The organism is Shewanella sp. KJ2020 (assembly GCF_024197625.1).
GTDB lineage: Bacteria > Pseudomonadota > Gammaproteobacteria > Enterobacterales > Shewanellaceae > Shewanella.
Window position 1 is genome coordinate 1 of record NZ_JAKUKD010000011.1, and the last position, 57671, is coordinate 57671.

Annotated in this window: 52 protein-coding genes, 5 pseudogenes and 1 other annotated feature (1 of these 58 running past the window's edge); of the genes and pseudogenes, 15 read left to right on the plus strand and 42 right to left on the minus strand. The window is 46.5% G+C overall.

The window, feature by feature from the left end; translation table 11 throughout:
• Window positions 1-484: 484 nt before the first annotated feature.
• From MJO46_RS06435 to MJO46_RS06445, 3 genes and pseudogenes are all read right to left on the minus strand, one after another.
• A pseudogene (locus MJO46_RS06435) lies at window positions 485-709 on the minus strand (flotillin family protein); the annotation flags it as partial.
• A gap of 37 nt (window positions 710-746) precedes the next feature.
• A complete protein-coding gene (locus tag MJO46_RS06440; protein WP_253988613.1) occupies window positions 747-1382 on the minus strand; it encodes a YqiJ family protein in 636 nt (211 codons plus the stop codon).
• A 106-nt stretch (window positions 1383-1488) separates the two neighbouring features.
• Window positions 1489-1659 (minus strand): hypothetical protein, encoded by a 171-nt coding sequence (locus MJO46_RS06445; protein WP_253988614.1) that lies wholly within the window; start codon window positions 1657-1659, stop codon window positions 1489-1491.
• 107 nt (window positions 1660-1766) lie between these two features.
• Between MJO46_RS06445 and MJO46_RS06450 the strand changes: the two are divergent.
• The 5 genes and pseudogenes from MJO46_RS06450 to MJO46_RS06470 all read left to right on the plus strand — a co-directional run bounded on the left by MJO46_RS06450 (window position 1767) and on the right by MJO46_RS06470 (window position 5083).
• Window positions 1767-3265 (plus strand): annotated as a pseudogene (locus MJO46_RS06450) (carboxypeptidase M32).
• Window positions 3266-3406: 141 nt separating this feature from the next.
• Window positions 3407-3901, plus strand: coding sequence for a GNAT family N-acetyltransferase (locus tag MJO46_RS06455; RefSeq protein WP_253988615.1), 495 nt, complete (start codon window positions 3407-3409; stop codon window positions 3899-3901).
• Entirely contained in the window at window positions 3901-4251 is a 351-nt protein-coding gene (locus MJO46_RS06460) for a DMT family protein (protein ID WP_006082592.1), read from the plus strand. The genes MJO46_RS06455 and MJO46_RS06460 overlap by 1 nt, the downstream gene beginning before the upstream one ends.
• Before the next feature lie 19 nt (window positions 4252-4270).
• Window positions 4271-4528, plus strand: a complete 258-nt coding sequence (locus tag MJO46_RS06465; protein WP_253988616.1) for a DUF2960 domain-containing protein — start codon at window positions 4271-4273, stop codon at window positions 4526-4528.
• A 45-nt stretch (window positions 4529-4573) separates the two neighbouring features.
• A complete protein-coding gene (locus MJO46_RS06470) occupies window positions 4574-5083 on the plus strand; it encodes an RDD family protein (RefSeq protein ID WP_253988617.1) in 510 nt (169 codons plus the stop codon).
• 108 nt (window positions 5084-5191) lie between these two features.
• Here MJO46_RS06470 and lptG read toward each other — a convergent pair whose 3' ends face one another.
• Both lptG and lptF read right to left on the minus strand, forming a co-directional pair.
• Window positions 5192-6250, minus strand: coding sequence for an LPS export ABC transporter permease LptG (gene lptG / locus MJO46_RS06475; protein WP_253988618.1), 1059 nt, complete (start codon window positions 6248-6250; stop codon window positions 5192-5194).
• Window positions 6247-7359, minus strand: a complete 1113-nt coding sequence (gene lptF, locus MJO46_RS06480) for an LPS export ABC transporter permease LptF (RefSeq protein WP_253988619.1) — start codon at window positions 7357-7359, stop codon at window positions 6247-6249. Before lptF ends, lptG begins: the two co-directional genes overlap by 4 nt.
• A gap of 253 nt (window positions 7360-7612) precedes the next feature.
• On the opposite strand from lptF, the gene pepA reads away from it, so the two are divergent.
• Both pepA and MJO46_RS06490 read left to right on the plus strand, forming a co-directional pair.
• Window positions 7613-9121: a leucyl aminopeptidase gene (pepA, locus tag MJO46_RS06485; RefSeq protein WP_253988620.1), complete on the plus strand. Its 1509-nt coding sequence runs from the start codon at window positions 7613-7615 to the stop codon at window positions 9119-9121.
• A 193-nt stretch (window positions 9122-9314) separates the two neighbouring features.
• Window positions 9315-9432 (plus strand) — a sequence feature (Phe leader region).
• A gap of 40 nt (window positions 9433-9472) precedes the next feature.
• A complete protein-coding gene (locus tag MJO46_RS06490) occupies window positions 9473-11449 on the plus strand; it encodes a chorismate mutase (RefSeq protein WP_253988621.1) in 1977 nt (658 codons plus the stop codon).
• Between the two features lie 82 nt (window positions 11450-11531).
• Here MJO46_RS06490 and MJO46_RS06495 read toward each other — a convergent pair.
• Window positions 11532-12578, minus strand: a pseudogene (locus MJO46_RS06495) (cation:proton antiporter); the annotation flags it as partial.
• Between the two features lie 76 nt (window positions 12579-12654).
• On the opposite strand from MJO46_RS06495, the pseudogene MJO46_RS06500 reads away from it, so the two are divergent.
• Window positions 12655-13856: pseudogene (locus MJO46_RS06500) on the plus strand (IS3 family transposase).
• A gap of 9 nt (window positions 13857-13865) precedes the next feature.
• On the opposite strand, the pseudogene MJO46_RS06505 reads toward MJO46_RS06500, so the two are convergent.
• The 11 genes and pseudogenes from MJO46_RS06505 to ffh all read right to left on the minus strand — a co-directional run.
• A pseudogene (locus MJO46_RS06505) lies at window positions 13866-14099 on the minus strand (sodium:proton antiporter); the annotation flags it as partial.
• A 44-nt stretch (window positions 14100-14143) separates the two neighbouring features.
• A complete protein-coding gene (locus MJO46_RS06510) occupies window positions 14144-14479 on the minus strand; it encodes a hypothetical protein (protein WP_253988622.1) in 336 nt (111 codons plus the stop codon).
• A 133-nt stretch (window positions 14480-14612) separates the two neighbouring features.
• The gene (locus MJO46_RS06515; RefSeq protein WP_253988756.1) at window positions 14613-15722 is read right to left on the minus strand and encodes a hybrid-cluster NAD(P)-dependent oxidoreductase; all 1110 of its coding nucleotides are present in this window, start codon (window positions 15720-15722) and stop codon (window positions 14613-14615) included.
• 83 nt (window positions 15723-15805) lie between these two features.
• On the minus strand, window positions 15806-17470 hold the full coding sequence (hcp, locus tag MJO46_RS06520; protein WP_253988623.1) for a hydroxylamine reductase: 1665 nt from the start codon (window positions 17468-17470) through the stop codon (window positions 15806-15808).
• A 214-nt stretch (window positions 17471-17684) separates the two neighbouring features.
• On the minus strand, window positions 17685-18824 hold the full coding sequence (gene tyrA, locus MJO46_RS06525) for a bifunctional chorismate mutase/prephenate dehydrogenase (protein ID WP_253988624.1): 1140 nt from the start codon (window positions 18822-18824) through the stop codon (window positions 17685-17687).
• Window positions 18825-18844: 20 nt separating this feature from the next.
• On the minus strand, window positions 18845-19936 hold the full coding sequence (locus tag MJO46_RS06530) for a 3-deoxy-7-phosphoheptulonate synthase (protein WP_253988625.1): 1092 nt from the start codon (window positions 19934-19936) through the stop codon (window positions 18845-18847).
• A 303-nt stretch (window positions 19937-20239) separates the two neighbouring features.
• Window positions 20240-20593 (minus strand): 50S ribosomal protein L19, encoded by a 354-nt coding sequence (gene rplS / locus MJO46_RS06535; protein WP_006080791.1) that lies wholly within the window; start codon window positions 20591-20593, stop codon window positions 20240-20242.
• Between the two features lie 34 nt (window positions 20594-20627).
• Entirely contained in the window at window positions 20628-21374 is a 747-nt protein-coding gene (trmD, locus tag MJO46_RS06540; protein WP_198782705.1) for a tRNA (guanosine(37)-N1)-methyltransferase TrmD, read from the minus strand.
• Window positions 21375-21389: 15 nt separating this feature from the next.
• Window positions 21390-21920: a ribosome maturation factor RimM gene (rimM, locus tag MJO46_RS06545; RefSeq protein ID WP_198782704.1), complete on the minus strand. Its 531-nt coding sequence runs from the start codon at window positions 21918-21920 to the stop codon at window positions 21390-21392.
• 20 nt (window positions 21921-21940) lie between these two features.
• A complete protein-coding gene (gene rpsP / locus MJO46_RS06550) occupies window positions 21941-22192 on the minus strand; it encodes a 30S ribosomal protein S16 (protein ID WP_198782703.1) in 252 nt (83 codons plus the stop codon).
• Window positions 22193-22410: 218 nt separating this feature from the next.
• Entirely contained in the window at window positions 22411-23784 is a 1374-nt protein-coding gene (ffh, locus tag MJO46_RS06555) for a signal recognition particle protein (protein ID WP_253988626.1), read from the minus strand.
• A gap of 289 nt (window positions 23785-24073) precedes the next feature.
• Here ffh and ccsA point away from each other — a divergent pair, with 289 nt between their 5' ends.
• Complete coding sequence (gene ccsA / locus MJO46_RS06560) at window positions 24074-24862, plus strand: inner membrane protein YpjD (protein ID WP_253988627.1); 789 nt, start codon at window positions 24074-24076, stop codon at window positions 24860-24862.
• A 101-nt stretch (window positions 24863-24963) separates the two neighbouring features.
• Window positions 24964-26238, plus strand: a complete 1275-nt coding sequence (locus MJO46_RS06565) for an HlyC/CorC family transporter (protein ID WP_253988628.1) — start codon at window positions 24964-24966, stop codon at window positions 26236-26238.
• 73 nt (window positions 26239-26311) lie between these two features.
• Here the strand turns inward: MJO46_RS06565 and MJO46_RS06570 are convergent, their stop codons facing one another.
• The 12 genes from MJO46_RS06570 to rpoE all read right to left on the minus strand — a co-directional run bounded on the left by MJO46_RS06570 (window position 26312) and on the right by rpoE (window position 36475).
• Window positions 26312-26836, minus strand: coding sequence for a DUF962 domain-containing protein (locus tag MJO46_RS06570; RefSeq protein WP_253988629.1), 525 nt, complete (start codon window positions 26834-26836; stop codon window positions 26312-26314).
• A gap of 208 nt (window positions 26837-27044) precedes the next feature.
• Entirely contained in the window at window positions 27045-27428 is a 384-nt protein-coding gene (gene acpS, locus MJO46_RS06575) for a holo-ACP synthase (protein WP_253988630.1), read from the minus strand.
• Entirely contained in the window at window positions 27428-28165 is a 738-nt protein-coding gene (pdxJ, locus tag MJO46_RS06580; protein ID WP_198782697.1) for a pyridoxine 5'-phosphate synthase, read from the minus strand. Before pdxJ ends, acpS begins: the two co-directional genes overlap by 1 nt.
• A gap of 102 nt (window positions 28166-28267) precedes the next feature.
• Window positions 28268-28978 carry a DNA repair protein RecO gene (gene recO, locus MJO46_RS06585; RefSeq protein ID WP_253988631.1) on the minus strand — a complete coding sequence of 237 codons (711 nt, stop codon included), beginning with the start codon at window positions 28976-28978 and terminating at the stop codon, window positions 28268-28270.
• A 26-nt stretch (window positions 28979-29004) separates the two neighbouring features.
• Window positions 29005-30021: a GTPase Era gene (gene era / locus MJO46_RS06590; RefSeq protein WP_253988632.1), complete on the minus strand. Its 1017-nt coding sequence runs from the start codon at window positions 30019-30021 to the stop codon at window positions 29005-29007.
• The gene (gene rnc, locus MJO46_RS06595; protein WP_253988633.1) at window positions 30018-30698 is read right to left on the minus strand and encodes a ribonuclease III; all 681 of its coding nucleotides are present in this window, start codon (window positions 30696-30698) and stop codon (window positions 30018-30020) included. Before rnc ends, era begins: the two co-directional genes overlap by 4 nt.
• A 1-nt stretch (window position 30699) precedes the next feature.
• The gene (gene lepB / locus MJO46_RS06600; protein WP_253988634.1) at window positions 30700-31617 is read right to left on the minus strand and encodes a signal peptidase I; all 918 of its coding nucleotides are present in this window, start codon (window positions 31615-31617) and stop codon (window positions 30700-30702) included.
• 188 nt (window positions 31618-31805) lie between these two features.
• Window positions 31806-33596 carry a translation elongation factor 4 gene (lepA, locus tag MJO46_RS06605; protein WP_253988635.1) on the minus strand — a complete coding sequence of 597 codons (1791 nt, stop codon included), beginning with the start codon at window positions 33594-33596 and terminating at the stop codon, window positions 31806-31808.
• A 166-nt stretch (window positions 33597-33762) separates the two neighbouring features.
• Window positions 33763-34236: a SoxR reducing system RseC family protein gene (locus MJO46_RS06610; RefSeq protein WP_253988636.1), complete on the minus strand. Its 474-nt coding sequence runs from the start codon at window positions 34234-34236 to the stop codon at window positions 33763-33765.
• An 11-nt stretch (window positions 34237-34247) separates the two neighbouring features.
• Window positions 34248-35180 carry a MucB/RseB C-terminal domain-containing protein gene (locus MJO46_RS06615; protein WP_253988637.1) on the minus strand — a complete coding sequence of 311 codons (933 nt, stop codon included), beginning with the start codon at window positions 35178-35180 and terminating at the stop codon, window positions 34248-34250.
• Window positions 35181-35192: 12 nt separating this feature from the next.
• Window positions 35193-35837 carry a sigma-E factor negative regulatory protein gene (locus MJO46_RS06620; RefSeq protein WP_253988638.1) on the minus strand — a complete coding sequence of 215 codons (645 nt, stop codon included), beginning with the start codon at window positions 35835-35837 and terminating at the stop codon, window positions 35193-35195.
• A gap of 59 nt (window positions 35838-35896) precedes the next feature.
• A complete protein-coding gene (rpoE, locus tag MJO46_RS06625) occupies window positions 35897-36475 on the minus strand; it encodes an RNA polymerase sigma factor RpoE (RefSeq protein ID WP_198782689.1) in 579 nt (192 codons plus the stop codon).
• Between the two features lie 189 nt (window positions 36476-36664).
• Here rpoE and nadB point away from each other — a divergent pair, with 189 nt between their 5' ends.
• Window positions 36665-38278 carry an L-aspartate oxidase gene (gene nadB, locus MJO46_RS06630; RefSeq protein ID WP_253988639.1) on the plus strand — a complete coding sequence of 538 codons (1614 nt, stop codon included), beginning with the start codon at window positions 36665-36667 and terminating at the stop codon, window positions 38276-38278.
• Window positions 38279-38299: 21 nt separating this feature from the next.
• Here the strand turns inward: nadB and MJO46_RS06635 are convergent, their stop codons facing one another.
• The 10 genes from MJO46_RS06635 to rppH form a co-directional block, all read right to left on the minus strand.
• Window positions 38300-38740, minus strand: coding sequence for a protein YgfX (locus tag MJO46_RS06635; protein ID WP_253988640.1), 441 nt, complete (start codon window positions 38738-38740; stop codon window positions 38300-38302).
• A complete protein-coding gene (locus tag MJO46_RS06640) occupies window positions 38721-38969 on the minus strand; it encodes a succinate dehydrogenase assembly factor 2 (protein WP_253988641.1) in 249 nt (82 codons plus the stop codon). The genes MJO46_RS06635 and MJO46_RS06640 overlap by 20 nt, the downstream gene beginning before the upstream one ends.
• 84 nt (window positions 38970-39053) lie before the next feature.
• The gene (nhaR, locus tag MJO46_RS06645; protein WP_253988642.1) at window positions 39054-39962 is read right to left on the minus strand and encodes a transcriptional activator NhaR; all 909 of its coding nucleotides are present in this window, start codon (window positions 39960-39962) and stop codon (window positions 39054-39056) included.
• A 75-nt stretch (window positions 39963-40037) separates the two neighbouring features.
• A complete protein-coding gene (locus MJO46_RS06650; RefSeq protein ID WP_253988643.1) occupies window positions 40038-40424 on the minus strand; it encodes a hypothetical protein in 387 nt (128 codons plus the stop codon).
• A gap of 2 nt (window positions 40425-40426) precedes the next feature.
• Window positions 40427-41596, minus strand: coding sequence for a Na+/H+ antiporter NhaA (nhaA, locus tag MJO46_RS06655; protein ID WP_253988644.1), 1170 nt, complete (start codon window positions 41594-41596; stop codon window positions 40427-40429).
• 117 nt (window positions 41597-41713) lie between these two features.
• Window positions 41714-42508: a thymidylate synthase gene (gene thyA / locus MJO46_RS06660; RefSeq protein WP_253988645.1), complete on the minus strand. Its 795-nt coding sequence runs from the start codon at window positions 42506-42508 to the stop codon at window positions 41714-41716.
• Window positions 42508-43314, minus strand: a complete 807-nt coding sequence (lgt, locus tag MJO46_RS06665; protein ID WP_253988646.1) for a prolipoprotein diacylglyceryl transferase — start codon at window positions 43312-43314, stop codon at window positions 42508-42510. The genes thyA and lgt overlap by 1 nt, the downstream gene beginning before the upstream one ends.
• Window positions 43315-43356: 42 nt before the next feature.
• Entirely contained in the window at window positions 43357-44157 is an 801-nt protein-coding gene (locus MJO46_RS06670) for a sulfite exporter TauE/SafE family protein (protein WP_253988647.1), read from the minus strand.
• Between the two features lie 58 nt (window positions 44158-44215).
• Complete coding sequence (ptsP, locus tag MJO46_RS06675; RefSeq protein ID WP_253988648.1) at window positions 44216-46450, minus strand: phosphoenolpyruvate--protein phosphotransferase; 2235 nt, start codon at window positions 46448-46450, stop codon at window positions 44216-44218.
• Window positions 46451-46473: 23 nt separating this feature from the next.
• Entirely contained in the window at window positions 46474-46998 is a 525-nt protein-coding gene (gene rppH / locus MJO46_RS06680; protein ID WP_198782678.1) for an RNA pyrophosphohydrolase, read from the minus strand.
• 690 nt (window positions 46999-47688) lie between these two features.
• Here rppH and mutH point away from each other — a divergent pair.
• Complete coding sequence (gene mutH, locus MJO46_RS06685) at window positions 47689-48360, plus strand: DNA mismatch repair endonuclease MutH (RefSeq protein WP_253988649.1); 672 nt, start codon at window positions 47689-47691, stop codon at window positions 48358-48360.
• A gap of 122 nt (window positions 48361-48482) precedes the next feature.
• Window positions 48483-49550 (plus strand): adenylate/guanylate cyclase domain-containing protein, encoded by a 1068-nt coding sequence (locus MJO46_RS06690; protein ID WP_198782676.1) that lies wholly within the window; start codon window positions 48483-48485, stop codon window positions 49548-49550.
• A gap of 4 nt (window positions 49551-49554) precedes the next feature.
• Here the strand turns inward: MJO46_RS06690 and oxyR are convergent, their stop codons facing one another.
• The 3 genes from oxyR to MJO46_RS06705 form a co-directional block, all read right to left on the minus strand.
• Window positions 49555-50466, minus strand: a complete 912-nt coding sequence (gene oxyR, locus MJO46_RS06695; protein ID WP_253988650.1) for a hydrogen peroxide-inducible genes transcriptional activator OxyR — start codon at window positions 50464-50466, stop codon at window positions 49555-49557.
• 241 nt (window positions 50467-50707) lie between these two features.
• A complete protein-coding gene (locus MJO46_RS06700) occupies window positions 50708-51073 on the minus strand; it encodes an Hpt domain-containing protein (RefSeq protein ID WP_253988651.1) in 366 nt (121 codons plus the stop codon).
• 182 nt (window positions 51074-51255) lie between these two features.
• Window positions 51256-52185, minus strand: a complete 930-nt coding sequence (locus tag MJO46_RS06705) for a TIGR01212 family radical SAM protein (protein WP_253988652.1) — start codon at window positions 52183-52185, stop codon at window positions 51256-51258.
• 587 nt (window positions 52186-52772) lie between these two features.
• On the opposite strand from MJO46_RS06705, the gene gltB reads away from it, so the two are divergent.
• Both gltB and MJO46_RS06715 read left to right on the plus strand, forming a co-directional pair.
• Complete coding sequence (gene gltB / locus MJO46_RS06710; RefSeq protein ID WP_253988653.1) at window positions 52773-57221, plus strand: glutamate synthase large subunit; 4449 nt, start codon at window positions 52773-52775, stop codon at window positions 57219-57221.
• Between the two features lie 6 nt (window positions 57222-57227).
• Window positions 57228-57671, plus strand: partial view of an FAD-dependent oxidoreductase gene (locus MJO46_RS06715; RefSeq protein WP_253988654.1) — the beginning only. It continues 963 nt past the right edge of the window; only the first 444 of its 1407 coding nucleotides appear in the window; the start codon lies at window positions 57228-57230; its stop codon lies beyond the right edge, outside the window.

Genomic DNA, 57671 nt, shown 5'->3' on the forward strand with positions numbered 1-57671 from the left:
ACGATTATTCACTGCGAAGGTGAAAGTTATCGTCGTAAAACGGCCCTGAGTAAGGGCGATTAAAATTCGGTATCAACCGGCCAAGATAATTGTCGGAAAACCGGCCAAGATAATTGACGCTAGATAAATGTCTCGCCAGTCTAAGTTGTTCTGCTCACAAAACGTCAGGAATTGACACAAGTGATTGGCATACGTCCACCAAGTGTTTTCACTATTCACCCGACCTCGTTTCAAGCACTCATATATCAAAAAGTGCATAGCCTCTTCACAAAGCATTCCAGACTCAATCCCTAATTCTGGATTATCTATTTCCCAAGTTAGTAATGGGAAATTAGGGTATTTGACGCTTTCTATTTCAAAGTCGGGTGTGGATCTCAGTGCAATCATAACTATTCTAAACCCGCATTAATTAACTGTATAAAAAAACAGTATATGCAGGTATTCTAGAATATCAATTAACAGTTACACTTTTAGGGATGCATAACATATTCACTGCAATGGTTTCATGCAGCACGGGTAACACAATAGCTCCGCCGTCTTTAATAATTTTTTCGCCGCCAAACCCCGTACGCACAAAAGCCATTTCCTTGGTCGCACGTTTATATAACTTGGCAAAAATCAGGCCGATAACAATCAGGCCTATCACTACCATACCCGCAACTAACAGCACAAAATGACTCGGATTAGTGACTTCGTTTAACACATCCATTTGCTTTCCTTTTCAATTAAATAATGGCTTTAAAATACTAATTATCAAAACGAGTCGCAGACCAGACTCTGCCCTCGCGCCTTAGCAGCACCACCTGAGTGCCTGAGGCAAACTCGACCCCCGATATTTCTGGCTCGACTAAAACATAATGTTTTTGCTGATGTTTATCGCGCACGACAGCCTCTGAGGGCATGCCTTTCATCGCACAGCCTAAGGTTATAGTGCCAACATAACCGCTAAGATCGTCTAGCGATATTGCCGTCGATTCATTTTTGGGTAAGTGATCGGCGAGCACTCGCCCTAAATAACGGCAAGCGAATGCACTACCAACGATAGCAATAGGTAAGGTGAAGAGTTGTGGCAATAGCATGCCCGCCACACTTAGACTAATAAAATTAGTGAGATAACCCGTTATCGCAAAACTGGTCAGTGCGAGCACAAACCAAATCAGCAGAGGGAGTCGATTAAGACATAACCAGCCCGCAATGCCGGTGAGCCCACCGACACTCGCATCGGCATCATAATCAACATCGGTTGGTACCCATTGGTCTAAGGCACTTAACATGCTCAAACCGATTAACAGGGCTAAGGCTTCAAATACACCAAGGGCTAGCACGCAAGCAAAGGCGATAGTGTAAGGTAAATTAGGCTGTTCAACTAAAAACGCCCACATAGTCATCTCCTTGAACGATACAACATTCCATTTATTTCACTGTAATTATCGACTTACGGACCACAGAATAGCAAGGCAAGCCCCATTTCCAAACTAAAAATTCATCTTAATCGGCCGCCTTACTCATATCAAAAGCCACTTTAAACTTCATACCCTTAGGAATGGGCATCATGCAGTCGACTTTGGCTACCTGACCAAACTCAGGAATTGCAGGCCCAGCCACAAATTTATCGGCCCCGCCTGCGCCGTCGAAGCGATAGCGGCGAAGGTCAGGCACAGCGCAGCCTTAAGCGTTTTAGTGCTATATGATTTTGACTCCATTGTATTATCATCCTGTTATTGTTATTTATTCGCGCAGGTTTTAGGCGCAAGAAGGGAAATCCCATGGGCACAGCTAAGACTAAAGTACCAACGCCAAGTTACGATAAACTCACCGCTCATTTCCAGAAAATTTCTCACTTTGAACATTTCAGTGCTTTGGGTGACTGGGATCAAGCGGCCATGATGCCCATGGGTGGCGGTCAAGATCGCGGCGATGCTATGGCTGAACTGGCGCTACATATACACGACCTCAAAACCTCAGCCGCCTTAGCCGATAACTTAACCCGCGCCGCGGATGAACAGCTGACACATAAGCAACGGGCTAACCTCAGGGAAATGTTATACCAGTATCAACAGGCCAACTTAGTGCCCGGCGACCTAGTACAAGCCAAAACCAAGATGGCCTATCAATGTGAGAATGCCTGGCGCGAGCAACGTAAAAATAATGACTGGCTGGGCTTTAAAGCAAATCTTAACGCTGTCATCGCCCTCACGAGGGAGGAAGCGCAAATTCGGGGTGAAGCACTAAATATTCCGCCCTATGATGCCCTACTCAATAAATTTGAACCGGGAATGACCACGGCAAAGCTGGAACAAACCTTTAAAGGATTAAAGACTTGGTTACCGCCCCTGATCCAAGAAGTGTTAGCCAAGCAAATGAACCTAAGCTTGTGCTCAATGGCCCCTTCGATATCAGCGCGCAGCAAGCCCTTGGCCGTGAGGTGATGGCGTTTTTGGGGTTTGATTTTAATCACGGCAGACTCGATATCAGCAGTCACCCATTTTGCGGTGGCGTTCCGAGCGATGTACGCATCACTACCCGTTATAATGAAACCGATTTTAGCAGTGCTATCATGGGGATAATCCATGAAACCGGCCATGCCCGTTATGAACAAGGCTTGCCGAAACAATGGCGTGGCCAGCCCGCCGGGCTCGCACGTTCTATGGGTATCCATGAAAGCCAGAGTCTATTCTGTGAAATGCAGCTCGGTGCTAACCCAGCGTTTTTACGCCAATTGCAACCACTGATTAAACAGCACTTAGGCTGCGAATTCAGCGCCCAAGACTTGGCAAGACACTACACCCGCGTTAATCCCGGACTTATCCGCGTCGATGCCGATGAAGTCACCTATCCTTGCCATATTTTGCTGCGTTTTGAAGCTGAAAAAGCCTTTATCGACGGCAGTTTAGCCGTAGATGACCTACCCGATTTTTGGTCAAGCCAGATGCAACAACTGTTGGGTATCAACACAGATGACAATTACCGTGATGGCTGTATGCAAGATATCCATTGGGCGGTGGGTGAATTAGGCTATTTCCCCAGCTATACCTTAGGCGCCATGTATGCGGCGCAGTGTCGCTTCTCGATGGAACAAACCTTAGGGCCAATAGAAGCCTTAATCGATGCCGGCAAGTTAGCCACAATTTTTCAATGGCTGAGCGACAATATTTGGGCTAAGGGCTCATTACTGACCACAGATGAACTCATGCGCCAAGCGACGGGCGAACCGTTAAATAGCCAGTATCTTGAGCGTCATCTCCGTCAGCGATATTTAGGCTAATGCTCAACTTTGATACTCGGCTAAGTCAAAGTTGATACTCAACTAGGTCAATGTCGAGTTTCAGCGCATTTTAGGACGATTTGGGTATATAATGCCGAGCTTATTTTAATCAAGACACTTTGAATGGGATAGATATCGGCCATGTTATTGCGTGCAATCACCCCACAGGATTGGGATGCTATTTTACAGATCCAAGCGGAATGCTACTCACAACTGGATCCTGAACCCCTGCATGTATTGCAAAGCAAGTGGCAGGTGTCACCACAGTCCTGTTTTGTGTTTGAGGTGAATGATGCCGTGGTCGGATATTGTTTAGCCCACCCTTGGACAATCAACATGCCACCCGCGCTCTACGAGCCCATCACTCACCTACCTAAGGCAGATACCCTCTATCTGCACGATATTGCGATTTCGGCCAAAGCCCAAGGATTAGGTGCTGGAGCTAAGGCGCTCACGCGCTTAAAACTACTGGCAGACCGCTATAATCTCAATTCCTTATCCCTAGTGGCAGTGCAAGGTGCCGATAGCTATTGGCTTAAAATGGGTTTTAAACCTCAGACTATCAATAAATGTCTTGGCAGTTACACCCATGATGCTATGTATATGATTTACAGTATTAATTGTCGAGATATATGATGAACCCAACACTCACTACTATCGGTTTACTCTGCCTTAGCAATATTTTTATGACCTTTGCCTGGTACGGGCATTTGAAGACGCTAGGCTCAAAACCTTGGATTATTGCGGCCCTAGTGAGCTGGGGTATTGCGCTATTTGAATACTTACTGCAAGTGCCTGCTAACCGTATCGGTTACACGGTAATGAATGTCGGTCAGTTAAAAATCTTACAGGAAGTCATCACCTTAAGCTTGTTCGTCCCCTTTGCCTATTTCTATATGAAAGAGCCCTTAAAACTCGATTATCTATGGGCTGGGCTGTGCATCTTAGGTGCTGTGTATTTTATTTTTAGAAGTGAATTTAATTAATTTCAGGAGAGTTTACCCCATGGCACGTCAAGTCACTTATACCTTCAAAGGTCAGACTAAAACCATCGCCTTTAGCTACGATAAACACCATGATTTATATGAAGCCGTTGCCGAAGCGGAAGGGATAGATCTCGCCAAATTTCTCGCCATGGAACAACAAATTGCCATGACCTCCCGCAAAGGTGCAAAAGCGGAAAAAGATTTTAGAAAGGTCGAGTTTGCCCGCTTTGGCTTTAGCAATATCCACTTTGTCCGCGACGAAGAGCCCGAAGCATAAGCGTTATGTTAGCTCCATACTGTGATTTTCAGACTAGGAACCCCCATGTTAAATACTGAACATGCCAACTTTCCCCGTGCGAGTTTCTTCCGCCGTCTAGGCGCAGCCATCTATGATCTGCTGTTAGCCATCGCCGTATTTATGTTTTCTGGCGCCATTGGTTTTGGTCTCTTCTTTGGCCTAGCCAACTCTGGAGTTATCGGCATGAATGGCTTTGAACATGTTGCCGATGCGCTCAATGGCACCCCCATTTACCATGGTATTTATCAACTTTGGTTAGCACTCTGCGTGGGGACTTTCTACGCATTATTTTGGAGTAAAGGCGGCCAAACCTTAGGAATGCGCGCCTGGCGCCTTAAAATTCAACATCCTAACGGTCAAAACCTAAGCCTTATCACAGCCTATGCTCGCATCGTTTGGTCATTGCTGGGGATTGGAAATCTTTGGATATTAATTAACGACGATAAACTCGCGCTTCAGGATATGATGACCCGCTCCGAAGTGGTTGTTCTCTCTAAGGAAGCCAACCAAATGCGTAATTGGCACGGCGCTTAGATTTCGGAGCTTAGGTTTTGAAGCTTAAACCAAGCCAAATCCCCCATAAAAAAACGACGCTTTAGCGTCGTTTTTTTATGGGCTCCTATCGTAATAACGGAATGCGTATCATCGCCGGATAAAGTAGAAGGCAATCCCCGTAAATAACAGACTTGGTGCCACCGCCCCCACATAGGCGGGCAACTCGTAGACTATGCTCATAGGGCCAAAGATTTCATTACTGATATAGAAGCTAAAACCCGCCACTACTCCAAGTAACACCCTAGCACCCATAGTCACGGTTCGCAGCGGGCCAAATACGAAGGAGAGCGCCACCAGCATCATGACGCCGACGGTAATAGGCTGCATAAATTTACGCCACAGGGCGAGCTCATAACGGCTGGGATCTTGGCTATTGGTTTTAAGATAATCGAGATAACCGAGTAGGCCACGGATAGAAAGCGCCTCTGGTTTAATCGACACGACACTGAGCTTATCCGGCGTTAAACTCGATTTCCACACATCTTCTTCGAGGTAATCTAAGCTCACGAGATCGGATGTCACTTCTGTGCGCTCAACCCCAAATAAACGCCAACTATCCTTCGCAAATAGGGCGCGATCAGCGTGTACAACATTGGTAAGTTTAAGCTCATTATTGAATTTATAGAGAGTGATGTTATTGAGTTTATTGATATCTTCAACTTCGCCAATATTAACGAATAGGTCCCCATCCTTAGCCCAAATGCCTCGGTGTGATTTAATTAAACTTCCGCCGGATAACTTAATTGCTTGCAACTCATTGGCTTTCTGCTCAGCAATCGGAGCGCCCCACTCGCCCAGTGCCATTACCATCAGCATTAAAGGCACCGCCGTTTTCATGGCGGAAAGCGTGATCTGCAGACGCGACATCCCCGATGCCTGCATCACCACCAATTCAGAGTTAGACGCCAACATGCCCATACCGATTAAAGCACCGAGCAGAACGGCCATCGGGAAAAACATTTCGATATCCCGTGGCACTAAAAATAGGACATAGATGCCGGCATCCATCATGGTATAAGTCCCACGACCGACTAAACGCAATTGGTCCACCCACTTGATAATGCCAGAAAGGCCGGTGAGTACCAGTAAACACAGCGCCGAAGTGCTCAGTAATACCCTAGCGATATAAAGGTCTAAGATCTTCATGCGGCCACCTTTCTACGGGCCATCGCAGTGGATAAACGCGCGAACAGAGGCCTGTCTTTACCGAGCAGCAGGAGTCCCATAATCAAGGCAGATAAATGTATCCACCACATACCTAAATATTGCGGGATCACCCCATCTTGGAGCGCTTTACGCCCAGCCACCATCAGACCAAAATAGCCTAAATACAAGAGGACGGCGGGCAGCATCTTGGCAAATTTACCTTGGCGCACGTTAACCCTCGCTAATGGCACTGCTATTAGCGTCATAATCGGAATGGCCAACGGAATAGCGAGGCGCCACTGGAACTCGGCCACGGCTTCTGCTCCTTCGACTTTAAGCAGCTCCTTCAGCGGGAGAGCCGATAGTTTGCGACGACGTTCATCGACTTGTTGCTCTTTAATCTGCATTTTGTAATCACCAAACTCAATCATTTGGTAGTTTTTCAGCTGTGGACTCCCCTGGTAACGAACCCCTTCATTTAGCTGCAACAGCTGGGCACCGGAATTGTCTTCCAATACCCGGCCGCCTTTCGCCACCACCACATTGGTTAAGCCCGTTTCATCACTGGGATCGGGTAACTGGGCCACAAACACTTTGTCTAGTTCATTATCTTTGCCGATGCGCTCGACGAATAACACGGCGCGACCGTTAGGACTCGCCTGGAAACGCCCCTGCACCAATGCCGCGAGTCCAGCTTCAGATTGGGCTTTTTCCAGCACTTGATTTTGTTGTTCCTCCGCCCAAGGCGCGACGTAGAGGGATAAATATCCCGTAAACAACATATTGATGACGGCAAGAATTAAAGTCACGCGGGTCACATACCACTCGCTCACGCCGACCCCATGGAGGATCACCATTTCGTTCTCGGCATACATGCGGCCATGGGCCATCAAGATCCCAAGAAACAAACTCAAGGGTAAAACGAGCACCACTAAATAGGGGAGGTTTAAGCCTATTAATGTCGCAATGAGGGAGGCAGGAAATTCACCATCGGAGGCATCGGCCAGTATACGCACGAAATGCTGGCTAATAAAAATAGTTAACAGTACAAAAAGTACTGCAATTTGCGCTTTTAAAACTTCTCGAATAAGGTATCTAAATACAATCACAGGTAGGATCCGGTCTCTAAACTTATCTTTTTGCTGGTAACAGACTAACTTTCATGTAAACTGTTTACTTTTGATAGTTTTCTGACCAGCTTCAGGGGTTCCTGGCAAACTTAAGTATACGGGTGTTTTACAAACACGTGACTCAAATGCCGAGAATAAATCACCTTTGGAGTAATAACTTAGGCCCTTTCCGGGACAAGCAGACATTATCCAATAAATATAAAAATTTGTCTTTAAGAATCTAGGAGTGCTCATGGAGTTTAGCGTAAAGAGCGGTAGCCCCGAAAAACAACGCTCAGCTTGTATCGTTGTGGGTGTATATGAACCTCGCCGTCTATCGGGTATCGCCGAGCAATTAGACAAGATTAGCGAAGGTTATATCAGTAATCTATTGCGTCGCGGCGATCTGGAAGGCAAGCCTGGCCAGATGTTATTGCTGCATCACGTTCCTAACGTATTGAGTGAGCGTGTATTATTAGTTGGCTGTGGCAAAGAACGAGAACTAGACGAACGCCAATATAAGCAGATCATTACTAAGACGATCAACACCTTAAATGAAACTGGTTCGATGGAGGCCGTGTGCTTCTTAACCGAGTTACATGTTAAAGGTCGTGATACCTATTGGAAAGTGCGTCAAGCCGTCGAAACCACCAATAACAGCTTGTACAGTTTCGATGCATTAAAAAGCCGCAAAGGTGAAACCCGTCGTCCGCTGCGTAAGCTAGTGTTTAACGTGCCAACTCGCCGCGAATTAACCTTAGGTGAACGCGCCATTGAGCATGGTATGGCCGTATCTGCGGGAGTGCATTTATGCCGCGATGTAGCCAATATGCCACCGAATATCTGTAATCCAGCTTATCTCGCGTCCCAAGCGCGCCAACTGGCTGAAATACATGAAAACCTGCATGTCACCACAGTAGGTGAAGAGCAAATGGCCAAACTAGGCATGAACTCTTATCTCGCCGTCGGACGTGCCAGTGCTAACGAATCCATCATGACTGTGATGGAATATAAAGGCGCAGTCGACAGCACAGAGAAGCCTATTGTATTGGTTGGTAAAGGTTTAACCTTCGACTCTGGCGGTATTTCATTAAAACCAGGCGAAGCTATGGATGAAATGAAATACGACATGGGTGGAGCTGCCGGTGTGATTGGCACCATGAAAGCCATCTGTGAGATGAAGTTACCTATCAATGTCGTCGGTATTCTCGCAGGCTGTGAAAACATGCCTTCGGGTAATGCCTATCGTCCCGGTGATATTCTGACGACTATGTCAGGCCAAACCGTTGAAGTGCTTAATACCGACGCCGAAGGCCGTTTAGTGCTGTGCGACGTGCTCACTTATGTTGAACGTTTCGATCCAGAACTGGTAATTGACACTGCGACACTCACGGGTGCCTGCGTTATCGCCTTAGGTAAGCATGCTTCAGGTCTATTCTCATCCCACAACCCGTTGGCACACGAGCTGTTAAATGCCGGTGAGCAGAGCGGTGACCGCGCATGGCGCATGCCGTTATGGGATGAGTACCAAGATATGCTCGACAGCCCATTTGCGGATATGACCAACCTAGGTGGTCGTCCAGCCGGTGCAATTACCGCAGCTTGCTTCCTATCGCGCTTTGCTAAAAAGTACAATTGGGCGCATTTAGATGTGGCCGGAACTGCGTGGAATAGCGGCGCCAATAAAGGGTCCACGGGTCGCCCAGTACCGATTTTGACTCAGTTCTTAATTAATCGTGCAGGTGTTGAACTGGGCGAGTAAATTTAACGAATAAGTTAATACTCACAAAAGGCGAAGATAATCCTCTTCGCCTTTTTTATCTCTTTGAAACTAGAGTTTTTCCCCTCATCCCTAGGAGAATTAATCTATTCTCCTTCGTTACCCGATAATCCCTCATCTTGAGCAAGTTTTGATTGACAGCCACGCCCCAGCCCTTTAGTTTTAACCCCATGAAAACGATGACGACTCCTTTTTTTACTTTCTTTTTTACCCCCCCCACTCTAGGAGGCGGATTTACTGTGTAAAAACGAAAGTAAAAATCCAAAGCCTCCCCACAGGGAGGCTTTTTTGTCTTAAACGATTGATAAATACACGGCGGCAATTGAGGTCAGAATGCATAAACCACAGCCTTTAAATCAAACTCGAGAACAAATCACTCAACTCGATAATGAACTGCTCTCATTACTCGCCGAGCGCCGCCGCTTAAGTTTAGAAGTGGCCCGCAGCAAAGAGGTCGATATCAGACCTATTAGGGACACCCAAAGGGAAAAGGAATTACTGACGAGACTGGTTAAGGAAGGACGGGAAAAAGGCCTAGATGCCCACTATGTGATCTCCCTTTATCAAAGCATTATTGAAGATTCAGTGCTCAATCAGCAGGCTTATTTACACGGCCGCGCCAATCCTGAAACGCAAAAACAGCAGTATTGTATCGCCTACCTTGGTGCTAGGGGCTCCTATTCTTACCTTGCCGCGACCCGTTATTGCCTACGCCGCCAAGTCGATATGTTGGATTTAGGCTGCCAAAGTTTCGATGAAATTGTCCAAGCGGTTGAATCGGGTCATGCCGATTATGGGTTCCTACCGATTGAAAATACCTCATCGGGTTCGATCAACGAAGTGTACGATGTGCTGCAGCATACCAGTCTCTCCATCGTTGGCGAGACCACTATAGAAGTGAGCCATTGTTTACTTGGCAAACCCGGCAGCAAATTAAGTGATATCAAGACCATTTACGCCCATCCACAGCCCATCAGCCAATGCAGCCGTTATCTCAGTCAACACAAAGACATAAGGTTAGAATATTGCTCGAGCAGCGCCGAGGCGATGGAAAAGGTCAATCAAAGTGCCGACAATAGTGCTGGTGCTATTGGTAGCGCCGAAGGGGGTGCGCTGTATCAGTTAGAGTCCATTGAAGCGGGCCTTGCGAATCAAAAAATCAACCAAAGCCGTTTTATTGTTGTCGCCCGTAAAGCCGTGGCTGTGCCTGAACAACTCCCCGCAAAAACGACCTTAATTATGGCAACGGGTCAAAAGGCCGGTGCCTTAGTCGAGGCTTTGCTGGTACTGAAGGCTCATCAATTGAATATGAGCAAGTTAGAGTCTCGCCCTATCCCAGGCACCCCCTGGGAAGAAATGTTCTACCTCGATATCGATGCCAATATTTCCAGCGAAGCTATGCAGGCGGGATTGAAGCAGTTAGAGCGGATCACACGTTTTATTAAAGTCTTAGGCTGCTATCCCTGCGAAACAGTCAAACCAACACAGCTGAGTAACAGTCAACTGCTGATTGAGCCTAGCACCTCTAAGACTCAGAATCTGAGCGACAATACACCAGAAATAAGTCCCTATAGATATAGCAAAGCCTATAAAGCGCAGGACAGTGAAATTAACAGCGGCCCATTGAGCATCGGCGCAGGCCACATTGGGGCGATAGCCAAGATGAGTCTGACGAAGGAACTGTCTCCCTTAGCGTTATCTCAATTTGAGCATAGGGTGAAACAACTTAAGGAAATCGGGTTTCAAGCCATTATTTTAGAGGCAGTAAACCTCTTAGTCTCACCCGAGTTAACCTTAGCTAAACTGCGTCAAATTCTGCATCAGTACGATTTACTGTGCATTGTCGCCGTGGAACAAAGCGCGGATATGGCACTGGCAACCCAACAGGCAGACATGTTGTTTATCAACGGAAAACAAATGTTTAACCAAGCCCTATTGAGCCAAGCAGGCACACTGCCAATGCCACTATTGCTCGAGCGTAATGATATGGCAAGCTATGAGGAATTTTTGGCGGCGACCGAGATTATCTTAAGCCAAGGCAATCAGCAGTTGATCCTCTGCGATTCGGGCGTTCGCACCTTTAATAATGCGAATCTTCCAACCTTAGATCTCGCGAGCCTGATCCAAATTAAAGCCACGAGTCATTTACCCATAGTGATCAACCCTTGTTATGCCATAGCGCAGGACGCTCTGGTGCTGCAAACCCAAGGGATTAAACAACTTAAGGCCGATGGTTTAGTACTTAACTGCACACTCGAAGATGATGGACTCGAACTCATGGCCCAAGTTGTACGTGAATTATATTGTTAACCTTTAAGGTAAAAGAAAAGCCACTGCACTGAGCTGTGGCTTTTTATCACAGATAAGCTTATTTAGGCGCAGGCCAGCTAACCTATTTCGCATTGACTGGCACAGCATTACTCCTGCGGATCAGTCCTGCCATAGTCGAACCTTGCACTAAAATAGAAAACACCACCACCGCATAGGTCATCACTAATAAGAGCTCGCGTAGCTCCACACCACTGCTCGTATCAACCACTATCCCCTGCGGTAAGCTCATGGCCATTGCCAGTGCTAATCCACCACGTAGCCCACCCCAAATCAAAATAGACTCGGCATAGGGATTGTAGGATTTAACCATTCTAAATCCCCGATAAGGCAATAACACACTGACAGCGCGCGCCAATAGCACGAGCGGAATCGCCAAAAACATAAACCACCACAGTGGTGCTTTAAACGTCACAAGTAGCAGTAATAGGCCAAGTAGCAGGAAGAGTAGCGCATTGAAGAAGGATTCGATCAGTGACCAAAATGTCAGTAATTTAACCCGCTCCTGGCGAACAAAATATTTAGGCACACTGAAATTACCTATGATAATACCTGCACTTACCATAGCGAGCGGTCCGGAAATCCCAAAAACCTCCGCCATCACATATCCCGCAGTAGGAATAAGCAAAGTCACTAACATGAGTTGGGTTTCTTCCTCACAGTAACGGAAAAAATGATGTAATAAGAAACCTAATACCGCGCCGTAAATCAGGCCACCTATCGCCTCATGAACAAACAAGCCCGATACCTGCAGAGCCGTAATGGGCTCGGTCGAAAACGCCATTTGGGACAACACCACAAAAATGACTAACCCGATTCCATCATTAAATAGAGACTCTCCCTCCACTTGAATAGCAATATCCTCCGGGGCCCCCATCTTCTTTAAAATGGCCAGCACGGCAATGGGATCCGTGGGAGAAATTAAGGCGCCAAAGAGTAAACAATGTGTGAGTGCGAGGGGCAATCCCAACTGGGGTGCAACCCAAAACAGCAGACCACCAATAATAAAGGTCGACAGCAAAGTGCTCACACAGGCAAGGATGAGGATCTCCCACTTTTGGTGCTTTAATATTGATAAGCGGATCTGCAGGGCACCAGCGAAAAGTAAGAAACTGTAGTGGCATAGTGAATTTGGCCACCTAATAAGAAATGTTATGATCTCACTCATAACCCATTTAGGTGACAATATGAATAAAAGTAAACGTGCACGATATAGCGCTGCCATTAAGCTCGAAACCGCTCAATTAGTCGTTGATCAAGGCTATACACAAGAAGCGGCTGCAAAAGCCATGAACGTGGGTAAATCGACGGTCAGTAAGTGGGTAACACAGCTTCAGGTTGAGCGCCAAGGGCATGCTCCTAAAGCCTCACCAATGACACCAGAACAAATTGAAATCAGGGCACTTAAACGCGAAATTGAACGGATTAATCTCGAGAAAGAAATCCTAAAAATACCCAAGGGGCACACCGAGGCTACAGCTCTATTGATGTCGGACTCGCTGAACAATTCTCGATAATCGAGAAACTCAATCAGAGCAACAAATACCCTATTTCAGTGTTATGCCACGTATTCAACGTGAACCGGAGTAGCTACCGTTATTGGGCAAGCAGTGAGCTTGTGGTGACACCAGAACAGCGACTTTTAGAATGTGAAATCAAAGCGATACATGCTGAAAGTAAGGAGTCTGCGGGTGCGCGAAGTATAGCCACCATCGCTTCTGAACGTGGCTTTACGTTAAGTCGTTATCGGGCGACTCGGTTAATGAAAAAGCTTGGATTAGTGAGTTGCCAACAACCCAAACACAGCTATAAAAAAGCTGAAAATGAGCATGTGACCATCCCTAATTTACTCAAACGACAATTTGCAGTTGTCGAACCTAACAACGTTTGGTGTGGCGATGTGACGTATATTTGGGCGGGTAATCGTTGGTGCTATTTAGCGGTTGTGCTGGATTTATTTTCGAGAAAAGCCATTGGTTGGGCGATGTCATTTTCACCGGATACCGAGTTAACGGTGAAGGCGTTAGAAATGGCATTTGAATCACGGGGGAAGCCTAAAAACCTGATATTTCATTCAGATCAAGGCTGCCATTATACCAGCCTGAAATACCGTCAACGGTTGTGGAAATATCAAATCACTCAAAGCATGAGCCGTCGCGGTAACTGCTGGGATAATGCGCCAATGGAGCGATTTTTCAGGAGTTTAAAAACGGAATGGCTCCCGACACAAGGCTACAAGAGTTTTAGCGAAGCTAAACAAGATGTGACTGATTACATCATTGGTTATTACTGTGAAGTCAGGCCACATCATTACAATGCAGGATTGAGCCCAAATGAATCAGAACGACGATTTTGGGAAGATTCTAAAGTTGTGGCCAAATTTAGTTGACCACTACAAACCGAGCATGCCGTTCAGTAAGAGCGCCTGAAAATCGAGCTTCTTAAGCCCAACCACAAAATAGCCATATACTTCGCCCCCTAGCGCCTTTCCCCCGAGGAGAAGCAATAAACTCATCCCAAGGGCCAAAGCCGTGATAGCAACAGTTTCTTGTAATTTATGCACCCGAGAGGAGATTACCGAGGTGACTAAGGCTAACGCACAGAGAATACAGAGAATTTGATAGCTGGACATGGGAGCCTCTTTTAACGCTAGGATGCAGAGACTCTAGCACATATTTAGATTTCTAAACCATCCAATAAGCTTAACCAGCCTTTTAGGATCCGATGGCAAAACCAAATAATACCAAAGAGATAAATCGAAAGACTGAGCCAAGTGACAGGCACCCAATAACCGAGAGCCAACAGGCCTATAAAAATAATATTGGAATGGCGCTGCCAACGCAGATGCGAAGCAAGCAAACCATTATTCAGTGTTTGGCGTTGGGATAGGTTGATAAACAGACTCAAGAGTACAGGAAGCAAAAGTAGCGGGAAGCCCGACATCAAAGCATAAAGCAAATGCCCAAGGCTACGATCTTCAATTTTTGCGGCATAGGTGGTTGTCGTTGTCATTGAGAGACTCCAGCCAGACAATGGGACTGGGCGCTCACAATCAACGCCCTTGTCTTTAACCTTACGTTCTCGGGTAAATAATCGCAACTAAGGAATTAAAATATTTCCGCTCGAAAATCAATGCCCATACAGACTACAAGGACAAGGTGATATCGGACTTCAGCTTAGTTGAACAAGCTAACACAAAGCCAGCTTCAATCTCAGCGGGGGTTAATGTCATAGTGCTGCTGGATTCTGTTTCACCTTCAAGTACTTGGCACTTGCAGGCACCACAGACGCCAGAGCGGCAGGCCGCAATAATCGGCAAACCTTCGGCCTCAATGCCTTCGAGTAAGCTTTGCTCTGAAGTTAACACGCGCTTTCTATCGCCGATGGACAACATAAAAGACGAACTGGAATTGGCGGGCTCTATGCCCTGCATTTCAGCCTGCTTAACTCTGTGCTGCGCATCTTTGACCGCGGTGGCAAAGCTTTCATGGTGCAATTGAGCCATATCAAAATTAAGCTCGCCCAGTAAACGTTTTACGGCCTGCATATAGGGCTCTGGGCCACATAAAAACACGGTTCTTTCCGCAAAATCAGGTACTAAGTTAAGTAAACTTTCGGCACTTAAACGCCCGATTTCATGTAAAACCTCATCCCCATGCCATAGCGTTTCTGTTGTGATAGATTCACACATATAACGCAGCTTAAAACAACTATGACGCTGCGCCATAGTGGCTAAGGAGGATTTAAAAATGATGTCCGCTTCGGAGCGCGCACTGTGTACAAAGGCAATATCGGCGTCCATCTGGCTATCGGTAAGATAACGGGACATAGAGTACATAGGGGTAATGCCGCAGCCAGCACTCAAGAATAGATATTTTTTTGCAGGAATATCAAACAGATTAAACTGCCCCGTTGGCGGTAATACTCGAACACTTTGCCCCGGCTGCAGATGGTCAATAAGATAATTGGAGACCAGTCCACCTTCGACTCGCTTAATGGTCACCATAAGTGAATAGGGCCGCGAGGGTGTGGAAGATAAGGTATAACTGCGACAAGCCTGTTCACCGTTGATCTCAAGCACTAAGGTCATAAACTGGCCAGGCTTATAGTCAAACTTCATTGGCTCGCCGGCTTGAAAACGAAAGCTCACCACATCAGCAGTTTCGTTCCAGCGTTCGACGCACACTAATTGATTGAAACTCTCCTGTCTTTGGGGAGAAAAGGATAATGTCCCCTCCCTCGACATCAGACTCATATTCATAGCATTCTTATTCCACAAAACACTGCGGTTTTACTCAAACGCTTAAAACCGCAGTTAAACAAAGGTTCTCGGTTGATTTAGGCCACGTTTAACATGGTTTTCAAATCGGCCTCGACAGTCGTGGTATTACGTAGACCAAACTTTTCTTCCAAAATTTTGGCTAAATTTGCCGTTAGGAAGGCGGGTGGTGTTGGGCCGGTACGAATGTTTTTTACCCCAAGGGAGAGCAAGGTCAACAATACAACAATGGCTTTTTGCTCGAACCATGAAAGCACTAAGCTAAGAGGTAATTCATTAATATCGCACTCAAAAATCTCTGAAAGAGCAATCGCAAGCTGAATAGCAGAATAAGCATCGTTGCACTGGCCAATATCGAGTAAACGCGGGATACCGTTGATATCACCAAAGTCGAGTTTATTGAACTTATACTTGCCACAACCTAAGGTCAGGATCACTGAGTCTTTAGGGGCGGACTTAGCCAGATCGGTAAAATAGCTTCTTTCAGCCTTATCGCCATCACAGCCCCCAACGAGGAAGAAGTGCTTGATTGAGCCATTTTTCACATTATCAACCACGGCAGGAGCCGCAGTCATTAAGGCATTACGGGCAAAACCTATGGTGATATTGTGTGGGATTTCATCATATTGGAAGCCTTCTAAAGCAAGGGCCTTATCGACTACCGCCGAGAAATCATCTCCCACAATATGTGTCACCCCTGGCCAGCCGACAATGCTGCGGGTGAAAATGCGGTCGCTATAATTACCCACATTTGGATCGATAATGCAGTTTGATGTCATCACTACAGCACCGGGGAAGTTAGCGAACTCCTTTTGTTGGTTCTGCCAAGCGCTGCCGTAGTTACCGACAAGGTGAGGATATTTTTTAAAGGCGGGATACGCTAATGCCGGCAACATTTCACCATGGGTATACACATTGATACCCTTGCCTGCAGTTTGCTCAAGGATAAGCTCTAAGTCCTTCATATCATGGCCGGAGACTAAAATCGCCTTGCCCTTAACTGACTTAGTATTCACCACTGTTGGCTCAGGGTGACCGAAGGCTTCGGTTTCGCCCGCATCGAGCATAGCCATAATGCGATAATTAAGCTGGCCTATGTCCATCGCGGTGGTGAATAACTTGTCGCCATCGACACTGGGTTCACCCAAAAATGCCATAATTTCATGGAAGCGTTCGGCGATGTTGGCATCCGTCTTACCTAATACGCGAGCATGCTCCATATAGGCGGCGGCGCCTTTAAGGCCGTATAGGCAAAGTAGTCTTAAACCTAAGATATCCTCATGGATTTCATGTTTGTCTTTATTCAATAGCGCGATAGGCGCCTGAGAAAGCATTTCAACTTTGGTCGTTCCCAGCACTAATTGAGCGACTTCAGGAACCTGCTCTGCAACGATACCAGCTCTCTCACATGCCGCTTCATAGGCAAGCTTTAAACTCGCACGATATTTAGCGGCTTGCTGCGCGTAGGCAATCAGACGTTCATCGTCAAAATTGACGTTGGTCAGCGTAGAGAAAAATGCCTTAGGCACAAAGCTGTCCACTTCGGCATCGATAATGCCCAGCCCGCGAGCTTTGACCGCATACACAGACACGCCCTGCAGCATATAAATCAATAAATCCTGTAGATCGGACGTTGCCGCCAACTTGCCACACATACCTTGGGAATAACTACAACCATTGCCAGCGGGTGTACGGATGGTTTGCTCACACTGAATACAAAACATGGATAGACTCCTAATTTAAATTCATGCTTTATTTATGCATGTTTAAAACTAGTCTACCGAAACCCTGTGTAAGCGACAGTAATTTCTAAAATTCAATATCAAATTTTAGAGAAAGATCACCTTAAGCAAATACTAATAAATATAAAAAAGCCTAGCCAAGATCCATAAAAAAACGCCCATATATGATGGGCGTTTTTATATAACTAATTGTTTATTAATTGGCTTTCATATCATTAACCGATTGCAACATAATGCGGCTTTCACGCTGGAACTGCGGCGCAAAGTCCCCAAACCACTTAGCAACGGTTTGAAACTGCTTAATGAACTCGTCCCTATCGCCACGCTTTAGTAGCTCTAATGCTTCACGGTAGTTATCCAAATAATCGCCGATGGCATGCTGGCTATCCTGCTGGGCAAAAATAATATCGGCGTAAAGCTCTGGGCTTTGGGCGAATAAGCGCCCGACCATGGCTAATTCCAAACGGTAAATGGGCGAACTAAATTGCAGTAAAGTGTCGATATCCGCCTCTTCCTTGCACAGATTCAAACCATACACAAAAGTCGAAAAATGCCGCATCGCCTGCACTAACTGCATCGCACTATCGTGGCGCTCGGGCTCAGCTTCGACAATCCGCGCCCCCCAAATGGCGATCTGTTCGAGTAACCATTGATATTTATCAGGCTCACGTCCGTGACACACCACGACGACTTGCTTGGCTAAGCTTCCAACATCAGGGCCAAACATAGGGTGAAATCCCACCACAGGGCCAGAATGTGCCTCAAGCATAGCGTTAACTGGCTCGGTTTTAATGGACGTTAAGTCGGCTAAAATACAATCCTTGGGTAACTGGGTCAGCTTTTCACGAATAAGCTCACAGGTGATGGCAATAGGGACAGTGACTAGTACCAATCCCGCCTCGGCAAATAAGCTATCCGCCTGCTGCCAGTCGTCTTTATCAAGAATATTCACTTGATAGCCCGACAGCTTTAGCATCTGCTGGAATAGACCGCCAAGCTGGCCTTTGCCGCCAACAATCACCACTGGGCCGAGATCTTGCTTCACTTGCTTAAAACCAACATCTTTTTCATTGAGATAAGACTCACGCATCAAGCGACGTAGAATATCCTCAATGAGCTGTGGTGCTATGCCCATCGCATTAGCTTCTTCACGGCGTTTAGCCAACATAGCCGCTTCCCGCTGCGGCGCATAAATGGGCAGTCCCGCGGCATGTTTTACCGTGCCCACCTGTGCGACTAAATCCAACCGTTTACGCAGTAAATGCAATAATTGCTGATCGACACCATCGATAAGTCCACGAAGGTTTTCTAAATCGGCCGTTGTTTTTTCATTCATACTTTGAGTCCATTAAGCATTTAGGCATTTGCCACTTTCAAGGTATTGAAACGTGTAGGGAGTATCGAAGATAACTTCGATGCACCTTGGCGTAAAACGGTTTCGGTTTTTTCCCAATTAATACAGGAATCCGTCACAGAAACACCGTATGCCAACTCGCTTAATGGCTTATCACAGCTTTGATTACCTTCATTTAAATTGCTCTCTAACATCACCCCGATAATGGACTTATTGCCATGATAGATCTGGGTAAAAACATCCTCACACACTGGAATTTGCCGCGCATAATCCTTAGAGGAGTTGCCATGGCTACAATCGATGATAAGGCGAGCATTGAGTTTAGCCTTATGGAGCTGCATTTCACACTCGGCCACGCTGGCGGCATCATAGTTTGGTGTTGCGCCACCACGTAAAATCACATGACCATCGGGATTACCCGCAGTTTGCAATAATGCGACTTGGCCCTGTTGGTTTATGCCCATAAATCTATGGCTGCTGGCCGCCGATTTGAGGGCATTGATAGCCACATCAAGCTTTCCATCTGTGCCATTTTTAAAGCCGACGGGCATAGACAGACCCGATGCCATTTCCCTATGGGTTTGCGATTCAGTGGTGCGAGCACCAATCGCCGACCAAGTCACTAATTCCGAGATGTACTGTGGGCTGATAGGATCGAGTGCTTCGGTTGCCACAGGCAGTTCGAGTTCAGCCAGCCAAATCATCAGTTCACGGGCCATCTTTAAACCTTTCTCAACATCGAAGGATTCGTCCATATCGGGGTCGTTGATCATGCCCTTCCAACCTACCGTTGTACGCGGTTTTTCAAAGTACACTCGCATTAAGATATAAAACTCATCGCTGAGCTCATCGTGCAACTTTTTAAGCTTTAAGGCGTATTCCTTAGCCGCGGTGATATCGTGGATAGAACAAGGGCCAGCGACAATCAGTACACGATTATCGCGTTTATGGACGATATCGGCGACGGTTTTGCGGGCATTGAGGATATAACGATAGGCATGTTCTGAGAGTGGCAGTGCGTTTTTAAGCTCCTGCGGTGTGATTAAGATCTTCTCTGAACTAATGTGTACGTTATTAATCGTATCCTGCTGCATGCTTACCACCTGAGGCTGAGTGTTATACCCTGTTTTAAAGCTCATCTTTAAAGGTTTGGGTGTGAGTGTATTCGTAAAAATGATGACATTATTAATGTAATTTCGTAACGTTACACCATTACAAAGTAAACGTACTATGCCTGTAAATGGTTTGAAGATCAAGGAGAAGTGTTAACAATAATACCTGAGTAATCTGAATATGCAGAAACTGACGACAAATTACTTGAAAAACAACAACAAAAAACCGCCACTAGGGCGGTTTTCTGTGCGAACACTACGTCTTGTTTTCTGTAGCGGGTACTATTACTTAGTAGCCAGCTTCTCACGGATACGTGCAGATTTACCTGAACGATCACGTAAGTAGTACAGTTTGGCGCGACGAACGCGACCACGACGCTTAACTTCAATGCTAGCGATCAGCGGGCTGTGCGTTTGGAATGCACGCTCAACACCTTCGCCATTAGAGATTTTACGTACTGTGAATGCAGAGTGCAGACCACGGTTACGTTTAGCAATTACAACGCCTTCGAAAGCCTGTAAACGCTCTTTGTCACCTTCTTTAACACGAACCTGAACTACTACTGTATCACCAGCACCAAACGCAGGTACGTCTTGTTTCATTTGCTCATCGTTGAGCATTTTAATGATGTTGTTCATAACTTACTCCGTTCTAGAATTAACTGAGCTACGACTAAGCATGCTTGTCCATTGCTTCAACGAACTGCGCTAAAAGAGTCGTTTGTTCGTCAGTCAGAGCTAGATTTTCAAATAATTCTGGTCGTCTTAGAAAAGTCCTACCAAGGCTTTGCTGCAAACGCCAGAGTCTAATTTGTTCGTGGTTGCCACTTAGCAGCACTGCTGGCACATCGAGTCCATCTAGGCTTTCAGGGCGAGTGTAATGAGGGCAATCCAGTAGGCCGTCGGAGAAAGAATCTTGCTCCGCCGAGGCTTGTTTTCCTAGCACGCCAGGAACCAATCTCGATACTGCATCTATGAGTGTCATTGCTGGTAATTCACCGCCCGAAAGCACGTAATCACCAATTGACCACTCCTCATCCACCTCCGTTTGAATAATCCGTTCATCAATACCTTCGTATCGACCACAGACCAAAATCAACCGTGATGATTGCGCCAACTCAGAAACGCCTTGCTGATCCAGCTTGCGTCCTTGAGGTGACAAGTAAATCACCTTCGCACCTTCACCCGCTGCAGCTCTCGCCGCATGAATGGCATCGCGTAAGGGTTGCACCATCATCAACATACCTGGACCACCGCCGTAAGGCCTGTCATCCACAGTACTGTGTCTATCATGGGTGAAATCACGGGGATTCCACGTGTGCAACTCAAGCAGGCCGTTTTTCACGGCTCGACCCGTAACACCAAAGTCTGTCACGGCACGGAACATCTCTGGGAACAGGGTTATTACCCCTAACCACATCTGTTGTACCTCGACTTAGAAGTCAGGATCCCAATCCACTAAAATCTGTTTACCTTGCAGATCCACCGTTTTGATGAACTGCTCAGGGACAAAGGGGATCATACGTTCCACTTTGCCGAAACTATCTTTAGCGTTGGCCTTAACTAAAAGCACATCGTTCGATCCTGTTTCCACGATCTGATCGACAATGCCCATGTTGTAACCCGTTGTATTGACCACTTCACAACCGATGAGATCACGCCAATAGAATTCATCTTCTGGCAATGCTTGCATCTGCTGCGGCAGGATTGCAATCTCACAATTTGTGAGCATTTGCGCTCGCTCCCGTGTGTCGACACCTTCAAGCTCGGCAACTACAGCCTTGCCTTGGTATCGCCACTGAGTGACCTTTACTTCACGCCATTCACCATTTTCTTTAATAAGCCAAGGTGAATAATCAAAGATACCTTCAACAGAATCGGTATAGGCGGTGATTCTCAGCCAACCTTTAATGCCATGACAGGAGCCTAATTTCCCCAGTACGACTGGCTGTTGGTTACTGCTCATCAATCTATACCTTAACGCTATTAAGCAGCTGCTTTACGAGCGTCTTTGATCAATTTTGCTACGCGATCAGTTGTCGCAGCGCCGTTAGAAACCCAGTGCTCAACGCGAGCTAGGTCTAAACGTAAAGTTTCTTCTTGGCCACGGGCCAATGGGTTGAAGAAACCAACACGCTCAATGAAACGACCGTCACGAGCGTTACGGCTGTCAGCAACAACGATGTTGTAAAATGGACGCTTTTTAGCGCCGCCACGAGCTAAACGAATGGTAACCATGCGTTTTCAATCCTCTAATGATTTGCTTGAAGCAAAAATAAAAACTGGAACCCCGTGTTCGCGAAGAGTCCCAGATAGAAAGCCGGAAGATTTTACCTGACTTTTCAACGAATGCAACCAAATCTGGCGATTATTAAACCTGCCACCTTAGTGCGCTCGTCGGTCTAAGCTGAATCAACCGACTGATAAAACATTAACTTTGGTCAAAATTGCTGAAATTAACGCCCGGGGAATTTCATCCCGCCCGGCATCATGCCACGCATCCCGCGCATCATTTTTTGCATGCCGCCCTTGGCCGACATTTTTTTCATCATCTTTTGCATCTGGGTAAACTGTTTCAATAAACGGTTTACATCTTGAATTTGCGTACCAGAACCCGCTGCGATCCGGCGTTTACGTGAGCCTTTGATTAAATCCGGATTTTTACGCTCTTTGGCCGTCATAGAGTTGATGATGGCTTCCATTTGGCCCGTCATCTTGCCGTCTTGAATTTGCGCTAGGGCCTCAGGCGGCAATTGACCGACACCGGGCAGCTTTTCCAGCATGTTCATCATGCCGCCCATGTTTTTCATTTGCTGTAACTGTTCACGGAAATCTTCTAAATCGAAACTGCCGCCCTGCTTCACTTTGGAAGCCAGCTTCATCGCCTTTTCTTTATCGACGCCGCGCTCAACTTCTTCGATAAGCGATAACACATCGCCCATGCCCAAAATACGTGAGGCGATACGATCGGGGTGGAATGGCTCTAGGGCATCGGTCTTTTCACCCACACCGAGGAATTTAATCGGCTTGCCCGTGATATGGCGAATGGATAATGCCGCACCACCGCGGGCATCACCGTCAACTTTGGTTAAGATGACACCGGTTAACGGCAAGGCTTCGTTGAAGGCTTTGGCGGTATTGGCGGCATCTTGCCCCGTCATCGCATCGACAACGAAGAGGGTTTCGATAGGTTTAACCGCGGCATGTAGTGCCTTGATTTCATCCATCATGGCTTCATCGACGTGCAGACGGCCTGCGGTATCGAGGATCACTACATCGATAAATTTAAGTTTTGCGTGGGCAATGGCCGCTTTCGCAATATCTATGGGTTTTTGGCTCACATCCGATGGGAAGAACTCCACAGCGACTTCATTCGCTAAGGTCTCAAGCTGTTTGATTGCCGCTGGACGATAAACGTCGGCGCTGACCACCAATACGGATTTCTTATGGCGAGTACGCAGTAACTTACCTAATTTGGCGACACTGGTGGTTTTACCCGCACCTTGCAGACCCGCCATCATAATCACTGCGGGTGGCTGAGTCGCCAAATCTAAGGCTTCATTCGCCTCGCCCATGGATTTTTCAAGTTCGCTTTGAACTATCTTAATAAAGGCTTGGCCTGGGCTTAGGCTTTTCGCCACTTCTTGGCCAACGGCGCGCTCTTTAACATTGTTAACGAACTCACGCACTACAGGCAGGGCAACATCGGCCTCCAGCAGTGCCATACGCACTTCGCGCAGGGTTTCCTTAACGTTTTCTTCAGTTAAGCGACCACGGCCACTGATGTTTTTCAGCGTGCGTGACAGTCTGTCGGTTAGATTCTCAAACATTATCCTGCTCTATACCTTTAAGGATCTCGATTAATGGACTGTATTATAACGATGCGGGCGCATTATGCTACTGCCACACTCATCTTGCGGGCACTTAAGCATTTTGCTTGCACTGGCTCATGTTTTACCGCTAGGCGTGAACTATTTACACCTAACAATAAGAATCTGCTAAATTTTGCAACTCATGTCACTGCCCATTTATCGACAGCTCATGTTATTCTAAGGAAAATATTGATCTGTATGCCCCGTTTTCAAGGCACCTTTAACAACACGAATAGGTTAATTATCCATGGTCATTTTTTCCGCATCAGCCATGTTTTTTTACTGCATTGCATTGGTATTAGTGACAAGCCGACTGTTCCACCCCGAGGGGCCTAATCGCCGAGCTGTTGCGGGTGTGGCGGCGATTGCCGTTATTTTGCATGCTGCAGCGCTATCCCAGGCAATATTTACCACCGACGGACAAAACTTCAGCCTAACCAATGTTATTTCATTAGTGAACTGGATTATCGCCTTCACCTTTACCGTGATGATGTTCAGGCTAAAAGTGATTGTCGTTGTGCCCGTAGTTTATGCCTGTTCTGTGCTATCCGTAGCACTACTCTGGTTATTACCGCCCAAGTTTATTATCCACTTTGAACTCTATCCTGAAGTGTTGGCCCATGTTGTATTGTCGCTTATGGCCTACAGTGCGCTGATGATTGCTGCGTTGTATGCCATTCAACTGGCGATGATCCAAAATAAGCTTAAGAAAAAACAGCTGATGTTAAGCCCGAGTATTCCGCCACTGATGACGGTAGAGAAACAGCTATACCACCTTGTGATCATTGGGGTTATCTTACTTAGCTTATCACTCGCCACTGGCTTTATTTTCCTCGACGATATGTTCGCCGATGGAAAAGGCCACAAGGCCATTCTGTCGATTATGGCTTGGTTTGTGTACATCACTATGCTGTGGCAGCAATATTCCGTCGGCTGCAAAATCCGCACCGCCGTTATTTACACTTTATCGGGTGCAACCCTGCTCTCACTGGCTTATTTTGGCGCGCGTATTGTTAAAGAGTTAATCCTAGGCTAATAATGTCAAGCCAGCGATATGCTGAATGGCTTCGCTGGCTTGACACTCCTTTGAAATATCGGTATTTACTTAAGTTTGCTGGCTAATTCGGGATCGACTTTTTGGACGCTATATCGACAAGCGCACTCCTCATTTTTTTACTAGTGCTCATTCTGTTCTCAGCCTATTTTTCAGGCTCAGAAACCGCCATGATGACCCTCAACCGCTACCGCCTAAGGCATTTAGCATCCAATGGCCATAAAGGCGCAATACGGGCATTGAAACTATTAGAACGTCCTGACCGCTTAATCGGTTTAATCCTTATCGGTAATAACTTAGTCAATATTTTAGCCTCTGCCATAGCAACTATTATTGGTATGCGACTCTGGGGGGACTTAGGCGTCGCGATAGCGACAGGTGTGCTTACTTTAGTCGTGTTAGTCTTTGGTGAAGTCACCCCAAAAACCATTGCCGCATTAAATCCAGAACGTATTGCCTTTCCATCAAGCTACTTACTTTTTGCACTATCGAAAATATTTGCCTACGTTGTTACCAGCGTAAACCTCATCACCACGGGCATACTGCGTTTATTCGGGATCAAAACCATCAGCAGTAGTGATGCCTTAAGCAAAGAAGAACTTCGCACCGTAGTGCATGAAGCGGGCGCCCTGATCCCCCAGCGACATCAAGAAATGTTGCTGTCGATTTTAGATCTCGAGAAAGTCACAGTTGAAGATATTATGGTGACGCGTTCGGATATTTATGCCATCAACGTTAATGATGAATTTAAAGTCATTAACCGCCAGGTTATCCAAAGCCCACATACCCGAGTATTAGTCTACCGTGACACCATTGACGATGCGGTTGGCTTTATCCATTTACGGGATGCCCTGCGCCTACAATCTAAGAAACAATTCAGTAAATCCTCCCTATTACGCGCCGTAAAGGAACTGTATTTTATCCCCGAAGGCACGCCGTTAAACGTGCAATTAGCGAATTTTCAGCATAATAAAGAGCGAATAGGCCTAGTGGTGGATGAATATGGCGATATTCAGGGGCTAGTCACCTTAGAAGACATTTTAGAAGAAATTGTTGGCGATTTTACCACCTCTATGATTGCGACCCCGAGCGAAGATATTACCGTCCAGCAGGATGGTAGCTACTTGATCGATGCCAGCATCACCATCCGAGATCTCAATAAAGAAATGAAGTGGAATTTTCCAACGGACGGCCCTAAGACGCTTAATGGATTAATTTTAGAATATTTAGAAGAGATCCCCTCGGAAAACACCAGTTTGCGCCTCGCGGGTTACCCATTAGAGGTGATTGAAGTGGCTGATAATATGGTCAAAACGGTAAGATTGATCCCGCAGCATTATCACCCGCCACGTTCATAAGCCACTGGTTACCCCATATAAAAAATCGGCTGAACCCAATAGGTTCAGCCGATTTTGCTCTCCCCCGAGAAAACTAGGTCTTTTTTTGCGCCTCGATGGCACGACGTTTGGCTATCGCCAAAGGAGTGATTTCCTCATTCAGCGACTTTTCCAAACCCAGCATAAAATACACTTCGGCCATTAAAAAAAACGGTCCGATAAGCAGTTGATTTAAGTCATCCACAAAGGCCGGCTTAGCTTTCTCATATCGATGGCCGATAAGCTGAAAAACCCAACCCAAAATAAAAATGCCCAACGCCAGCCAAATTGGATTAGCCGAGTGCGATACCAGTTCAGTGGTATAGAGCACGGGAATTAAAAACAGGGTTAGTCCAATAGCTAACTTTAAATGTAAGCGGACATAATACAGCAGCACAAGGACACCTAAGATCAGTCCTAAACTGGTCTCTCCCAAGCCTCCAAGTGGCACTCTGACGGTCGCCAATAACAAAAATGCCGACCAAATAATTAATGGAATACCAATAAAGTGCGTTTGAATATTTCGATGATTTAGATGCACACTTTTATAAGTTGATAACTGCTCTACGGCGGATTTCATCTGGGGCTCCTCTATTATTGTCCCTGCATTATGCGAATCAGCTCCACTCTCACATAGGATTACAATACCTAAAATTAAGTGTTCGCTGATGCAATAAGCTAACGCAAAATACACCCACTGAACAGAGAAAGTAAATAAAATGTTGCAAACACCAAAGGAAACAGGGAACCGTGGGTTCCCTGTTTAATGAGTCAATATTGCAGTCGGCTTATAAGGACTCGATGATCACAGTCGCTATCGCGTAGGATTTTTCATCGGCAATAGAAATATGTCCGACCTTTGCATTAAGCAGCTCTAGTCGAGTAAGCGCCCCCCCGGTAAAGCCTATCGTCGGTGCACCGTTATCATCATTACCAATATGAATATGCTGAAAAGAGACCCCACGGCCTATGCCCGTTCCCAGCGCTTTTGCGGCGGCTTCTTTCGCGGCAAAACGTTTAGCCAGATATCGACTCGGTTGGCTATGGGCGCCATAGAGGGCAAATTCCGCCTCTGTGAGCACTCGTTTAGCCAACCTATCACCCGCGCGTTTAACCTGGGTTGCTATACGTTCAATTTCAACGATATCTGTGCCTAAACCAACAATGGCCATTATTCGCCCCGACGCCCTTCAAGCATTAGGGTTTTCATATCTTTAACGGCGGTTGCTAAACCATCGATCGCAGCACGGGCAACGATAGCATGGCCAATATTGAGCTCATATAACTCGGGAATGGCGGCAATAGGCTTAACATTGTGATAGTGCAAACCATGGCCAGCATTAACGATAAGCCCTTTGCCATGGGCATATTTTGCCATCTCGCTAATTCTGGCTAATTCACGGGCTTCATCCGCTTCTGTTTTGGCATCGGCATAGCAACCCGTATGAATTTCGATCACAGGAGCGCCAGATGCGACCGCGGCATCGATTTGGGTCTTATCCGCATCGATAAATAAAGAGACTTGAATACCATTAGCGGCTAAACGAGTGACTGCAGCAGTGATTTTCTCAAGTTGCCCAGCAACATCTAAGCCACCTTCAGTGGTCACTTCCTGACGTTTTTCAGGGACTAAGCAAACGTAGGTTGGTTTAACTTCACAGGCGATGTTAAGCATTTCTTCGGTGACGGCACATTCGAAGTTCATGCGGGTTTTTAAGGTTTTTGCCAATAAATACACATCACGGTCGATAATATGGCGTCTATCTTCACGCAAATGGATGGTAATACCGTCGGCACCCGCATGTTCTGCAACGGCAGCCGCATGGACTGGATCGGGATAATTAGTGCCACGCGCCTGACGTAGGGTCGCAATATGGTCGATATTTACGCCCAATAAGATACGGCTCATCGGGAACTCCTTTATTTTAGTAAGGCTAGAATTAACACTGAAATTGCGCCCCATTGTACTGACACCCAGATGAAAAAACACTGAGACGCTCACTAAAAACAACTATTCGAGGGAATTATTCCCATCGTACTTTGACATTAAGGCACTCTGAAACAATTGCCGGCTGAGCAAAGGTTTAGTGCCAAGCAGAGGTTGTAGCATAGAACGCATCAACCGCTTTGCACTTAAAAAATGCTCTTCCACCAATTGATTGTCATTAAGCGCAATTAACATGGCCCCTTGATAGGCGTTGCGGGCACGGGAATTAAGCACAAATTGAAAGCCTAACTCGGGAATGAGTTGGTAGTAATCTTCGGGGATCAGCGCCTCACCTTGGGTGTCGCGACTCAGAGAAGGCATAGCCCCTAACTCCTGCAATAGTGCAAGTTCTACATAACGCAGCTGGGATTGACAAAAATCGGCGGCGAGACCGACTAAGGCACGGTGATAAATAAGGAATAAGGCTTCGGCATTGTGCTGCACAGACAAGGTCCGCATCAGCAACTCATTGATATACATGCCAGCATATAGACTGTGGCCGCTAAGCGGCACGGCGGGGGCAGCCGCTTCAATTTGTGTTAAGGTTTTTAATTCAGATTTATCGCTAAATTCAAAGATCAGCGGTTGAAAGGGCTGGAGAATACTCTTGATAGAACGCTTACCACTGCCGATTCTGGCAACCACATCGACGCGTCCAATGCCGTCAACCAACAGGTTAACTAAGGCACTGGACTCTCGGTATGGACGGTGATGCAGAACATAACCCCGCTTCATCGATAAGCATGCTCCAATGACAAAAATTAATCGTCACCGTAACCTAAGCTACGTAGGGCGCGCTCATCGTCGGCCCAGCCGGATTTCACTTTCACCCACACTTCGAGGAACACTTTGTTATCAAACAGCGTTTCCATATCGAGGCGCGCTTGGGTTGCGATGGTACGAATACGCTCACCTTTACTGCCGATCACCATACGTTTTTGACCTTCGCGCTCGACGAGGATCAGGGCGTTAATTTGGTAAACGCCATTTTCCATCATCTTAAACTGCTCGATTTCAACCGTGGCATCATAGGGCAGCTCGTCCCCAAGAAAACGCATTAGTTTTTCACGGACAATTTCCGAAGCCATAAAACGCTGGGAACGGTCGGTGACATAATCTTCGGGGAAGAAGAATGGATTCTCCGGCAGGGAGTCAGCCGCTAATTCCAAAATCCGCTTAACGTTAGTGCCTTTACTGGCTGAAATCGGCAGAATTTCATCGAAGGGATACTTCTTCGCGACTTCTTCCAAATAGGGGAAAAGGGCTTCTTTGTCTTTGATATTATCGACTTTATTGATAGCTAAAATGGTTTTACGCTCTTCACCGCCGCGGCGCAGTTTACTCAATACCATTTCATCATCGGCGGTCCACGTCATGCCATCGACAACAAAAATCACCATAGCCACATCGGCAAGTGAACTGGCTGCGGCACGGTTCATCAAGCGGTTGATGGCGCGTTGTTCTTCAATATGTAGCCCCGGCGTATCGATAAACACGATTTGCTTAGGACCATCGGTATGGATGCCCATGATACGGTGGCGGGTCGTTTGTGGTTTTTTAGAGGTGATACTCACCTTTTGCCCGAGCAAACGATTCAATAGGGTCGATTTACCCACATTCGGACGGCCGATAATGGCCACCATGCCGCAGTAGGTCACATCATAGTGGGCCGACGGCGTTGGCGCGGCCGCATTCATCCTTGCCAGCAATTCGTCTAAGCTAGGTTCATTGCTCGCATTAGCGGCATCGACAGCTGGCAAGTCTGTTTTTTTGGTCATTTCTTCAGTAACTCCAATACTTGGGCCGCGGCGATCTGTTCGGCTTTGCGGCGTGAACTCGCCACCCCGATTACGCTTTGGCTCAAGTCTTCAATACGGCATTCAACGGTGAATGTCTGGTCGTGGGCATCGCCTTCTATATTGATTACTTGGTAATCCGGTAGTGGCTTTTTTAACCCTTGTAAATATTCTTGCAGCAAGGTTTTAGCATCTTTCTGGCTTACGCCGGGTTGAATTTCCGCTAAACGCTCGGCATACCAAGTCAGCAGCAACTTGCGGCAGACCTCTAGATCTGAATCGAGATAAATCGCACCGATAATGGCTTCTACCGCATCGGCAAGAATGGACTCACGGCGAAATCCACCACTTTTTAATTCACCAGGACCGAGATATAAATAATCACCGAGCTTAAATGCTTGGGCGATAAGCGTTAGGGTGTCGCCACGCACTAAGGTGGCACGCATCCGGCTTAAATCGCCTTCGGTCGCCTTTGGGAACTGGTGATAAAGTGCATCGGATATCACGATAGATAAAATCGAATCACCTAAAAACTCTAGACGCTCGTTGTGTTTATTTGCCGCACTTCTATGGGTCAAAGCCTGGGTTAATAACTCAATATTATTGAATTCATAACCTAAGGTACGACACAAACGAGGCAAATTTTTAATCGGTTCCATGCTATTTTATTCCACCTACACGCTCAAAACGCACTCCGCTTGGTACCCAAGTTGGCAAGAAATCGGCGGCTGCGCGGTCAAATTCAAAACTTATCCAAATCGCGACCGCTTTACCCACCAAGTTTTCTTCGGGGACAAAGCCCCAGAAACGACTGTCGGTACTGTTATCGCGGTTATCTCCCATGGCAAAGTAATGCCCTTCTGGCACGAGGAACTCGCCTGCGGGTAAGTTAGCTTCACGCTTAAAGTAACCCAACATATCAGGACGGCTTGGGTTGATTAAAATATCGTGGGCCACTTCGCCTAATTGCTCGGTATAACGTAATAATGGCACCCCGTCTTGGCTAAAATCGCCACGGCTAATCTCGGTACGTGCTACCACTTCCGCTTCTGGACAATTTGTCTGCTGAGTATCGCAGGCCTTTTGGATCATCAACTGCTTATTACGATAAATCACTCGGTCACCCGGTAATCCGACAACGCGCTTGATATAGTCAATTTGCGGATTTTCAGGGTATTTAAATACGATCACATCGCCACGTTCAGGCTTGCCCGTTTCAACCAGTTTAGTTCGCCATACGGGATCTTTAAGGCCATAACTAAACTTTTCCACCAGAATAAAATCTCCCACCAACAGGGTTGGCATCATAGAACCCGAGGGGATTTGAAATGGCTCATAAATAAAGGAGCGCAGGATCAACACAAAGGCAATCACAGGGAAGATAGAATGCGCAGTTTCGACTAGGGTCGACTCACGAATGATTTGGTACTCGGCTTCTTCGGTTAAATTCGCCTGTGATGCCTTTGCCAACGCTAAACTCTCGCGGCGCTTAGGGGCAAACATCAGCACATCGACTAACCAGATAAGCCCTGAAATCAGGGTTACCAGCACTAAAATAATGGAAAAATAGGCTGCCATTGCTTATTGAACTCCTGCCTGGAAATAATTAAAGGTTCTTAACCTAGCGACTATGGTATTTCGACTATCGAGCTTTAGTTAACTTACCGCATTTCATCATAAACACCACAAAATCATGCGATAACCTAACTAAAGCGCCGCAATCTGCGGCGCAATAGTGAACTAAATTGTCATGCTGTGACTCAGGATTACTCGTTGAGTTTCAGTACCGCCAAGAATGCCTCCTGTGGCACCTCAACGTTACCCACTTGCTTCATCCGTTTCTTACCCTCTTTTTGTTTATTTAAGAGTTTTTTCTTACGGGAAACGTCGCCGCCGTAACACTTAGCCGTAACGTCTTTACGCAGGGCTTTTACGGTTGAACGGGCAATAATCTGGCTACCAACGGCTGCTTGAATCGCAATATCAAACATTTGGCGCGGGATCAGCTCTTTCATCTTTTCAACTAACGCCAAACCACGGTGACGAATGTTTGATCTGTGGATAACCATAGCGAGGGCATCGACTCGGTCGCCGTTAATCAAGATGTCTAAGCGCACCATGTCAGCGGGATCGAAGCGAATAAAGTTATATTCGAGTGATGCATAGCCACGGCTGGTTGATTTCAAACGGTCGAAGAAGTCCATCACCACTTCTGCCATTGGCAGATGATAGGTCACAGCCACTTGGTTACCGTGGTAAACCATGTTCACCTGAGTGCCACGTTTTTCAATACATAGGGTAATCACGTTACCTAAGTATTCTTTTGGCACTAAAATATTGGCCTCAACAATCGGCTCACGCATTTCTTCGATATTGTTAATCGCGGGTAAATCTGACGGGTTATCGACATAGACAACTTCACCGTTAGTCATCACCACTTCATAGACTACCGTTGGTGCCGTTGTAATCAGCTCAAGATTGTATTCACGCTCTAAACGTTCTTGAATGATTTCCATATGGAGCAGGCCTAAATAGCCAATACGGAAACCAAAGCCAAGGGCCGATGAACTTTCAGGTTCGAAGAACAATGAAGCATCATTTAGGCTGAGTTTGTTTAACGCATCACGGAAGTTTTCATATTCATCGGTCGAAATAGGGAATACACCCGCGTAAACCTGCGGTTTCACCTTTTTAAAACCAGGTAAAGGCTTATCCGCGCCATTCTTGGCAAGCGTCAAAGTATCGCCCACGGGCGCGCCGTGGATCTCCTTAATACCTGCGATCACAAAACCTACCTCACCGGTTTTTAGCTCGGCTTTATCGGTTTGCTTTGGCGTGAAAATACCGACGCGATCGGCGGTATGGTTTTGTCCGGTCGACATCACCTTAAACTTATCGCCTTTCTTCAGGCTACCGTGTTTAATGCGCACTAAGGACACTACGCCTAAATAGCTATCAAACCAAGAATCGATGATTAAGGCTTGCAGCGGCGCATCCGGATTACCCTCTGGTGGCGGGATCTGTGCCACGATCACTTCTAACACATCATCGACACCGACACCGGTTTTAGCGGAACAACGCACGGCATTCATCGCATCTATGCCGACAATATCTTCGATTTCGGCGGCAACACGCTCAGGGTCGGCTTGCGGTAAGTCGATCTTGTTTAAAATAGGCACCACATCGAGATTCATATCCAGTGCGGTATAACAGTTTGCCAGAGTCTGAGCTTCTACGCCCTGACCAGCATCCACCACCAGCAATGCGCCTTCGCAGGCCGCTAATGAACGTGACACTTCATAGGAAAAGTCGACATGGCCAGGGGTATCAATAAAGTTGAGTTGATAGACTTGGCCATCTTTAGCCTTGTAGTCTAGGGTGACACTTTGTGCCTTAATCGTGATACCACGCTCACGCTCAAGATCCATAGAATCGAGCACTTGAGCATCCATTTCACGGTCGGTTAAACCGCCACAAACCTGAATAAGACGATCTGATAGCGTCGATTTACCATGGTCGATATGGGCAATAATTGAGAAGTTTCTAATGTGTTTCATTATGCTGCAATGACTAATACTGAAAATGGATACGGTTCAAAGGAGCGAAATTGTACCTGATTGCGGTTTCAATACCAATCAGATTCACTCCTAGTTACATTTATGCCACCAAAAGGCATGAAAGTCGCAAATTAACTTTCTATCTTAAACGGCTAATAGACTGAAACTAATCGGTTAATTTACCTAAACTGACGCCCATACCTAAATAAGCCAAAATCACGGGCTTTGCATCCACTTCGAGCCGTTTAGCCCGCTGTTTTCCAAACCACCAAGCCAACAAAGTGCCAAGGGCGGCAAAAGCCATGGCACTAAGATCAGGATTCAATTGGATAAGATGAGCGACAAATTGCCCTAAAACGGCCCCGACAAACAAACCCAACAAAGGCAATAGGTAGACCAAGGCGGCCGCTTTTAGAATAACGCTCTCGGGAAGACCTAACTTCAGAAGTTCACCGGGCTCGCAGTGACGCTCGCTTTGAATGGAGAATTGTTGGGTCTTGGCTGAAAAAGCCTGCGCCACGGCAGAAGTACCGCAGGACTCACTACTACTGCAACTCTTACAGGTGCTCTTAAGCTCAACTTCAACCCTGAGCCAGCCCTGATTGTCACAGGCAATCACCCTTGCCACTTCTTCCATCATAGTGCTGCGCCCTATTCTAGTCTGAGGCTTTTTGCAATGCGTGAAAGGGTTTCTGTCGGCACTTTACCTACGGCGACCACTTCAGCATTACCCACTTTTTCAGAGACCAGCGATAAACCATTGCGGGTGATTAACTCCTCCGGCAATGGACTCGAGCCAGCTCTGGCCACATAAACGGAAATATTGGCGAGTCCATCGGTCAATGCTATATATTCCACCGCTTCATGGCTACCGATTAAACGGTGATGATCGCGCACAACAACGGTAAAACCCGCAGGTAACCAAGAGAATTGCCAATTTTGGCCATCTTGCCGCTCGGCTTGATCGATAACCGCTGGCCATTCTTGTTTGTAGGCTTCCAGTAGAATCGCTGGCGGCTCATGGAGTTCAATCAATTCAATGACCATGATTTGCTCAAGCAGTTGTTTATCTTGGGTCAACATGTCGTATCGCAACGGTAAATATGTCTCCATATCGAGCCAGATCTGAAAACCATAACGATACTCATCATTTGGTAACAAGCGGATCATTTGCCCAGGGCGGCCAGCAATACGCGTTCGACCACCGAGCACGAATTGATAACCGACTTCTAAATCGCTCATTTTAGAGGAAAATGCCGCAGGCCAAACACCTTGAATATGATTGGAAATAATGCTGTATGCCGGTTGGTCGTGTTCAATAAAGGTCACACGATCCCCCACACGTACCGCATTCTTTGGGGGGCCATTGAGGTACTCTAAAAAAGCAACCTCTTGTTCATTTACTTTGCCGTGAAGATAAACCAAAGGCCGAATATGATCGGCCTGAAGTTGAATAATCGATGCTTTAAACTCTTTCTCTTTTAACGCCTGACTCATTTTATCGAGCCAGACTTTGGCGGGCATATCTTCCTGCGCCATTGCAGGGAACACCAAGGCTAATAAAGCCAACAGGATTAGACGCAAGCTAACTCCTTACTACTGATTGAACGGAACGGGAATAACCTCGGTATTGTCTTCTATAACCGCCCCAGTATTCAATCGTTGTTGCAACATATGATCTTGAATATAAGTATTTATTCGGCGGCGTTGCTCGTTCATTTGATCATTAGTATAACCTTGGTTTTGTTGCACTGCCCCGGTTTGTAAACTCACAGGAGACGCACTACCCACCAAAGGACGGGTGACCAATACTGGCGATGGAGATGCAACATCATCGGCCGTTTGATTGTAATTTTGCACGCCGACAATCGCAAACATAGCCACAGTTGCCGCGATAGCGTATTGACCAAACTGTTTAAACAATGGCACAACGCGACTATTACCAGCATTAATAACTGTGCCTGCATTAACAGCGACTTGTGTCGTTACTGGAGCATCGACTTCAGAAGCCGTCACTTGTGGGGCGACAATCGCAGGTTCAAGTTCAATTGCAGCGGCAATGCTAGCGGAAAGATCTAACACAATATTCTGCGGCAACTCGCCACGCATGGCATCGCCTATCATATGATAGTTATGCCATTTATTATGCGAATGCGTATCGGCAACTAATTCTGCCATGGTCTGCGCATCAGTCTCTCCATCGACCGCGGCAGATACCCATTCTTGACCTAATTTATCCATTGTTCACCTGTCTAAATATAAGAGTTTTCTTAATATAAGAACTAACTTAGTATAAGAACTTAGGCTTCCAGTAAAGGCTGGAGCTTTTTATCGATGGCCTCTCGAGCACGGAAGATACGCGATCTCACGGTCCCAACGGGGCAATCCATCACTATGGCAATATCTTCGTAACTCATACCATCGAGCTCACGCAAGGAGATGGCCATTCGTAATTCTTCTGGCAGTGTTTCTAAGGTATCGAAAATCACTTTTTTGATTTCATCCGATAACATCAGCCGCTCTGGGGAGGCAAACTCCTTTAGCGCATCACTACCTTCATAATACTCGGCATCTTCAGCATCAACATCATTCGCGGGCGCCCTACGCCCCTGTGATACGAGATAATTCTTCGCAGTGTTTACTGCAATACGGTACAACCAGGTATAAAACGCACTTTCTCCGCGAAAGTTTGGCAAAGCCCGATAAGCTTTGATAAACGCTTCCTGTGCCACATCGGTAACGTCGGCTTGGTTACGCACATAGCGCGAAATCAAGCTAATAACTTTACTTTGATATTTAAGCACTAACAGGTTAAAAGCGTTTTTATCTCCCCGTTGCACGCGCTCAACTAATTGTTGATCACTAATTTGTCCACTCATCCGAGCCGACTTCTCCCAAATCTAAAATGCTGATTTCTCAGTCGCTCGAATCATATTCACTTATGTAGACTAGCGTGCTTTGAAAAAGTTCTTAAAATTATACAAAAAAAGTAAGGATAAAAGGAAAGTACCCATATTTCGTCAGTTGGTTTACCATAGATGGCACTCTCAGTCACATCATGATACCCGATGAAACAAGTAGTTGAACACCAATCTGACATATTAGTCATAGGTAGCGGTGCCGCAGGTCTGACACTAGCTTTGCATCTTGCTGAAAAAGCAAACGTAATTCTGCTTTCAAAAGGCCCGCTCTCGGAAGGGTCCACGTACTATGCCCAAGGCGGAATAGCCTCCGTCTTCGATGAAAGTGACACTATCGAATCCCATGTGGCCGATACTTTAGTCGCGGGAGCGGGTTTATGCGATAAAGAAGTCGTGACGTTTACCGCAGAAAACGCAAAAAGTGCCATGCAATGGCTTATCGAATGTGGCGTCGCCTTCGATAAAGAAGAAACCAACGATGGCAATGCTAAGGATGCGCCCTATCATCTCACCCGTGAAGGTGGCCATAGTCATAGACGTATTTTGCATGCCGCAGATGCGACGGGCAAAGAAGTGCAAACGACGCTGCAAGAACGCGCACTTGCCCACCCCAACATTAAAGTGTTGGAACGCTATAACGCCATCGATCTTATTACCACCCGTAAGCTTAACCGCCCAGGAAACCGAGTGTTAGGCGCTTACGTGTGGAATCGCAACGAAGAACACGTTGAAACCGTTAAGGCCAAATTTGTCGCATTAGCCACGGGCGGTAGTTCTAAAGTTTACCAATATACCTCAAATCCCGATGTCGCCAGCGGTGATGGTATTGCCATGGCCTGGCGCGCAGGTTGCCGTGTCGCCAATATGGAATTCAACCAATTCCACCCGACGTGTTTGTACCATGCCGATGCGCGTAACTTTTTGCTGACCGAAGCACTGCGCGGTGAAGGGGCTTATTTACGTCGCCCAGACGGTAGCCGTTTTATGCCAGACTTTGATGAGCGCGCTGAACTCGCTCCCCGCGATATTGTGGCCCGGGCCATCGATTATGAGATGAAGCGTCTCGGTGCCGACTGCGTTTATTTGGATATTAGCCATAAAGATAGCGACTTTATCATCAAGCATTTCCCGACGATTTACAGTCGCTGCTTAGAATTAGGCATAGATATCACTCAAGGTCCTATCCCTGTCGTCCCCGCAGCCCACTATACCTGTGGCGGCGTAATGACAGACTTGCATGGCCAAACGGATCTCAATGGACTCTATGCCATTGGTGAAGTTGCCTATACCGGCCTTCATGGCGCCAATCGTCTGGCGAGTAATTCCCTGCTCGAATGTCTGGTATTTGCCCGCGCCGCCTCACAGGATATTGAGAGCCAACTGCATAAAATCACTCTGCCTGGACAAATTCCACCTTGGGATGAGAGTAAAGTATCAAATTCGGATGAAGAGGTTGTGATTGCCCATAACTGGCACGAACTGCGGCTATTTATGTGGGATTATGTCGGTATTGTGCGCTCGGATAAGCGTCTCGAACGGGCACTGCGCCGCTGTTTAATGCTTCAACAGGAAATCCAAGAGTATTACAGCAACTTCAAGGTCAGCAATAACCTGCTCGAACTGCGTAATCTAGTGCAAGTGGCTGAACTTATCATTCGCTGCGCGATGGAGCGTAAGGAAAGCCGTGGATTGCATTACAATATTGATCATCCAGGCAAACTAGACTCACCACTGCCAACCATTTTACAGCCAGAGAAATAAATCACTTCTACATTTTGCAGGCTAAATTTCAGTACGAGATTTAGCCTGCAATGTTTTAGCATTGAGCAGCAAACGACATAAATGCCGATAATCAGCATCGGTAAACATATCGGCCCAAAGCGGCAATAACCGCGGTTTAGCATCGATATCGAGATACATCAAACATACAAACGGGGTCACCCAAGTTCGCCGCAGCACCTGAAAATGCTCCCCAGTAGCAAGCCGCCCCTCGCCATTGCGATTGAGTACAAAACTGAATTGCCAATCTTTTAGTCGCCAAAGTTGATACAGCAAAAAACACACAATCAGCGAAATAATTGCCAATTTTAATAGAAAAATGCCAAAGGATTCTGTTTGGGGCCAAGCGAGCAAAGATGATAGGCAAATAGACATAAAAACGACCAACGAGAGTCGTTGGTCGAAGGAGGCTTTAACACTAAAACTATGGTGCCGCTCTTCCACGAACTTTCACCACCATACGAGCTAACTCAGCGTCAGGGCAGGTTTCATGGCCCATAAACCACGCGAATAATTCCGGATCTTCACACTCGAGTAAGCGAATAAACACGGCTTTATCTTCATCGGACAAATCTTGATAAACATGTTCTACGAAGGGTTGAAACAGTACGTCTAGCTCCAGCATCCCGCGGCGACATGCCCAACGCACCCGTGCAATGTTCATTAATTCCAAGGTTTTTCTCCCAAAACAAATTTGGCCTTAGTCTACCAGTTCATTCACTAGGGTGTCGATTGAGGACTAGTGTAAGAGCCCAAATTAGCATTGCTGCACTTGAGCATCGAGACCCGCAAACAAATCACTGAAATCCGTATCTAATAATCGTTTTACCGCCGGATGTTGGATCATTCGCTCGGCAAACATCACATGGTATTCCTCTTTCACATCGAGGGTTTCACCGAGTAAATGCATTCCATGGGAGATCACCTCCTGACGATAGATAGATGGCGTCACAAAAATACCGCGCTTCAGGTATCCAAATGCCTTCATCATTGCCGCATCATCAAACTCACCTAAAATACTCACGTTGAGATTTTGCTCATCAAACCAACGATATAACTGCTGGCCAAGGGAAGTCCTACGTCCAGGGATCAGTAATTGAGCCTGTTCTAAACAAGCAGGAAAATCTGTACTATAGGGTTCGGCCGAGAAAAAACTCACGCCACATTCGCCTAACTTCTTCGAGAGGATTTCAGGGTATTTCAAAGACTCGCCAGCACAATCTGAGAGGATAATATCTAACTTATGTTCACGCAGACGTGCCATTAAACTCTCGTGTGTCGCTTCATAACAAGCCAAATGCATTGAGCCATCGTTCGGGACAACGGTCAATAAAACACGACTAACCAAGGCCTTAGATAAGGCATCGGCAATGCCTACCTCAAACAGAATCGCATCATCTTTTTGATAGTTAAGTAGATCGAGCATCTCGTAGCTAAGACTGAACATTTTATCCGCATAACGAAACACCAACGCCCCTAATTCAGTCGCCTCTAAGGTGCGCCCCACTCGCTTAAATAGACTGCCATTTAACCTGTCTTCTAAGGCGCGGATCTGCCCAGTTATGGTCTGCGGCGTCAAGCAAAGGGCCTCAGCAGCCATAGCGACTGAGCCCTTTTTTTTAATCATCCAAAAGTAGTACAAATGGTTATAATTCAAATGCAACATAGCCACTCACCTTTCCTATCATTTATTCCGTATTGCAAAGGTTCACCATACGCTCAGCTATGTGGCCCCTATTGGCTATTTTAAACGCTGACAATCCAATAGGTTAACAACTATGCCCTGTAATTGCTCTAGATCCGCAGCGGTCCCAGTACTGACGGCTTCTGTGACCCCCAAGACTAACGTATCGCGGTCAGGAATACGACTGGCACAATAGGTTCGGTTGGCTTCTTGGAAACGCTTGCCACCACGGTATTTAAGCGCTCGAGACTCATAACTGTTAGTTTCGAGTCTTGCGCCTAATGCCTCTGATTTAAATATCAAAGCACCATCGACTATACCTTCAAGGTAGCTCTGACAGGTCTGTGACGCTACATCTTTATTGCAGGCATCAATTTGAGAAGCCATCACAGTTGAAGATAAGGTTAAGAGTGCAGTTATTCCTACTAATTTCAACTTTATCATAATCATACTCCTTTTTTAGGTAATACTTTTGATAGCCAGAAATACCCAATCACAGCGGCAAAAATTGACCCCATCAAAGTGCCTAAGCGGGCCAAATCACCGTACATAGGATCCGCTTGCTCGAAGGCTAATGAGGCAATAAACATCGACATAGTAAAACCAATACCGCACATGGCCGCGACCGGCGCAATTTGCTTCCAGCCTATACCGTCGGGTAATTGCGCCAACTTCAATTTGACCGCCACAAAGCTAAACAGCATCACCCCAATCGGTTTCCCTAGGATTAACCCTAAGGCAATTCCCACTGGCACCGGCGAGATAAGTGTATCTAAACTCATATTTCCCAATGAAACACCCGCGTTAGCGAAGGCAAATACTGGCAGAATGAGGAAAGTGCTCCATGGATGCAGACTGTGCTCTAAATGCTCAGAAGGCGAGCTGCCATCTTTAGCACGAAGTGGTATACAAAAGGCAATGATGACCCCTGCCAGCGTCGCATGAACCCCAGACTTAAGCACCGCAACCCAAAGAATAAGGCCGAATATTCCGTATGGCGTCAGTGAGGTCACGCCTTTACGGTTTAAGCCAACAAGGCCCGCAATCGCCAAACTGGCTATCACTAAACTGATGGTCGATAAATCACTGCTGTAAAACAGCGCAATAATCACGATAACGCCTAAGTCATCGATAATGGCCAATGCTAATAGGAAGACTTTTAGCGCCACGGGAACACGGCTTCCCAGTAATGCCATAATCCCGAGTGCAAAGGCGATATCCGTTGCCGCAGGAATAGCCCACCCCGCCTGCGTTACTGGATCGCCATAGTTGAACAACAGATAAATCCCCGCAGGGGCGATCATGCCACCAATTGCAGCAAAGGTTGGTAAGGAAGCTTGCGTAACGCTCGACAGTGCTCCTTCGAGCAACTCGCGTTTAACCTCTAAACCTATCAGTAGGAAAAACAATGCCATTAAGCCATCGTTAATCCAGAGCAATAGAGGTTTATGGATATTGAGTGCGCCTACACGAACCTGAACATCAGTGCCTAAAAACCCTTGGTAAAGCCCTGATAAAGGAGAATTCGCCATCAACATAGCTAGGGCAACGGCAACCAATAGTAGGATGCCCCCCGCCGATTCTTGGCTCAGAAAGTTTCTAATTGCTTTTTCCATCTTGCACTCCATAAAACCATAATGAATTGAGTGTAGATGAATAGTAACAACAAATATAATCGTAAGTTTCGACAAAACACCTCGGTTTTTCCGAGGTGTTAGCCGAAAAAACGTCCACTAAATGGCAACGGGGGCTTTGATATGGGGATGAGGTTCGTAGTTAGTCAGTTCAAAATCTTCAAACTGATAGTCAAAAATTGACTTAGGTTTACGCAATATTGTCATGGTCGGCAGAGGTTTAGGCGCACGCGTTAATTGCAACGCCGTTTGTTCCATATGATTGGAGTACAAATGGGTGTCACCGCCAGTCCATACAAAATCCCCTAAAGCGAGATCGCACTGCTGGGCAACCATCATAGTCAACAGGGCATAACTGGCGATATTGAATGGCAATCCAAGGAACACATCACAGCTGCGCTGATATAGCTGACAGGATAATTTCCCTTCGGCGACATAAAACTGGAAAAATGCATGGCAAGGCGCCAGGGCCATTTTATCGAGTTCACCCACATTCCATGCCGATACGATAAGACGGCGTGAATCGGGTTGGGATTTTATTTGCGCAATCACCTGTGAAATTTGATCGATAGCATCGCCACTTTGGGTTGGCCAGCTGCGCCACTGTGCTCCATAAACGGGCCCCAAGTCGCCATTTTCATCGGCCCATTCATCCCAAATACTGACTTTATTTTCACGAAGGTAAGCAATATTGGTATCCCCCTTTAGAAACCAAAGTAGCTCATGGATAATAGAGCGCATATGACATTTCTTGGTTGTCACTAGGGGAAAACCCTTACTCAAATCGAAACGCATTTGATAGCCAAAGACCGAACGAGTGCCTGTACCTGTACGATCGGATTTATCCACACCTTCAGCTAAGATGTGCTTCATTAAGTCTAAATACTGTTGCATTACTGCTTACCCTGTGGACGAAAGATTAAATATAAACCGAATAAAATCATTGGCACAGATAGGATCTGTCCCATTGTCATAAAGCCCCAATAGAGTCCCAACTGTGCATCGGGTTGTCTGACAGTTTCCACCAGCACACGGAAAATACCGTAACCGAGTAAGAACATTCCCGACACTGCGCCGACTTTGTTGGTACGTTTGCTAAACCAGTACAAGAGCAAGAATAGAGCAAGACCTTCGAGCGCAAACTGGTACAACTGCGACGGATGACGTGGCTCAGGTCCACCGCTTGGAAACACTATGGCCCAAGGTACATCCGTTACTCGTCCCCAAAGCTCTCCATTGATAAAATTACCAATACGCCCAGCACCTAAGCCAATTGGCACCACAGGCGCCACCATATCTGCGACGGCAAAAAAAGTACGCTTTTGCTTCCACGCGATATAAATCATGCCCGTAATCACGCCCATCAATCCGCCGTGGAAGGACATACCGCCCTCTGAGATTTTAAATAAATACATAGGGCTAGCGATAAAATAATCGAAATGATAAAAGAGCACATATCCGACTCTACCGCCTAAAATCACCCCTAGGAATCCATAAAATAACAGATCGGACACTTGTTCACGCGTCCACAGTCCCTGGGATCTATCGGCTTGGCGATTGAGTAGCCACATAGCGGCGACAAAACCCACTAAATAGGTAAAACCATACCAACGTAAGGCGGGCTCAAAGGTTTGTCCAAAAAGATCAAAGGGGCCAAATTTAACAATCACGGGGTCGATATTGGGAAAACTCAGCGCCATAACACATCCATTAGCAGCCTCAGACAGAGGTAAATATAAAAACTAAGTCAACATTAACTTAAGGCCGACACACAGCAAAAAGAGTGCAAATATCTTTTTAAGTACAGGTGTTGGCCAAGTGCTCGCGGCTTTCACCCCCACAGGCGCCATTAAAACAGAAGTAATGATCAAACCAAACAATGCCGGTAAATAGATGAATCCGACGGTACCATAGGGTAATTCAGTGGCATTCATCCCCGCAATAATGTAGCCAAAACTGCCCGAAATAGAGATCAAGAATCCCATAGCCGCAGAAAAACCAACGGCGTAACGCATCTGCAAACCATAAAACGTCAAAAATGGCACAATAAGTATGCCGCCACCTATGCCGGTCAAACCAGCCAGAACCGCAACAAAGGCCGATACAACAAAAAGCACTGCCGGATTAGGCAACTGACGATTCGATTCGGTCTTCACTGGATATGCCATCTGAATGGTCATTAAAATGACGAAGATAGCAAAACCTTGCTGCAAGGTGTCAGCGGGAATTTGTTCAGCAATAAAGCCTGAAGCAAGCGCCCCGATCACCAGCCCAGGGAGCATAGGCTTGAATAAATGCCAAGGAATATTGCCACGCTTGTGATGCGCCCGCGTCGACGAAATTGAAGTGAGAATAATAGCCGCCAATGAAGTGGCAATCGCAATATGGGGTAACTGAGCAGAGGTAACACCGACCGATGGCAGAATATAAAGCAGTGCAGGCACGACAATCAATCCGCCACCAATACCTAATAATCCCGCCATAAAACCGACAAATGCGCCTAAGGCCAAGCAAATAAAAAACACCGACAACAAACTATCCACACGAATACCTGCAGCGTGATAAATTGAGGCCTTAGCTTAAAGCAAAAAATAACTTTAGTTAATTAAGAATTGTCGCTAGGCCCTGAGAGTTCAAATATTCTTTAACTAGCTCACGCACTTGAAAGCCATTAGATAGACTTAAAGCCTGTGCCAGCAATTGGTCCAAATCGGTGCGAGCCACTCGGCGCAACAGGTAATTGATGCGTGCTAGGCTACCTTGGTTCATGCTCAGCTGATCATACCCCATAGCCACCAATAGGATTGACCCCATAGGCTCACCCGCTAATTCGCCACAAATACTAATATCGAGCTTGTGGTAGCGGCAATCGAGCAGAGCTTGGTGTAAAGCCCGTAAAATACCTGGATGATAGCTATCGAATAATGAGCTTACCCTAGGATTATTACGGTCGACGGCTAATAGATATTGAGTCAGATCGTTACTCCCAACGGAAACAAAATCGACACGTTTAGCCACTTCATCGAGTTGATATAAGAGTGCAGGAACCTCAAGCATTATGCCTATTCGCGGCATAACAATCGCACTATTGACATCATTTTTTAATTCGATAAACGCCTGCTGTAAATATTCAAGGGACTGATCAATCTCATCCAAATTACTGACCATAGGCAGTAAAATACTCAATTGCCGCCCCTGCGCCCCAGCCAGCAGCATAGCTCTTAACTGCACTAAAAATAGTTCAGGATGATCGAGTGACAAGCGAATCCCCCGCCACCCGAGGAAAGGGTTATCTTCTTTAATCGGAAAATAAGGTAAAGGTTTATCACCACCCACATCTAAGGTACGCATCACAACAGGTCGACCGGACGCAGCCAATAACACCTGCTGATACACTTTCACTTGCTCAGATTCACTCGGAAACCGTTGTTGCAACATAAAAGGGATCTCAGTGCGGTAGAGTCCAATACCATCGGCGCCTTCGGCAATTTCAGAGGCAACACCACTAAGCAAACCGGCATTTAAATACAAACGGATACGAGAGCCATCAGTCGTCACTGAAGGTAACGAGAGCTCCTGAGCATATTGACGCTGCAGGGCTTTTTGCGCCGAAATTAAACTGCGATATTCACTGACAATCGCTGGTGATGGGGACACCATCAACTGCCCACGGCTAGCGTTAACCACTAAGAGTTTTTGATCTATATCGGCGGACAATAACTGTTCAACCCCCGTTATCGCTGGCACGCCCAGCGCCCGAGCGAGAATCGCAGCATGGGAATTGACGCCACCAAGCTCAGTCACAATCCCCGCCAGCTTTTGCCTTGGGAATTCAGCCAACATAGTCGCATCGGCTTCACGGGTCACTAAGATAACGGGCTTATCGGGCTCAAGCTCTAAACGCTCCGGCTCAATCAGTTGTCTCAACACTTTTTGCCCAAGGTCACGAATATCGCTAGCACGCTCTTTAAGATAAGGATCCTCCATAGCCAGAAACTGCTGGATGTACCTAAGGGACACACGACTGACGGCGGATTCAGCCTCCCATCCTAGCTGAACTTCACGGGCGTATTCGCCACCTAAGCTGGCATCATCGAGCAATAACTGCAACGCATTGAAGATAGAGACAACTTCTTCATCCTGCTCACGGTCAAATCGTTGGGATAGTGCGCCTATTGCCTCTTTGCACCGCGCCATCGCCGCGACTAATCGGCTAGACTCCAGTGCGATATCTTGGCAACGTATATCGGGTTGCTCCAAGGAAATCTCTCCACCCAGCACAAAGGCATGGGCAATGGCGATGCCATTAGAGGCTGAAGTACCTTGAAAAAGAATCTGTTGGTGATGTGAACTCACCTGTGCCTTTTGTTTTAAGCCGCGCACAGCCATAGCTAGCTGAGCCGCAAGCGTCATCAAAAAGGCTTCTTCACCTTCGCTAAACTGGCGAGCACTCGCTTGTTGAACAACAATAACGCCCACTACAGCTTTCTGGTAAATAATGGGGACAGCTAAAAAGGCGCGGTATTCCTCTTCGGCCACTTCAGGAAAGAGCTTAAATCTAGGGTGCAAGCGGGCATCGGCTAAATTAACTGCCTCTTCTCGCTCGGCGGCTAACCCCACCAATCCTTGGCTAAGAGGCATACGCACTCGACCAACGGCACTTTTTTCAAGGCCATCGGTGGCAGATAACACAAGTTCCTGCTGCTCTAGGATATAAACTGAGCAGCATTGGGTTTCCATCGCTGCTTTTGTCGATGAAACTAAGACTTCTAATGCGGTTTCTAGGCTATGGGCAGATGCCACAGCCTGGGTGATATCCCTGAGCGTATTTAACACTGTTTTCAATCCTCTTTTGAAAATCAGCCTGTTGCCTTTTGCCTTCCCCGCTTTCTTGGTATCTCATGGGTCTGGAATGACAATGCCGTTACCGCAAACTCTTTCATTACCTTACGATAAACATCACGCTTAAATGAAACGACTTGCCGTACCGGATACCAATAACTTACCCAACGCCAATCGTCAAACTCAGGATGTCCCGAAGAACTCAAATTAATCGCACTATCTTGGCTTTTCAGTTGTAACAGAAACCACTTTTGCTTTTGCCCAATACACACAGGTTTACTGTCTTGCCTCACTAAACGCTTTGGCAAACGATACCTTAACCAAGAGCGAGTCGAAGTTAATATATGTACGTGCTCGGGTCTTAGGCCGACCTCTTCGTATAACTCACGGTACATAGCTTCCTCCGCCGACTCACCATCGTCGACACCACCCTGAGGGAATTGCCATGAGTGTTGACCGAAGCGTCTGGCCCACATAACTTGGCCGTATCTGTTACAAATTATTATGCCCACATTTGCGCGAAAGCCGTCGCTATCAATCACATGGACTCCATATAAGGATAAATTTTAATAAACTGATTGTTTCATAAAGCTAGTCTCTCAGCAAACCTCTATTTTAAGCCGAGCTTTGGATAAATAAACCACCCATTCATATTTATCAACAACGCAAGGTCAGATGAATGGGGGATATCCACATTTTCTGTGGATATCTCTGTTTGAAACTCCCGTGAACTTGTTAGATCGTTCAAAAAACGTCAATTAAGCTTAGTTTAACACCTTGACCAAAAAAGATATAAAAACCTAAAATTCATACACATAAATAAAAATTACTGTAGTTTTTTACATAAAACACCATTAAAGGTCATTTTTTAATCAGCGGCATCTATGATGATCATTTCTTAAATCAGTGCCAATGTTATACACAGAACATACAAAAACTTGCCCACAATTAGGTAGACTAAGGATGATTTTTGCCATTGACTTGCATTTTTTATTGGGTTAAAGAGACAGTTTTCAGGAGTTATCCATAATATCTGTGGATAACTATGTGGGGAACGCAAGGGAAAGCCGAGAGTAACTTTGGACACTTTTATCATCTGATAGAAATCAATTCAATATCATCATTTAAATCATATAGTTAAACTCAATCACCGATTAAGGCACAGATATCCACTTTGCAGCTCACTTTTTAACCACTGTTGCTAAGCGCTTATTTTTCAGTAAAATTCCCCTATGAAACCCATAATTCCTCCACAGAATCTTACCGAGTTACTTGAGCGCGCCCATATGCTGGCGGGCATTAGCTTGGCCCAAATTGCTATTCAGAGAGGCATTCCCGTCCCCAAAGATCTTAAACGTGATAAGGGCTGGGTCGGTCAGTTAATTGAAATGGAGTTAGGGGCGACTGCGGGTTCAAAGCCGGAACAGGATTTTTTACATTTAGGTGTTGAGCTTAAGACGATTCCTATCGATACACTGGGAAAGCCCCTCGAAACGACTTATGTATGCGTCGCCCCGCTAATCAACATTGAAGGGCTCACCTGGCAAAACAGTTTAGTGTGCCACAAGCTGCAACGTGTACTTTGGGTTCCCGTCGAGGGAGAACGGCAAATCCCCGTTGGTGAGCGGCGAATTGGGACACCCATTCTGTGGGAGCCCGATCCGCAGGAGTTATACTTATTGCAACAGGATTGGGAAGAAATCATGGAGCTTATCGCCCTAGGTAAAGTTGAGAAGCTCACCGCCCGCCACGGTGAAGTATTACAACTGCGCCCTAAAGCGGCCAATAGTAAGGCTCTGACTCAAAGCATTGCCGAGGACGGCAGCCTCAAAATGACCAATCCCCGCGGTTTCTATTTAAAGACAGCCTTTACAGCAATGATACTAAATAAGGTTTTTGGTTAAATTTTCGTAGCAATATAGACTTGTATTGATCCAGATCACAAATATCACTGGTACTTTAGTGATGATTTTCTATAAACTACGGCATCCTGAAGTAATGGCCGTATTCGGATAAAAAGCGAGTAGTGAGAACACGTAGACAAGCGAAAAAACTTCTTTTTGCGATTTTAGCTTGGGCGATTGCCATGGCTGCTTTCGTGTTTTTTCGATATGCACAATCACCCGAGCTGCCCCAATGGGCGGTAGGCTCGGCCGATCTCGCCACACTTGCCGTGTACATGGGGATTATCTTCGGTAGCCTGCATTGGATGTCAAACCTGATTGCCGATTTCAGCGCCATCAATCGCCTACCCTATATATTTTCTGTTATTTTCAAAGGATTATTCCTGTTATTAGGTGCGACGACCTTGGCGTACATGACCCAGTTTTTAAATATGTGGGCCATTGAAAACCATATGTCGACCTTAAGACAGATGCTGACGGCACATATTCTGTACAGCCCCTCGTTTCAAGCCTTAATTGTTTATTTAGTCGTTGTGCGTGTGAGTTTAGCCTTTGTCGAACAAATGGCACTCCTTGTGGGGCCACGTATTTTACTCAACATTGGATTAGGTAAATACCACAAACCCCGCTACGAACAGCGTTTATTCCTGTATTTAGATATGGTTGCTTCAACCACACACGCAGAATCCCTCGGGGATTATCGCTTTAGTCGCTTAATTCAAGACAGTTTTAGCCTACTTTCGGATACGGTAACGAATAACGAAGCCGAAATTTATCGTTATATGGGCGATGCAGTGCTTATCCATTGGCCATTGGAAGAAGGCGTAGTGCACGACCGCTGTATGAATATCTATTTTGAATTTAGTCAGCAACTCAGCTGGCAAAGACGTTACTTTGAAGAGCACTACGGTTTTGTGCCTAAGTTCAAGGCGGCGGCCCACTGCGGGCAAGTGGTAGCGGCTGTTGTTGGGGTGCAAAAACAGGAAATTAGCTTCTTTAGTGACGTACTCAACACCTTAGCGAGGCTGCAAGACCAGTGTAATCCCCTCGGGCAACGTATGTTGATTTCAGGTGCACTCGCAGGACGCTTAGATAATCCCAATAGTGAGTATCGCCTGTCTCCTTTAGGGCCCGTCAAACTCAAGGGAAAACAACACTCGATTGAAGTGTTTGGCGTTTCCCCCCTTTAAGCCATTATTCCGTATCTTTAGCCAGCAGCTTTTGGATCATTAGCCCTAAAGTGCGGAAGGTTAAAATACGACTGGTCGTTTGTCGCCAGACTAAGCCGATATCACGATATGGCGCTTCACCCGGTGGTGTCATCACCACCAAATCGGTGTCATTTAAAATACCCGCATCTATAGCCATTTGCGGTAAGAAAGTCGTTCCGAGTTTACTGTTCACCATTTGTACTAAGGTGTGCAAACTCGTCGCCGCAAAGGGATTGACCTTAGCGCTATCACCCAGTTGGCAAGCGGTAATGGCATGGCCTGTAATGCAGTGTTCGCTCTGTAAGAGAAAGATGCTCTCGTCAGGCAAAGCTTGATAATCAATAGGTTGATGAATGCCGCCCGCGAGATCTTTATGGATCACCATCTTAAAGGGATCGATTCCTACCTTCATGCTGTGGTAACCACTGGTATCAACAGGTAGTGCAAGAATAAGTAAATCTAACTCCCCTTTACCTAAGGCATCCAGTAAACGCTCCGTCGTATCCTCTTTGAGTAATAGACTCATTGCCGGGTAAGTCTGCTGGCATTGGCGTACCACTCGGCTCAATAAAAACGGGGCTATGGTAGGAATACAGCCTAAACGTATATCCCCGGTCATAGGCTCGCCTTGGTTTTTAACCAGTTCGACCAAATCATCCACATCGGTGAGAATTTTACGGGCGCGCTGCACAACCTCCTCACCAATAGCGGTAAACATAAAGGACTTATGGTCCCGTTCAATCAATTGGTGCCCAAGCTGCTCTTCTAAATTCTGAATACCACTAGATAAGGTTGATTGACTGACAAAACACACCTTAGCGGCGCGGTTAAAATTTTGTTCTTGATGGAGATTTACCAAATAAAATAAATTTTTTAGGCTAGGTAAGCTTTTCATTTTATCGATTGCCACTAAGGTTATGGATTAGAAAATTAAATCTACTCTAGCACAAATGAGCAACAATAGGCTGGCATTAGTTATCAGGACTGTGAGCAGAATCGATATTCCATAGTTTGCAGACAAAGACTGTCAACTTAGGGCAAACATAATCAATGTTGAGGGGGAAAGAAACAGATGAATTGGCGCAGCTTAACTCAAGATTTAAATAATCACTGCGCCAATGGAAATCAAGCTAATGTTAGGCCTTAGCCTGTAGGAATAACTTGAGTTGTTGTAAATCGGCACTGGCAAACTCAACAATCTGGGCGACCCAAGAGCCGTGTTCTGCATTCCAACGCGCTTCTTCGCCGTGTTGCAGTAATTGAGCAATCTGCTGAATGCGTTTTAAACCAACGGATCCCGCCGCCCCTTTAAATTTATGGGCTTCGGAGCAGAGGGTATCTTTGTCTGCAGCATCGTTAGCCTTTACTAGGTTCCCCACATATTCAGGCATTAATTGCTCAAATAACACCACACTCTTAAGTAATGTCCCTGCGCCAATAGCACTACAGTACTGTTCCAGAGTATTGAGGTCTAGGATTGCTTCTAATTCAACTGTGGCCATCTAGGCCCCCCTTAAGTAGTCCAATGCTTAACATGAGTTTATGACATGATACCCACTAAAATTGTCTGTGCAACTTATAGCGGCATTTGTTGTCCAACAATGCTTTTATTTAACAAATAATCAACCATTTAAATAAGTAAATACTGTCAATCTGTCGCATTTGTCGTCAAATGCTGTGGCGATCATCGTCCCTCTAATGCCTCCCCTTGTCCACCCAAACGCTGCAAATTATCCACAATCGCCACTAAACCATCCCAGCGATAAGCGCACCAATCGGGGGCTAATAACATTGGTTTTTTTGCGTAGGCAGTGACGCGATGAAAAATGATCTCTTTTGGTGTATGCCGGATAAGCTCTCCAACGCTCGCGGCATACTCTTCGATATTGAGTAAGGGTAAGCGCCCCGCATGCCAAGCCTTCGCCATGGTGCTCCCCTCAACCACATGTAAAGGATGAAGCTTTAAACCATCAACTCCCTGCGCCAGCACGGCCTGTAGTGTCGCCATATAATCGAGGCTAGTTTCACCGGGTAAACCTAAGATAAGGTGAGTACACACCTTTAACCCTCGACTTCTGGCCCGCGAAACAGTATCAGAATAACAGGCAAAATCATGCCCGCGATTAATCTTGTGCAGCGTTCTGTCGTTTGCAGTTTGTAGCCCAAGCTCTAACCACACATCAACACCCTTATGCTGATAACTCGCTAATAAATCTAAGACATTATCTGGCACGCAGTCGGGACGAGTGCCGACACTCAGGCCCACAATCTCACTGTGTTTAACCGCCTCATCGTATTTGGCCATCAGCACTTGATACTCATCATAGGTACTTGTATAAGCCTGAAAATACGCGATAAATTTATCAGCATTCAGTTTAGGTTTCGCCTCTTTATAACGGGCTTTCCCCTGTTCTAACTGCTCACTGATGCTGAGCGTTTCCGCTTGCTGATAACTAAAAGAAGCAACATTGCAAAAAGTGCAGCCCCCACGCCCAAGGGTGCCATCCCGGTTAGGACAAGTGAATTGGGCATCTATCGTTAGCTTACGCAACCTCTCACCATATTTAGCCTTACACACGGCGCCGAATGTGTTGACATATGCATCAAGCCCCATTACTTCATCCGCCGAATTTCATATCGTTTCATTTAAAATAACCAAGATAAAACCGCAAGTTGCAAACAAAAAAGCGGGGTAAACACAATAAAAATCCTATTGTAAACAAAGCTGACCTTAGTTTTTTAGCGACAAGTCAAATTCCTGCTCGATAGTCAGTGCTAGTTGCAATAACCTGAGTCACAGTTCCCACTTCATTTACATTTTGTGATTTAACGCACAGCCAAAAAGAATAACCATTCACTTATTTTAAATTTTTATATCACCACTGTATTTGCAATAAAAATCACTATTTCTAAATCAAAAACAATCACCCGCAATGTTACATTTTGGTAAATCATGAGTATCATCGTTTTTAAAATTCTTTTTTATTCATAATGTTATACAGCGCATTTATCAGTTAACGTTAACGTAAGCTAATTGTACTTTGTGTATAAAACATGAATTAATACCCATATTTTATGCAAAATTTTGGTTTGACCTTTAGTGAATCTCAGGCTAATTTGGGTGGTTCGGGTGCATATCTATAGAAAGTCTTTACATTTCTCCCCGAGTAGTAATTAGTTGAGGTCTAGGGAGGTTTTTGTATGAGCTTATATCATCCCAGTTTTGAGCGGGACAATTGTGGTTTTGGGTTGATAGCACAGATGGATGGCGAAGCCAGCCATCGTATCGTGCGCACGGCTATCCATGGCCTCGATCGCATGAAGCACCGTGGCGGTATCGCCTCCGACGGTCGCACAGGTGACGGCTGTGGTTTATTGATGCAACTGCCCGTACAGTTTTTTGAAGCGATAGCGGCGGAAAATGATTGGCATTTAAGCCGCAAGTTTGCCGTAGGTATGCTGTTTTTAAGTCAAGATGATGAATTGGCCGACCAAGCTAAGTTTATCCTTGAGCGTGAACTTGAACGTGAAACCCTGAGCATTGCGGGCTGGCGCAAGGTCCCCGTCAATCCCGATGTACTCGGTGAAATCGGTAAGGCTAGCCTGCCACAAATCTACCAAGTGCTGATTAACGCCCCTATCGGCTGGCGTGAAAAAGACTTGGAGCGCCGTCTATATATGGCGCGTCGCCGCTTAGAGCAGCAAATCATCGACGACAAAGACTTCTATGTCGCCAGTTTGTCTGGCCAAGTGATCGTCTACAAAGGCCTGATGATGCCAGTAGACTTGCCCGCGTTTTATCCCGACTTAGCTGACATTCGCTTAAAAAGCTCTATCTGCCTGTTCCATCAACGTTTTTCCACCAATACTTCGCCTAAATGGCCATTAGCTCAGCCGTTTAGATATTTAGCCCATAACGGCGAAATCAATACGATTACGGGTAACCGTCAATGGGCCCGTGCACGTGCCTATAAATTTAATTCACCACTGTTGCCCGACTTGCAACAGGCTGCGCCCTTTGTGAATGAAACGGGCTCGGACTCGTCATCCCTAGACAACATGTTAGAAATGCTGTTATCCGGTGGTATGGACTTATACCGTGCCATGCGATTGTTGATCCCGCCTGCTTGGCAAAGTAATCCAGAAATGGATGACGAATTAAAGGCCTTCTACGACTTTAACTCTATGCATATGGAGCCTTGGGATGGCCCGGCCGGTATTGTGATGACCAATGGTCGCCATGCCGCCTGCGCCGTTGACCGTAACGGTCTGCGTCCATCACGTTATGTGATCACTAAAGATCGTATTTTGACCTTAGCCTCCGAAGTCGGCATTTGGGATTACGCCGCCGATGAAGTGATCGAAAAAGGCCGTGTTGGACCGGGTGAGTTACTGGTATTAGATACTTTGAACGGACGTCTGTATCAGTCATTCGAAATTGATAACGACTTAAAACGTCGCCATCCCTATAAAGAATGGATGGCAAAAAACAGCCGCACTTTGATCCCAGCAGAGCAACTCACCACAGAGCAACACGGTGCCAGTGAGTTGAGTAACGAACAATTACTGCAATATCAAAAGCAATTTGGTTATACCCGCGAAGAATTAGAGCAGGTTATTTGGGTTCTCGCTAAACAGGGTGAAGAGGCCACTGGCTCCATGGGCGACGATACGCCAATGGCGGTATTGTCGAAAAAATCTCGCTCACTGTACGACTATTTCAGGCAAAAATTTGCTCAGGTCACTAACCCGCCTATCGATCCTTTGCGTGAAAAACACGTGATGTCCTTGGCGACCTGTATCGGCCGCGAGCAGAACCTGTTTAATGAAACCACAGGGCACGCTTATCGCGTAATGTTCAACTCGCCAATTTTATTATTCAGTGATTTTAATCAGTTACTTGGCCTAGATAGCACTTACTATCGCGCCAATATCGTCGATTTAAATTACGATCCGAAGGAAGGGCTTGAAAACGCCATTCGTCGCATCACCTCAGAAGCCGAGCGTTTGGCCCGCAGCGGCACCACACTGCTAATTCTTTCTGACCGTGCAATTGGTCAGTCTGCACAAGTCATCCCCGCGGCAATGGCGGTAGGTGCGGTGCAACAAATGCTGGTCAATAAGAGCCTGCGCTGCGACACCAACATCATTGTTGAAACCGCATCGGCGCGGGATCCACACCACTTTGCCGTTTTACTTGGCTTTGGGGCAACGGCGATTTATCCGTATTTAGTGTATGAATCAATTTCAGATCTCGCGAAGCGCCATGATCTTACCGATACCACGGCCTTGATGCTGAACTTCCGCTATGGCATCGAAAAAGGCTTGCGTAAGATCATGTCTAAAATGGGCATCAGCACTGTGGGTTCTTACCGCTGTAGCCAGCAATTTGAAGCCATAGGCATAGCCAAAGATGTGATTGAACTGTGCTTTAAGGGCGTTATCAGCCGTATCGAAGGCGCAAGCTTTGCCGATATCGCCCAGGATCAAGCGCTGCTGCATAAAGCGGCCTACCGCGCCCATGTGCCATTACCCCAAGGCGGCTTACTAAAATACATTGAAGGCGGTGAATACCACTGCTTTAACCCAGATGTGGTCAACACTTTGCAGGCGTCATTGAAAGACAAAGACTTCGCCACCTACAAAAAATTCGCTGAACTCGTCGACAATCGCCCCATTGCCACACTGCGCGACTTAATCGGCATCAAGGGCACACAAACGGCAATCGATATTGCTAATGTCGAAGGAGCATCACAACTCTATCCTCGCTTTGATAGCGCAGCCATGAGCATCGGCGCCTTAAGCCCAGAAGCCCATGAGGCATTAGCCATTGCGATGAACCGTTTAGGCGGCCGTTCTAACTCGGGTGAAGGTGGCGAGGATGCTCGTCGCTTTAATACCGAGCGCAACTCTGCGATTAAGCAGATTGCTTCGGCGCGCTTTGGCGTCACGGCGCACTACTTAGTCAATGCCGATGTGTTGCAGATTAAAGTGGCCCAAGGTGCAAAACCCGGTGAAGGTGGCCAATTACCCGGCCATAAAGTCAGCGTTGAAATCGCCGGACTGCGCCACGCGCGTCCCGGAGTGACCCTGATTTCACCGCCGCCACACCACGATATTTACTCTATCGAAGATTTAGCCCAGCTGATTTTCGATTTAAAACAAATTAATACTAAAGCGCTGATTTCAGTGAAACTCGTATCTGAACCAGGAGTAGGCACTATCGCCACCGGTGTGGCCAAAGCCTATGCGGATATGATCACGATTTCAGGGTATGACGGCGGCACAGGTGCAAGCCCAATCACCTCAGTGAAATATGCGGGCAGTCCGTGGGAGCTAGGTTTAGCCGAAGTGCATCAATCCCTAGTGGAAAATGGTCTACGCCATAAAATTCGTCTGCAGGTCGATGGCGGCTTAAAAACCGGTACCGATGTGATTAAAGCCGCGTTATTAGGCGCCGAAAGCTTTGGTTTTGGTACTGTGCCTATGATCGCCCTAGGTTGTAAATACCTGCGGATTTGCCACTTGAATAACTGCGCGACAGGCGTGGCAACGCAGGATAAAAATCTGCGCGACAACCACTACCACGGCCTGCCAGAGCGAGTGATGACTTACTTTGAGTTTGTTGCCGAGGAAGTCCGCGAGTGGATGGCGACCCTTGGGGTCAGTAAGTTTGAGGACTTAGTCGGCCGTAGTGAGTGGCTACATACCTTAGAAGGCCAAACCGATAAGCAACGCGGACTCGATTTAGCGCCGATTCTGTATCAGCCTAAGGTCAAAGCCAGCACATCGCGCACATGGAAAGAAACCAATCCACCGGCGGATTTAGGACTGCTTAACCAGCATTTATTAAACGAGTGCCAAAGTGCCGTCGATAAGGGCGAGTCTTTCGATGCCGCTTACAGCATCAATAACACCGACCGCTCAGTGGGAGCAAGACTGTCGGGTTATATCGCGAGCACGCTCGGCGTGAAAGGCACTAAGGCACCGATTAAGCTGAGCTTTAATGGCAGTGCTGGTCAAAGCTTTGGTGTATGGAACAGCCCAGGGCTTGAACTCAAGCTCTGCGGTGATGCCAACGACTACGTAGGTAAAGGCATGTCTGGCGGTAAGATAGTGATTTATCCACCGCTGGGTAGTCCATTCCAAAGCGAGCGCAGCGCCATTGTTGGTAACACTTGTCTTTACGGCGCGACGGGCGGCAAGTTCTTCGCCGCGGGCCAAGCGGGTGAACGTTTTGCGGTACGTAACTCGGGTGCAATTGCCGTGATTGAAGGCTTAGGCGATAACGGCTGCGAATACATGACTAGCGGTATTGTGGTTGTGCTTGGAAAAACTGGGGTGAATTTCGGCGCGGGGATGACGGGCGGATTTGCCTATGTGTTCGACCAATTCGGCCGCTTTAATCGCCGAGTCAACACTGAGCTTGTCGATACTCAAAAACTCGAATCACCCATTCATCAACAACATTTAAAAGGCTTAATTGAAGAGCATGTCGCCGAAACCGGCAGTGAACATGCCAAGATGATCCTAAGTGATTTTGGTAACTGGTTGGATTGCTTTGTATTAGTTAAACCTAAAAATATTGCGGTTGCCGATCTGCTCAAACTTGAGCAATCAAACCCAGAATTAGCCGTAAAAGCGGGGTAATGGCGCATGAGTAACGATTTTCAATTTATTGAAGTGGGTCGCAAAGACCCCACTAAACACCCTGCGGCAAAGCGTGCAACTCAGTTTATTGAGATTTATCAGCCTTTTGCTCAGCCTCAAGTGGCAGAGCAAGCGGACCGCTGTTTAGATTGCGGCAATCCCTACTGTGAGTGGAAGTGTCCACTACACAATTATATTCCTAACTGGCTGAAGCTAGCGCAGCAGGGCCGCATCATGGAAGCGGCGGATTTAGTGCATGAGACCAACACTCTGCCCGAAATCTGCGGCCGAGTTTGCCCACAGGACAGACTCTGCGAAGGTGCTTGTACCTTAAACGATGACTTTGGCGCAGTAACGATTGGTAATGTCGAAAAATACATTACCGATACCGCCATCGCCCAAGGCTGGCGTCCGGATATGAGTAAGGTCACGCCCCGTAAAGAAAAAGTG

What these genes read in the sequence shown, in the direction of transcription:
- rplS (WP_006080791.1), bottom strand. Translation starts at nt 20,593, where the DNA reads ATGAACAACATCATTAAAATGCTCAACGATGAGCAAATGAAACAAGAC.
- MJO46_RS06705 (WP_253988652.1), bottom strand. Translation starts at nt 52,185, where the DNA reads ATGGGGCTTGATGCATATGTCAACACATTCGGCGCCGTGTGTAAGGCT.
- nhaR (WP_253988642.1), bottom strand. Translation starts at nt 39,962, where the DNA reads ATGTTGCATTTGAATTATAACCATTTGTACTACTTTTGGATGATTAAA.
- nhaA (WP_253988644.1), bottom strand. Translation starts at nt 41,596, where the DNA reads ATGGAAAAAGCAATTAGAAACTTTCTGAGCCAAGAATCGGCGGGGGGC.
- thyA (WP_253988645.1), bottom strand. Translation starts at nt 42,508, where the DNA reads ATGCAACAGTATTTAGACTTAATGAAGCACATCTTAGCTGAAGGTGTG.
- hcp (WP_253988623.1), bottom strand. Translation starts at nt 17,470, where the DNA reads ATGTTTTGTATTCAGTGTGAGCAAACCATCCGTACACCCGCTGGCAAT.
- MJO46_RS06570 (WP_253988629.1), bottom strand. Translation starts at nt 26,836, where the DNA reads ATGAAATCCGCCGTAGAGCAGTTATCAACTTATAAAAGTGTGCATCTA.
- MJO46_RS06465 (WP_253988616.1), top strand. Translation starts at nt 4,271, where the DNA reads ATGGCACGTCAAGTCACTTATACCTTCAAAGGTCAGACTAAAACCATC.
- era (WP_253988632.1), bottom strand. Translation starts at nt 30,021, where the DNA reads ATGACCAAAAAAACAGACTTGCCAGCTGTCGATGCCGCTAATGCGAGC.
- oxyR (WP_253988650.1), bottom strand. Translation starts at nt 50,466, where the DNA reads ATGAAAAGCTTACCTAGCCTAAAAAATTTATTTTATTTGGTAAATCTC.
- acpS (WP_253988630.1), bottom strand. Translation starts at nt 27,428, where the DNA reads ATGGCCATTGTTGGTTTAGGCACAGATATCGTTGAAATTGAACGTATA.
- rimM (WP_198782704.1), bottom strand. Translation starts at nt 21,920, where the DNA reads ATGAGCAGTAACCAACAGCCAGTCGTACTGGGGAAATTAGGCTCCTGT.
- nadB (WP_253988639.1), top strand. Translation starts at nt 36,665, where the DNA reads ATGAAACAAGTAGTTGAACACCAATCTGACATATTAGTCATAGGTAGC.
- pdxJ (WP_198782697.1), bottom strand. Translation starts at nt 28,165, where the DNA reads ATGAGCCGTATCTTATTGGGCGTAAATATCGACCATATTGCGACCCTA.
- MJO46_RS06515 (WP_253988756.1), bottom strand. Translation starts at nt 15,722, where the DNA reads ATGAGTCTGATGTCGAGGGAGGGGACATTATCCTTTTCTCCCCAAAGA.
- MJO46_RS06470 (WP_253988617.1), top strand. Translation starts at nt 4,574, where the DNA reads ATGTTAAATACTGAACATGCCAACTTTCCCCGTGCGAGTTTCTTCCGC.
- MJO46_RS06440 (WP_253988613.1), bottom strand. Translation starts at nt 1,382, where the DNA reads ATGTGGGCGTTTTTAGTTGAACAGCCTAATTTACCTTACACTATCGCC.
- lptG (WP_253988618.1), bottom strand. Translation starts at nt 6,250, where the DNA reads ATGAAGATCTTAGACCTTTATATCGCTAGGGTATTACTGAGCACTTCG.
- gltB (WP_253988653.1), top strand. Translation starts at nt 52,773, where the DNA reads ATGAGCTTATATCATCCCAGTTTTGAGCGGGACAATTGTGGTTTTGGG.
- tyrA (WP_253988624.1), bottom strand. Translation starts at nt 18,824, where the DNA reads ATGAATGAAAAAACAACGGCCGATTTAGAAAACCTTCGTGGACTTATC.
- lepA (WP_253988635.1), bottom strand. Translation starts at nt 33,596, where the DNA reads ATGAAACACATTAGAAACTTCTCAATTATTGCCCATATCGACCATGGT.
- MJO46_RS06490 (WP_253988621.1), top strand. Translation starts at nt 9,473, where the DNA reads ATGCATAAACCACAGCCTTTAAATCAAACTCGAGAACAAATCACTCAA.
- rpoE (WP_198782689.1), bottom strand. Translation starts at nt 36,475, where the DNA reads ATGAGTGGACAAATTAGTGATCAACAATTAGTTGAGCGCGTGCAACGG.
- MJO46_RS06460 (WP_006082592.1), top strand. Translation starts at nt 3,901, where the DNA reads ATGAACCCAACACTCACTACTATCGGTTTACTCTGCCTTAGCAATATT.
- MJO46_RS06530 (WP_253988625.1), bottom strand. Translation starts at nt 19,936, where the DNA reads ATGCAGCAGGATACGATTAATAACGTACACATTAGTTCAGAGAAGATC.
- trmD (WP_198782705.1), bottom strand. Translation starts at nt 21,374, where the DNA reads ATGTGGTTAGGGGTAATAACCCTGTTCCCAGAGATGTTCCGTGCCGTG.
- MJO46_RS06510 (WP_253988622.1), bottom strand. Translation starts at nt 14,479, where the DNA reads ATGACAACGACAACCACCTATGCCGCAAAAATTGAAGATCGTAGCCTT.
- lepB (WP_253988634.1), bottom strand. Translation starts at nt 31,617, where the DNA reads ATGGCAGCCTATTTTTCCATTATTTTAGTGCTGGTAACCCTGATTTCA.
- MJO46_RS06650 (WP_253988643.1), bottom strand. Translation starts at nt 40,424, where the DNA reads ATGATAAAGTTGAAATTAGTAGGAATAACTGCACTCTTAACCTTATCT.
- MJO46_RS06610 (WP_253988636.1), bottom strand. Translation starts at nt 34,236, where the DNA reads ATGATGGAAGAAGTGGCAAGGGTGATTGCCTGTGACAATCAGGGCTGG.
- lgt (WP_253988646.1), bottom strand. Translation starts at nt 43,314, where the DNA reads ATGGCGCTGAGTTTTCCCAATATCGACCCCGTGATTGTTAAATTTGGC.
- MJO46_RS06455 (WP_253988615.1), top strand. Translation starts at nt 3,407, where the DNA reads ATGTTATTGCGTGCAATCACCCCACAGGATTGGGATGCTATTTTACAG.
- recO (WP_253988631.1), bottom strand. Translation starts at nt 28,978, where the DNA reads ATGAAGCGGGGTTATGTTCTGCATCACCGTCCATACCGAGAGTCCAGT.
- rnc (WP_253988633.1), bottom strand. Translation starts at nt 30,698, where the DNA reads ATGGAACCGATTAAAAATTTGCCTCGTTTGTGTCGTACCTTAGGTTAT.
- mutH (WP_253988649.1), top strand. Translation starts at nt 47,689, where the DNA reads ATGAAACCCATAATTCCTCCACAGAATCTTACCGAGTTACTTGAGCGC.
- pepA (WP_253988620.1), top strand. Translation starts at nt 7,613, where the DNA reads ATGGAGTTTAGCGTAAAGAGCGGTAGCCCCGAAAAACAACGCTCAGCT.
- ffh (WP_253988626.1), bottom strand. Translation starts at nt 23,784, where the DNA reads ATGTTTGAGAATCTAACCGACAGACTGTCACGCACGCTGAAAAACATC.
- ccsA (WP_253988627.1), top strand. Translation starts at nt 24,074, where the DNA reads ATGGTCATTTTTTCCGCATCAGCCATGTTTTTTTACTGCATTGCATTG.
- rpsP (WP_198782703.1), bottom strand. Translation starts at nt 22,192, where the DNA reads ATGGTTACCATTCGTTTAGCTCGTGGCGGCGCTAAAAAGCGTCCATTT.
- MJO46_RS06700 (WP_253988651.1), bottom strand. Translation starts at nt 51,073, where the DNA reads ATGGCCACAGTTGAATTAGAAGCAATCCTAGACCTCAATACTCTGGAA.
- MJO46_RS06620 (WP_253988638.1), bottom strand. Translation starts at nt 35,837, where the DNA reads ATGGATAAATTAGGTCAAGAATGGGTATCTGCCGCGGTCGATGGAGAG.